This is a genomic window from Streptomyces sp. NPDC012769 (genome assembly GCF_042901205.1).
Lineage (GTDB): Bacteria > Actinomycetota > Actinomycetes > Streptomycetales > Streptomycetaceae > Streptomyces.
The window spans coordinates 252,680-308,104 of sequence record NZ_JBIBCP010000005.1 but is presented as its reverse complement, the minus strand read 5'-3'; the positions used below and the strand labels follow the sequence as shown (position 1 = coordinate 308,104).

53 protein-coding genes and 2 tRNA genes (2 of these 55 only partly in view) are annotated in these 55,425 nt (G+C 72.1%); 22 read left to right on the top strand and 33 right to left on the bottom strand.

Features of this window, described 5'->3' with window-relative positions; all coding sequences use genetic code 11:
• Together ACFY7C_RS26610 and ACFY7C_RS26605 are read left to right on the top strand one after the other, a co-directional pair.
• Positions 1-2,403, top strand: partial view of an FtsX-like permease family protein gene (locus tag ACFY7C_RS26610; RefSeq protein WP_389654994.1) — the 3' portion only. 465 nt of this gene lie to the left of the window's left edge; 2,403 of the gene's 2,868 nt are visible here — the last part of the coding sequence; its start codon lies off the left edge, out of view; it ends in the stop codon at positions 2,401-2,403.
• A gap of 126 nt (positions 2,404-2,529) precedes the next feature.
• Positions 2,530-3,081, top strand: coding sequence for a bacterial proteasome activator family protein (locus ACFY7C_RS26605; RefSeq protein ID WP_389654992.1), 552 nt, complete (start codon positions 2,530-2,532; stop codon positions 3,079-3,081).
• A gap of 194 nt (positions 3,082-3,275) precedes the next feature.
• Here ACFY7C_RS26605 and ACFY7C_RS26600 read toward each other — a convergent pair whose 3' ends face one another.
• From ACFY7C_RS26600 to pdhA, 7 genes are all read right to left on the bottom strand, one after another.
• On the bottom strand, positions 3,276-4,256 hold the full coding sequence (locus ACFY7C_RS26600; RefSeq protein ID WP_389654990.1) for an NAD(P)H-quinone oxidoreductase: 981 nt from the start codon (positions 4,254-4,256) through the stop codon (positions 3,276-3,278).
• Positions 4,257-4,582: 326 nt separating this feature from the next.
• The gene (locus tag ACFY7C_RS26595) at positions 4,583-5,644 is read right to left on the bottom strand and encodes a potassium channel family protein (protein ID WP_389655662.1); all 1,062 of its coding nucleotides are present in this window, start codon (positions 5,642-5,644) and stop codon (positions 4,583-4,585) included.
• A gap of 20 nt (positions 5,645-5,664) precedes the next feature.
• Positions 5,665-7,086, bottom strand: coding sequence for a molybdopterin molybdotransferase MoeA (locus ACFY7C_RS26590; protein ID WP_389654988.1), 1,422 nt, complete (start codon positions 7,084-7,086; stop codon positions 5,665-5,667).
• Positions 7,083-8,030 (bottom strand): DUF6457 domain-containing protein, encoded by a 948-nt coding sequence (locus ACFY7C_RS26585; RefSeq protein ID WP_389654986.1) that lies wholly within the window; start codon positions 8,028-8,030, stop codon positions 7,083-7,085. Before ACFY7C_RS26585 ends, ACFY7C_RS26590 begins: the two co-directional genes overlap by 4 nt.
• Before the next feature lie 238 nt (positions 8,031-8,268).
• Positions 8,269-9,669 (bottom strand): dihydrolipoamide acetyltransferase family protein, encoded by a 1,401-nt coding sequence (locus ACFY7C_RS26580; protein ID WP_389654984.1) that lies wholly within the window; start codon positions 9,667-9,669, stop codon positions 8,269-8,271.
• Positions 9,669-10,700 (bottom strand): alpha-ketoacid dehydrogenase subunit beta, encoded by a 1,032-nt coding sequence (locus ACFY7C_RS26575; protein WP_389654982.1) that lies wholly within the window; start codon positions 10,698-10,700, stop codon positions 9,669-9,671. Before ACFY7C_RS26575 ends, ACFY7C_RS26580 begins: the two co-directional genes overlap by 1 nt.
• A complete protein-coding gene (pdhA, locus tag ACFY7C_RS26570) occupies positions 10,697-11,851 on the bottom strand; it encodes a pyruvate dehydrogenase (acetyl-transferring) E1 component subunit alpha (protein WP_389654980.1) in 1,155 nt (384 codons plus the stop codon). Before pdhA ends, ACFY7C_RS26575 begins: the two co-directional genes overlap by 4 nt.
• 193 nt (positions 11,852-12,044) lie before the next feature.
• On the opposite strand from pdhA, the gene ACFY7C_RS26565 reads away from it, so the two are divergent.
• Positions 12,045-12,626, top strand: a complete 582-nt coding sequence (locus tag ACFY7C_RS26565) for an Lrp/AsnC family transcriptional regulator (protein ID WP_389655661.1) — start codon at positions 12,045-12,047, stop codon at positions 12,624-12,626.
• 90 nt (positions 12,627-12,716) lie between these two features.
• Here the strand turns inward: ACFY7C_RS26565 and ACFY7C_RS26560 are convergent, their stop codons facing one another.
• Both ACFY7C_RS26560 and ACFY7C_RS26555 read right to left on the bottom strand, forming a co-directional pair.
• Positions 12,717-13,310 (bottom strand): TetR/AcrR family transcriptional regulator, encoded by a 594-nt coding sequence (locus ACFY7C_RS26560; protein WP_389654978.1) that lies wholly within the window; start codon positions 13,308-13,310, stop codon positions 12,717-12,719.
• Positions 13,307-14,773 (bottom strand): 3-hydroxyacyl-CoA dehydrogenase, encoded by a 1,467-nt coding sequence (locus ACFY7C_RS26555; RefSeq protein WP_389655660.1) that lies wholly within the window; start codon positions 14,771-14,773, stop codon positions 13,307-13,309. The genes ACFY7C_RS26560 and ACFY7C_RS26555 overlap by 4 nt, the downstream gene beginning before the upstream one ends.
• Positions 14,774-15,002: 229 nt before the next feature.
• On the opposite strand from ACFY7C_RS26555, the gene paaN reads away from it, so the two are divergent.
• Positions 15,003-16,700, top strand: coding sequence for a phenylacetic acid degradation protein PaaN (gene paaN / locus ACFY7C_RS26550; protein WP_389654976.1), 1,698 nt, complete (start codon positions 15,003-15,005; stop codon positions 16,698-16,700).
• 343 nt (positions 16,701-17,043) lie between these two features.
• On the opposite strand, the gene ACFY7C_RS26545 is transcribed toward paaN, so the two are convergent.
• Genes ACFY7C_RS26545 through ACFY7C_RS26535 form a run of 3 tightly spaced genes read right to left on the bottom strand, consistent with a single transcriptional unit; the run spans position 17,044 to position 19,744 of the window.
• Positions 17,044-17,733 (bottom strand): TrmH family RNA methyltransferase, encoded by a 690-nt coding sequence (locus ACFY7C_RS26545; RefSeq protein WP_389654974.1) that lies wholly within the window; start codon positions 17,731-17,733, stop codon positions 17,044-17,046.
• On the bottom strand, positions 17,730-18,965 hold the full coding sequence (locus ACFY7C_RS26540; RefSeq protein WP_389654972.1) for an HTTM domain-containing protein: 1,236 nt from the start codon (positions 18,963-18,965) through the stop codon (positions 17,730-17,732). The genes ACFY7C_RS26545 and ACFY7C_RS26540 overlap by 4 nt, the downstream gene beginning before the upstream one ends.
• The gene (locus ACFY7C_RS26535) at positions 18,962-19,744 is read right to left on the bottom strand and encodes a DUF5819 family protein (protein WP_389654970.1); all 783 of its coding nucleotides are present in this window, start codon (positions 19,742-19,744) and stop codon (positions 18,962-18,964) included. Before ACFY7C_RS26535 ends, ACFY7C_RS26540 begins: the two co-directional genes overlap by 4 nt.
• Positions 19,745-19,856: 112 nt before the next feature.
• Between ACFY7C_RS26535 and paaA the strand changes: the two genes are divergently transcribed.
• The 6 genes from paaA to ACFY7C_RS26505 all read left to right on the top strand — a co-directional run bounded on the left by paaA (position 19,857) and on the right by ACFY7C_RS26505 (position 24,739).
• On the top strand, positions 19,857-20,903 hold the full coding sequence (gene paaA, locus ACFY7C_RS26530; RefSeq protein ID WP_389654968.1) for a 1,2-phenylacetyl-CoA epoxidase subunit PaaA: 1,047 nt from the start codon (positions 19,857-19,859) through the stop codon (positions 20,901-20,903).
• Positions 20,900-21,187 carry a 1,2-phenylacetyl-CoA epoxidase subunit PaaB gene (paaB, locus tag ACFY7C_RS26525; RefSeq protein ID WP_327375298.1) on the top strand — a complete coding sequence of 96 codons (288 nt, stop codon included), beginning with the start codon at positions 20,900-20,902 and terminating at the stop codon, positions 21,185-21,187. The genes paaA and paaB overlap by 4 nt, the downstream gene beginning before the upstream one ends.
• A complete protein-coding gene (paaC, locus tag ACFY7C_RS26520; protein WP_389654965.1) occupies positions 21,184-21,909 on the top strand; it encodes a 1,2-phenylacetyl-CoA epoxidase subunit PaaC in 726 nt (241 codons plus the stop codon). Before paaB ends, paaC begins: the two co-directional genes overlap by 4 nt.
• On the top strand, positions 21,903-22,424 hold the full coding sequence (paaD, locus tag ACFY7C_RS26515; RefSeq protein ID WP_389654963.1) for a 1,2-phenylacetyl-CoA epoxidase subunit PaaD: 522 nt from the start codon (positions 21,903-21,905) through the stop codon (positions 22,422-22,424). The genes paaC and paaD overlap by 7 nt, the downstream gene beginning before the upstream one ends.
• Positions 22,425-23,513 (top strand): 2Fe-2S iron-sulfur cluster-binding protein, encoded by a 1,089-nt coding sequence (locus tag ACFY7C_RS26510; protein ID WP_389654961.1) that lies wholly within the window; start codon positions 22,425-22,427, stop codon positions 23,511-23,513.
• A gap of 92 nt (positions 23,514-23,605) precedes the next feature.
• On the top strand, positions 23,606-24,739 hold the full coding sequence (locus tag ACFY7C_RS26505; protein ID WP_389655659.1) for an acyl-CoA dehydrogenase family protein: 1,134 nt from the start codon (positions 23,606-23,608) through the stop codon (positions 24,737-24,739).
• Between the two features lie 58 nt (positions 24,740-24,797).
• On the opposite strand, the gene ACFY7C_RS26500 is transcribed toward ACFY7C_RS26505, so the two are convergent.
• The 4 genes from ACFY7C_RS26500 to ACFY7C_RS26485 form a co-directional block, all read right to left on the bottom strand.
• Complete coding sequence (locus ACFY7C_RS26500; RefSeq protein WP_389654959.1) at positions 24,798-25,142, bottom strand: rhodanese-like domain-containing protein; 345 nt, start codon at positions 25,140-25,142, stop codon at positions 24,798-24,800.
• A gap of 70 nt (positions 25,143-25,212) precedes the next feature.
• A complete protein-coding gene (locus ACFY7C_RS26495; RefSeq protein WP_389655658.1) occupies positions 25,213-25,953 on the bottom strand; it encodes a hypothetical protein in 741 nt (246 codons plus the stop codon).
• A 325-nt stretch (positions 25,954-26,278) separates the two neighbouring features.
• Positions 26,279-27,757, bottom strand: a complete 1,479-nt coding sequence (locus ACFY7C_RS26490; RefSeq protein ID WP_389654957.1) for a DUF2252 domain-containing protein — start codon at positions 27,755-27,757, stop codon at positions 26,279-26,281.
• A 173-nt stretch (positions 27,758-27,930) separates the two neighbouring features.
• Positions 27,931-28,989: a hypothetical protein gene (locus tag ACFY7C_RS26485; RefSeq protein WP_389655656.1), complete on the bottom strand. Its 1,059-nt coding sequence runs from the start codon at positions 28,987-28,989 to the stop codon at positions 27,931-27,933.
• A 110-nt stretch (positions 28,990-29,099) separates the two neighbouring features.
• Here ACFY7C_RS26485 and ACFY7C_RS26480 point away from each other — a divergent pair, with 110 nt between their 5' ends.
• A complete protein-coding gene (locus tag ACFY7C_RS26480) occupies positions 29,100-29,582 on the top strand; it encodes a MarR family winged helix-turn-helix transcriptional regulator (protein ID WP_389654955.1) in 483 nt (160 codons plus the stop codon).
• A gap of 88 nt (positions 29,583-29,670) precedes the next feature.
• Here the strand turns inward: ACFY7C_RS26480 and ACFY7C_RS26475 are convergent, their stop codons facing one another.
• From ACFY7C_RS26475 to ACFY7C_RS26465, 3 genes are all read right to left on the bottom strand, one after another.
• Positions 29,671-30,342, bottom strand: a complete 672-nt coding sequence (locus ACFY7C_RS26475; RefSeq protein ID WP_389654953.1) for a response regulator — start codon at positions 30,340-30,342, stop codon at positions 29,671-29,673.
• Positions 30,343-30,483: 141 nt separating this feature from the next.
• Positions 30,484-32,247: a sensor histidine kinase gene (locus ACFY7C_RS26470; protein WP_389655654.1), complete on the bottom strand. Its 1,764-nt coding sequence runs from the start codon at positions 32,245-32,247 to the stop codon at positions 30,484-30,486.
• 296 nt (positions 32,248-32,543) lie between these two features.
• Positions 32,544-32,627: transfer RNA gene (locus ACFY7C_RS26465), tRNA-Leu, on the bottom strand.
• Between the two features lie 371 nt (positions 32,628-32,998).
• Between ACFY7C_RS26465 and ACFY7C_RS26460 the strand changes: the two genes are divergently transcribed.
• The 6 genes from ACFY7C_RS26460 to pknB all read left to right on the top strand — a co-directional run bounded on the left by ACFY7C_RS26460 (position 32,999) and on the right by pknB (position 41,197).
• On the top strand, positions 32,999-33,865 hold the full coding sequence (locus ACFY7C_RS26460; protein ID WP_389654951.1) for an FhaA domain-containing protein: 867 nt from the start codon (positions 32,999-33,001) through the stop codon (positions 33,863-33,865).
• A 10-nt stretch (positions 33,866-33,875) separates the two neighbouring features.
• Positions 33,876-34,400, top strand: a complete 525-nt coding sequence (locus ACFY7C_RS26455) for an FHA domain-containing protein (protein ID WP_356694588.1) — start codon at positions 33,876-33,878, stop codon at positions 34,398-34,400.
• Positions 34,401-34,585: 185 nt separating this feature from the next.
• Positions 34,586-36,073 (top strand): Stp1/IreP family PP2C-type Ser/Thr phosphatase, encoded by a 1,488-nt coding sequence (locus ACFY7C_RS26450; RefSeq protein WP_389654948.1) that lies wholly within the window; start codon positions 34,586-34,588, stop codon positions 36,071-36,073.
• Positions 36,074-36,101: 28 nt separating this feature from the next.
• Positions 36,102-37,532, top strand: coding sequence for an FtsW/RodA/SpoVE family cell cycle protein (locus ACFY7C_RS26445; RefSeq protein WP_389654946.1), 1,431 nt, complete (start codon positions 36,102-36,104; stop codon positions 37,530-37,532).
• Positions 37,529-38,995: a peptidoglycan D,D-transpeptidase FtsI family protein gene (locus tag ACFY7C_RS26440; protein WP_389654944.1), complete on the top strand. Its 1,467-nt coding sequence runs from the start codon at positions 37,529-37,531 to the stop codon at positions 38,993-38,995. Before ACFY7C_RS26445 ends, ACFY7C_RS26440 begins: the two co-directional genes overlap by 4 nt.
• Before the next feature lie 240 nt (positions 38,996-39,235).
• Entirely contained in the window at positions 39,236-41,197 is a 1,962-nt protein-coding gene (gene pknB / locus ACFY7C_RS26435) for a Stk1 family PASTA domain-containing Ser/Thr kinase (protein ID WP_389654942.1), read from the top strand.
• Between the two features lie 83 nt (positions 41,198-41,280).
• Here the strand turns inward: pknB and ACFY7C_RS26430 are convergent, their stop codons facing one another.
• From ACFY7C_RS26430 to ACFY7C_RS26405, 6 genes are all read right to left on the bottom strand, one after another.
• The gene (locus tag ACFY7C_RS26430; protein ID WP_389654940.1) at positions 41,281-41,958 is read right to left on the bottom strand and encodes a class E sortase; all 678 of its coding nucleotides are present in this window, start codon (positions 41,956-41,958) and stop codon (positions 41,281-41,283) included.
• A 42-nt stretch (positions 41,959-42,000) separates the two neighbouring features.
• Positions 42,001-43,164, bottom strand: coding sequence for a class E sortase (locus ACFY7C_RS26425; RefSeq protein WP_389654939.1), 1,164 nt, complete (start codon positions 43,162-43,164; stop codon positions 42,001-42,003).
• Positions 43,161-43,799: an aminodeoxychorismate/anthranilate synthase component II gene (locus ACFY7C_RS26420; RefSeq protein ID WP_389654937.1), complete on the bottom strand. Its 639-nt coding sequence runs from the start codon at positions 43,797-43,799 to the stop codon at positions 43,161-43,163. The genes ACFY7C_RS26425 and ACFY7C_RS26420 overlap by 4 nt, the downstream gene beginning before the upstream one ends.
• Positions 43,796-43,957 (bottom strand): hypothetical protein, encoded by a 162-nt coding sequence (locus ACFY7C_RS26415; RefSeq protein WP_345486919.1) that lies wholly within the window; start codon positions 43,955-43,957, stop codon positions 43,796-43,798. The genes ACFY7C_RS26420 and ACFY7C_RS26415 overlap by 4 nt, the downstream gene beginning before the upstream one ends.
• Positions 43,958-44,020: 63 nt before the next feature.
• Positions 44,021-44,707 (bottom strand): class E sortase, encoded by a 687-nt coding sequence (locus ACFY7C_RS26410; protein WP_389654935.1) that lies wholly within the window; start codon positions 44,705-44,707, stop codon positions 44,021-44,023.
• 22 nt (positions 44,708-44,729) lie between these two features.
• The gene (locus tag ACFY7C_RS26405) at positions 44,730-45,497 is read right to left on the bottom strand and encodes a DUF881 domain-containing protein (RefSeq protein WP_389654933.1); all 768 of its coding nucleotides are present in this window, start codon (positions 45,495-45,497) and stop codon (positions 44,730-44,732) included.
• A gap of 139 nt (positions 45,498-45,636) precedes the next feature.
• On the opposite strand from ACFY7C_RS26405, the gene crgA reads away from it, so the two are divergent.
• A complete protein-coding gene (gene crgA / locus ACFY7C_RS26400) occupies positions 45,637-45,894 on the top strand; it encodes a cell division protein CrgA (protein ID WP_389654931.1) in 258 nt (85 codons plus the stop codon).
• Between the two features lie 267 nt (positions 45,895-46,161).
• Here crgA and ACFY7C_RS26395 read toward each other — a convergent pair whose 3' ends face one another.
• Both ACFY7C_RS26395 and ACFY7C_RS26390 read right to left on the bottom strand, forming a co-directional pair.
• Positions 46,162-47,007: a rhomboid family intramembrane serine protease gene (locus ACFY7C_RS26395; RefSeq protein WP_389654929.1), complete on the bottom strand. Its 846-nt coding sequence runs from the start codon at positions 47,005-47,007 to the stop codon at positions 46,162-46,164.
• A 97-nt stretch (positions 47,008-47,104) separates the two neighbouring features.
• The gene (locus ACFY7C_RS26390) at positions 47,105-47,632 is read right to left on the bottom strand and encodes a peptidylprolyl isomerase (protein WP_389654927.1); all 528 of its coding nucleotides are present in this window, start codon (positions 47,630-47,632) and stop codon (positions 47,105-47,107) included.
• A 166-nt stretch (positions 47,633-47,798) separates the two neighbouring features.
• On the opposite strand from ACFY7C_RS26390, the gene ACFY7C_RS26385 reads away from it, so the two are divergent.
• Positions 47,799-48,467 carry a DUF5324 family protein gene (locus ACFY7C_RS26385; RefSeq protein ID WP_389654925.1) on the top strand — a complete coding sequence of 223 codons (669 nt, stop codon included), beginning with the start codon at positions 47,799-47,801 and terminating at the stop codon, positions 48,465-48,467.
• A 75-nt stretch (positions 48,468-48,542) separates the two neighbouring features.
• Here the strand turns inward: ACFY7C_RS26385 and ACFY7C_RS26380 are convergent, their stop codons facing one another.
• From ACFY7C_RS26380 to ACFY7C_RS26370, 3 genes are all read right to left on the bottom strand, one after another.
• Complete coding sequence (locus ACFY7C_RS26380) at positions 48,543-48,992, bottom strand: DUF6344 domain-containing protein (RefSeq protein WP_389654923.1); 450 nt, start codon at positions 48,990-48,992, stop codon at positions 48,543-48,545.
• Positions 48,993-49,175: 183 nt separating this feature from the next.
• Positions 49,176-50,444 (bottom strand): MFS transporter, encoded by a 1,269-nt coding sequence (locus ACFY7C_RS26375; RefSeq protein WP_389654921.1) that lies wholly within the window; start codon positions 50,442-50,444, stop codon positions 49,176-49,178.
• Between the two features lie 133 nt (positions 50,445-50,577).
• A tRNA-Ala gene (locus ACFY7C_RS26370) sits at positions 50,578-50,650 on the bottom strand.
• Between the two features lie 132 nt (positions 50,651-50,782).
• Between ACFY7C_RS26370 and ACFY7C_RS26365 the strand changes: the two genes are divergently transcribed.
• Positions 50,783-51,331, top strand: a complete 549-nt coding sequence (locus tag ACFY7C_RS26365; protein WP_389654919.1) for a helix-turn-helix domain-containing protein — start codon at positions 50,783-50,785, stop codon at positions 51,329-51,331.
• Positions 51,332-51,379: 48 nt separating this feature from the next.
• Positions 51,380-52,699 carry a protein kinase gene (locus ACFY7C_RS26360; RefSeq protein ID WP_389654917.1) on the top strand — a complete coding sequence of 440 codons (1,320 nt, stop codon included), beginning with the start codon at positions 51,380-51,382 and terminating at the stop codon, positions 52,697-52,699.
• On the opposite strand, the gene ACFY7C_RS26355 is transcribed toward ACFY7C_RS26360, so the two are convergent.
• The 3 genes from ACFY7C_RS26355 to ACFY7C_RS26345 form a co-directional block, all read right to left on the bottom strand.
• A complete protein-coding gene (locus tag ACFY7C_RS26355; RefSeq protein ID WP_389654915.1) occupies positions 52,686-53,975 on the bottom strand; it encodes a hypothetical protein in 1,290 nt (429 codons plus the stop codon). The genes ACFY7C_RS26360 and ACFY7C_RS26355 overlap by 14 nt on opposite strands.
• 159 nt (positions 53,976-54,134) lie before the next feature.
• Positions 54,135-54,269 (bottom strand): DLW-39 family protein, encoded by a 135-nt coding sequence (locus ACFY7C_RS26350; RefSeq protein ID WP_003958712.1) that lies wholly within the window; start codon positions 54,267-54,269, stop codon positions 54,135-54,137.
• A 340-nt stretch (positions 54,270-54,609) separates the two neighbouring features.
• Entirely contained in the window at positions 54,610-54,984 is a 375-nt protein-coding gene (locus ACFY7C_RS26345) for a hypothetical protein (RefSeq protein WP_389654913.1), read from the bottom strand.
• A 334-nt stretch (positions 54,985-55,318) separates the two neighbouring features.
• Here ACFY7C_RS26345 and ACFY7C_RS26340 point away from each other — a divergent pair, with 334 nt between their 5' ends.
• Positions 55,319-55,425, top strand: partial view of a hypothetical protein gene (locus tag ACFY7C_RS26340; RefSeq protein WP_389654911.1) — the 5' end (the start) only. It continues 547 nt past the right edge of the window; only the first 107 of its 654 coding nucleotides appear in the window; the start codon lies at positions 55,319-55,321; its stop codon lies beyond the right edge, outside the window.

Below are 55,425 nucleotides of genomic sequence, written 5' to 3'. Positions count from 1 at the left end.
CGCGAGGGCCGCTTCCCCGAGAAGAACGACGAGATCGCCGCGACCACCCGGTTCCTGGAGAGCAGCGGGCTGAAGATCGGCTCCACCGTCTCCGCCCGCGGCTTCGACCGTACGTATGTGATCAGCGGCGCGTACGAGCTGCCCAGCGAACTCACCGCGGAACAGGTCAACGCCCTGCCCGGGGCCTTCCTCGCGCCGTACGCCAAGGCCGTCGAGAAGGCCGGGATGCAGAAGCCCGACGTCTCCACCTCGTACCTGGTGAAGAAGTCCGGTGGTTTCACGTGGAACACGGTCCAGGAGATCAACACCAAGGGTGTCGTGGTCCACTCCCGCGCCGTGGTCCTCGACCCGCCCGCCGACTCCGAGGTGCCGCTCTTCCAGAAGGAGGGCTGGGGCAACTACGAGAGCAGCGTGGCGGCCGACGCCGCCGCGCTCGCCGCCGTGGGCACGGTGGTCGGCCTGGCGATGCTGGAGATCTGTCTGCTCGCCGGACCGGCCTTCGCCGTCGGCGCCCGCCGCTCCCGCCGCCAGCTGGGCCTGGTCGGCGCCAACGGCGGTGACCGGAGCCACATCCGGGCCATCGTGCTCAGCGGCGGCCTCGTCATCGGCGTCGCCGCGGCCGTGGTCGGCACCGTCCTCGCCCTGATCCTGACCTTCGCCCTCCGGCCGTGGCTGGAGGAGTACATGGGCCAGCGGTTCGGCGGCTTCACCGTCCGCCCGCTGGAACTGCTCGGCATCGCCGCGATCGCCGTCCTCACCGGCCTGCTCGCCGCGATCGTCCCGGCGGTCACCGCCTCCCGGCAGACCGTCCTCGCCTCCCTCACCGGCCGCCGCGGCGTGCGCCGCAGCAGCCGTGTGCTGCCCCTGGTCGGCCTCGGCGCCGTCCTGCTCGGCGCGGTCATCGCCCTCTACGGCTCCGTCGTCACCGACCAGTTCGTCATCGTCGCGGGCGGCTCCGCCATCGCCGAGCTCGGCGTGGTCGCCATGACCCCCGCCCTGGTGGGTCTGTTCGGCCGGACCGGCCGCTGGCTGCCGCTCTCCCCGCGCCTGGCCCTGCGCGACGCCGTGCGCAACCGGGGCCGTACGGCACCCGCCGTCGCCGCCGTCCTGGCCGCCGTCGCGGGCACCGTCGCCGTCTCCACGTACGCCGTGAGCCGGGACGCCGAGCAGCGGGCCGGATACGAGGCCACCCTGCCGTACGGCGCCGTCGCCGTCCTCGCCCCCGAGGAGGGCGGCCGGGACGCCGCGGCGGCCCGGGAGGCCGTGCAGCGCCTCCTGCCCGTCGATGTCCGCGCCGATGTCGCCCGCATCTCCGTCGGCAAGGCGAGCTGCGCGCCCTGGGGCGAAGGAGCCGGCTGCGGCCGCTCGGAGGTCGTCATCCCGCCGGCCAACGAGTGCCCCCTGTGGGCCAGCACTCCCGACGGCTCCGACCCCGCGGAGAAGTTCACCAAGGAGCAGCGGCGCGCGCTCGCCAAGGACTGGCGCTGCATGAACGACCCGAGCAGCGGCTTCCTTCCCCTCTCGGACGGCATCCTCGTCGCCGACGCCTCGCTGCTCACCGTCCTCGGCATCGACGACCCCGGCGCCGCCCGGGCCCTCGCCGACGGGAAGTACGTGAGCTTCTCCCGGACCCAGGTCGACAAGGCGGGCAAGGTCGGCGTGAAGCTGATCACCGATGTCGACGCCGCCAACCGGGCCGCCGAGCAGCGCAAGCCGGTGCCGGGCGAGGTGAAGTCCTTCACCGCCTACGAGGTACGGGACGTCACGCGCAGCTACGGCGTACGGGGGGTGATCAGCCCCGCCACGGCCAAGGCCGCCGGGCTGACCACGGCTCCGCTGGGCGCGTTCTTCACCACCGATCACCTGCCCAGCAGTGAACAGCGGCAGAAGCTCGACTCCGAGATCGCCAAGCTCGGCGGCGACGTCAACCTGACCGTCGAGGAGGGGTTCACCAGCGACAACAGCATCGTGCTGCTCGCCCTGACGATCTTCGCCGGCCTGGTCACCATCGGCGCGGCCGGCATCGCCACCGGTCTCGCCCAGGCCGACGCCGAGGCCGATCTCAAGACGCTCGCCGCGGTCGGCGCCCCGCCCCGGGTCCGCCGCACCCTCAGCGGCTTCCAGTGCGGCGTGGTCGCGGCGATGGGCGTGGTCCTCGGCTCGGCGGCCGGTGTCCTGCCGGCGATCGGGCTGCGGCTCACCGAGGAGCGCGAGCAGCTGCGCTTCTACCAGGAGGCCCTCGACAACGGCTGGGGCGGCAACGAGACCCCGCCGTACGTGCCGATCGTCGTCCCCTGGGAGACGCTCGGCGCCCTCCTCGTGGCCGTGCCCCTCGGCGCCGCCCTGCTGGCGGCCCTGGTGACCCGCTCGCGCGGGGCGCTGGCCCGCCGCGCCGCGCACTGACCCGTACCGGCTCGCACCGACCCGTACGGAGCGGTTCGTTGCCGTGCTGTGCCCCCGGACGAGGGTGGATCACCCTCGTGCGGGGGCACACCGTCTGGGAAAGCATGCGTGCGAGAGAATGGCGGCATGGAGATGCCGAGGAATGACAGGTCGCAGGAGAGCCCCCAGGTCCTCATCGTGGGCCAGGACGGGATGGCGCTCGGCGGCACTCAGGGTGACGACGAATCCCGCGAGGTCCCGGTGACGGAAATGGTCGAGCAGCCTGCGAAGGTCATGCGCATCGGCAGCATGATCAAGCAGCTTCTGGAGGAGGTCAGGGCGGCACCTCTCGACGAGGCCAGCCGTGTGCGGCTCAAGGAGATCCACGCCAGCTCGGTGAAGGAGCTGGAGGACGGACTCGCTCCGGAGCTGGTGGAGGAACTGGAGCGGCTCTCCCTGCCGTTCACCGACGAGGCCATTCCCTCCGAGGCGGAACTGCGCATCGCGCAGGCGCAGTTGGTGGGCTGGCTCGAAGGACTCTTCCACGGCATCCAGACGGCGCTGTTCGCCCAGCAGATGGCGGCCCGTGCCCAGTTGGAGCAGATGCGCCGCGCCCTGCCGCCGGGCGCCGCCCACGACGATGACGACGAGCCGGGCCCCGGCCGCGGCCGCGCGGTCGGATCGGGGCCGTACCTGTAGGCCTGGTCCCGGAGGACAGGGCCGAGGGCCCGGCACCCGCGGAATCCACCGCGGGTGCCGGGCCCTCGGCCGTGCTCGGGGCTCGTCCGGGCTCAGGGCCCTCGGCCGTGCCCGGGGGGCTCGGCCGTGCTCGGGCGCCGGGCTCGGGCGCCGGGCTCGGGCGCCGGGCTCGGGCGCGGCTCGTGGTGACGCTCTCAGGGCGCCAGGAGCAGGACCTTGCCGACGTGGGCGCCTGCCTCCACGGCCCGGTGGGCCTCGGCGGCGTCCGTCATCGCCACGGTGCGGTCCACCACCGGTGCGACAGTGCCCGCGCCGATCAGCGGCCACACGTGCTCGCGGACCGCGGCGACGACCGCCGCCTTCTCGTTCAGCGGGCGTGACCGCAGCGTGGTGGCCAGCAACGCGGCGCGCTTGGCCATCAGGGCACCGAGGTTCAACTCGCCCTTGACGCCGCCCTGGAGGCCGATCACGACCAGCCGGCCGCTGACGGCGAGGGCCTTGATGTTCCGGTCCAGGTACTTGGCGCCGACGATGTCGAGGATGACGTCCGCCCCGGCCCCGTCGGTCGCCTTGCGGAGCTCCTCGACGAAGTCCTGCTCGCGGTAGTCGATGAGGATGTCGGCGCCCAACGCGGCGCAGCGCGCCAGCTTCTCGGGCCCGCCGGCCGTGACCGCCACCCGCGCGCCGACCGCCTTGGCCAGCTGGATCGCCATGGTGCCGATGCCGCTGCCGCCGCCGTGCACGAGCAGCGTCTCGCCCGGCCGCAGGTGCGCCAGCATGAAGACGTTCGACCACACCGTGCAGGCCACCTCGGGCAGCGCCGCGGCCGTCACCAGGTCCACGCCCTCCGGCCGGGGCAGCAACTGGCCCACGGGCACGGCGACCTTCTGCGCGTAACCGCCGCCGACCAGCAGCGCGCACACCTCGTCGCCGACGGACCAGCCCGAGACCCCGGGGCCGAGCGCGACGATCCGGCCCGAACACTCCAGGCCGGGGTACGGGGAGCTGCCCGGCGGCGGGTCGTAGTAGCCCTGGCGCTGGAGCAGATCGGCACGGTTGACGGCGCTCGCCACCACCTCGACGAGAACCTCGCCCTCGGCGGGGACGGGCTCGGGCACCTCGGCCCAGACCAGCGCCTCGGGCCCGCCGGGTTCGGGAATCGTGATCGCATGCATGTCGGCGAGGCTACTCCGGGGGCCGCCGGCGCGCCCCGGGAGCCTGTGGCCGCCCCGGGAGCCTGTGGCCGCCCCGGGAGCCTCGGGTGCCTCGGCCGGGCGGCCCCTAGGTCGTGTCTTTTGGATCAGGCCGGATCAGGGAGCGGCGTCTGGTGCGTGCGATCGCAAGGCGGAGGAGGGAGTCCATGCGGTGGGGCCCCTCCCGGGCGGAGCCTGGGGGACATCGGCGACCGACGACAACGCGGCGGGCGTGCGTGCGCATGGGGGCACCTCCCAGGCGAAGCTCTGGGGGAGTCGCGAGCCCGGCAAGATCCGAAAGACACGGCCTAGTCGTCCGTGGGCGTGGTGAGCGGGGCGACCGGCGCGGCGCGGACGATCGTGATCACCCGGTCGGTCAACTGGAGCGGGCTGGCGGCCGGATCGTCGTAACTGATCAGTCGGTGGCCGCGCAGCACGCTCACCACCAGGTCGTCGGTCTCCCGGGGGCTGCGGCCCGCCTCGGCCTTGGTCACCGGCCGTTCGACGAGGTCGAGTCCGGAACCCTGCTGGATGAGGTCCTCCATCACCGTGCCCGCGCTCGGGCTGAGCACCGAGAGGCCCAGCAGCCGGCCGGCGGCGCTGGCGCTGGTGATCACGGCGTCGGCGCCGGACTGCCTCAGCAGCGGCGCGTTCTCCTCCTCGCGGACCGCGGCGACGATCTTCGCGCCCCGGTTGAGCTGGCGGGCCGTCAGAGTGACCAGCACGGCGGTGTCGTCGCGCTGGGTGGCGATGACGATCTGACGGGCCTTCTGCACCTCGGCCCGCAGCAGCACGTCACTACGGGTCGCGTCACCGATGACACCGACGAACCCGTCGGAGTTGGCCGCCTCGATCACCTTGTTGGAGGGATCGACGATGACGATCTGGTCCTTGCGCAGCCCGGTCGCGCACAACGTCTGGATCGCCGAGCGACCCTTGGTGCCGAAGCCGACGATGACGGTGTGGTCGCGCAAGGTGGACCTCCAGCGGTTGAGTCGGAACTCCTCCCGGGTGCGCTCCGTGAGGACCTCGAGGGTGGTGCCGACCAGGATGATCAGAAAAAGGACGCGCAGCGGCGTGACCAGCAGGATGTTCGCCAGTCGGGCCGAATCGCTGTACGGGACGATGTCGCCGTAGCCGGTGGTGGAGAGGGTGACGGTCGCGTAGTAGACGCAGTCGAGGAAGTCGAGCGTCTCATTGGCGTTGTCGTGGTACCCCTCCCGGTCCAGGTAGACGATGAGGACGGTCACGACCATCACGCCCAGCGCCATCAGCAGGCGTTTGAACACCTGGCGCAGCGGGTTCTCGACCACGCGCCGGGGAAGCCGGACCCGCGAGGCCGTCACCTTCTCGTCCGCCTGCCGGGCCATCACGTCACGGCTGGGCAGTTTCACGTGAAACACACTCCTTCGTCCTCGCCCTGATCCGCTTGCTGTGCCTGCTGCGCTTGCTGTGCCCGGTGCACCTGGTGTGCCGACCAGGGGAGATCGAGGACGTCCAGCGACTGGCCGGGGCGGGCACCCCCGGGCGGAACCACGGCCATGCCGTCGGCGACGGCGATGCCACGGAGCATCGCCGGCCCGTTGTAGTGCAGGGGCACGGCCTCGTCGCCACGCTGGACGACCGGGACGAGCCGGGTGTCGTACGGGTGCCCCTGGATCTCCTCGCGCACGCCCACGCGGTACGGGACGGGGGCCGGCAGGCCCGCGAGGGTGCGCAGCAGCGGCTCGGCGAGCGTGAGGAGCCCGGAGACGGCGGCCAGCGGATTGCCGGGCAGCCCGACGAGATGACGCGGCCCGGGCCGGGCGGACGCGGTGGAGACGGTGCTGGTGGGGCTGGTGGGGCTGGTGAGGCCGGCTTCGGGGTCGAACTCCGCCAGGAGCATGGGGTGGCCGGGGCGGACCTTCACCCCGTCCACGAGCAGGGTCGCGCCGGCCTTGGTGAGCACCGGGTGGACGTGGTCGACGGGCCCGGCCGCCGTGCCGCCGGTGGTGACGACCACATCGGCGGCGGAGCCGGTGACGGCCGCGTAGAGCGCGTCGGCGTCGTCGCCGATCCGCCGGGTGCCGAGGACCTCGGCGCCGAGCGCCCTCAGCCACGGGCCGAGCAGGGGGCCGAGCGCGTCGCGGATCAGGCCCTCGTGCGGGAGCCCGGAGGTGAGCAGCTCGTCGCCGAGGACGAGCACCTCCACGCGCGGGCGCGGGTGGACGGTCAGCTCGTCGTATCCGGCCGCGGCGGCGAGCCCGAGCACGGCGGGCGTGACGGTGCTCCCCGCGGGCAGCAGCCGGTCGCCCGACCGGCACTCCTGGCCGCGGGGGCGGATGTCCTGCCCGGGGACGACCTCCCGCCGGGCGTGCAGCCGGCCGGCGCTGTCGGTGTGGGCGTGCTCGCTGCGGACGACCGCGGTGGCCCCGGACGGCACCCGGGCGCCGGTGGCGATGCGCACCGCCTCGCCGTCGGCGAGCACGGACGCGGTGGCGCGTCCGGCGAGGACCGCTCCGTCGGGGTCGATCCGCCACGGGCCGGGGCCCGCGACCGCCCAGCCGTCCATGGCGGAGGTGTCGAAGGAGGGCAGGTCGGTGAGTGCGTGCAGCGGCTCGGCCAGCACCCGGCCGAGCGCCCGCGCGAGCGGGACCGGCTCCGGTCGCCGGGCGGCCGCGGCCTTCGTCCCGGCCCGGGCGGCCACGGCGCGGGCCTCGGGCCAGGGGGTGGCGCGGTGGGCCTCGTGGGGCGCACGGTCCCGGTCGCGCCGGCCGACGAGGGCGAGGGCGTCGTCCACGCCGTAGTCGGGTTGGGGCTCCCGCCTGGTCATCCGGCCTCGTCCTGCTCGGCGGCCCAGCGCTGGGCGAGGGCGGCGGCCTTGGCCGCGGCCTCCCGGACGGCCTCGGACCCACCGTCCGCACCGGCCGCCTTCGCCGCCGCGTAGCCGACCAGGAAGGTGGTCAGCGGCGCCGCGGGCCGTGCGACGCCGTGCGCGGCGTCACGGGCCAGGTCGAGCAGCACGGCGGTGTCGACGTCCAGGTCGATGCCCAGTTCGTCCTTGACTGCGGTGATCCATTCATCCAACACGTTCCCATGCTCCCTGATCCGCGCCCGGGCGATGGCGATGTCCTCCCAGGTGTCGCAGTCGAACGACACGTCGACGTCGCCCGCCGCGTCGACCCGGACGATACGCAGGCCCGCTGTGACCTGGCGCAGCGGAGCCCCGTCCACCCCACCGCGCTCGGCGGCGACCCGCTCCACCTCCCGCCGCAGCGCCTCGGCCCGGTAGGCGGCGACCAACGGCTGCTGCCGCCCACCGGAGTCGACGGTCACGGCCGCCTCGGCCCCGGGCACCCCGTCGAGCGCCGCCACCAGCCGCCGCGCCGCCCCGCCGTCGAAGAACGGCAGGTCGGCGGAGAGGACGAGCACGATGTCCCCGGCCGCACCGGCCGCATCGGCCAGTGAGGGGGCGCCGGCCGGTGAGGGGGCGCCGGCCGGTGAGGGGGCGCCGCCCGTCGTCTCGGCGAGATGGCGCAGGCCCGCCGCGAGCGCGGCGACGGGGCCGCCGCCGGGCGGGTCCTCGCGGGCCCACTCGACGGGGCGGGCGGTGGTCCGGGGGTCGGCGACGACGACGGTGCGGCGGGCGTCGCGGCAGCCCGCGAGGACCCGGTCGAGCAGGGGGCGGCCCCCCACCCTTACCGCGGGCTTGTCGGCACCGCCGAGGCGCCGGGCGGCGCCGCCGGCGAGCACGAGGGCGTCGTACGCGGTCGTCATCCCAGCAGTATGGTCCGTCCCCGGTCGCGGGGATCCGGGACGGGCGGCTCGTCTCACGGAGGGAGACGCGACGGCCGGGCGGCCGAAGGGCCGCCCGGTCCGATCGAGCGTGTCCGGGACCCGGCATGGGGTTGGGTCCCGGACGAGGCCGCCGGGTGCCGCCGGGGCCCCGTGCCCCGGCCGGCGTACGCCCCGGCGGAGTCCCGCCGCTCGCGGCGCCGTCGGCGCCGCGGGCGGCTCACAGGGTGCGCAGCAGCACCGCCGGGTTCTCGACGCAGTCCGCCACGTAGCGCAGGAAGCCGCCGGCCGTCCCACCGTCGCAGACCCGGTGGTCGAAGGTGAGCGAGAGCTGCACCACCTGACGTACGGCCAGTTCGCCCCGGTGCACCCACGGCTTGGGGACGATCCGTCCCACGCCGAGCATGGCCGCCTCGGGGTGGTTGATGATCGGCGTGGAGCCGTCGACCCCGAACACCCCGTAGTTGTTCAGGGTGAACGTGCCGCCGGTGAGGTCCGCCGGGGTCAGCGTCCCCTGCCGGGCCGACTCGGTGAGACGGGCGAACTCGGCGGTCAGCGACTCGGCGGTGCGGCCGCCCGCGTCCTTCACGACGGGCACGACGAGACCGCGGTCGGTCTGGGCGGCGAACCCGAGGTGGACGGAGGGCAGTCGGACGATCTCCCGCGCGGCCGTGTCGACCGTGGAGTTGAGCTCCGGGAAGCGAGCCAGGGCGTGGGTGCAGATCCGGGCGAGCAGGGCGAGGACGGAGATCTTCGGTCCGCCCGCCGCGTTCATCGCCGCGCGCGCGGCCATGAGTTCGGTCGCGTCGGCGTCGACCCAGCAGGTGGCGTCCGGGATCTCGGTGCGGCTGCGGGACAGCTTGTCGGCGACGGCGCCGCGCACTCCGCGCAGCGGCACCCGCTCACCGGCCGTGGCGGTCGGCGCGGCCACGGCGACGGGCGCCGCGGCGGCCGGCACGGGAGCCTGCGCGGCGACCGGCCGGTCCCGCTCGGCGAGGGCCGATTCCACGTCGGCGCGCAGGATCAGTCCCTCGGGTCCCGAGCCGCGGACCTGCCGCAGGTCGAGCCCCTTGTCCCGGGCGAGCTTGCGCACCAGCGGCGAGATGACGGGTACGGGGCCCAGCGGCGCGGCCGGAGCCGCGGGAGCCGGAACGGACGCCGCGACGGAGGCGGTGGCGGCGGGAGCGGCGGCCGGCACGGCGACCGGTGTCTCGCGCCGCACCCGGCGGCGCCGGGCGGCCGGCCCGGCGGTGCCGTAGCCGACGAGCACATTGCCCGAGTACTCCGAGGACTCGGCGGCCGCGGCGTCGGAGCGCTGCGCCGGGGCCGGGGTCGCCGAGGCGGTGGTGGCGGGCGCGCCGTCGCCGTCCTGGGCGCCGCCGACGGCGACCGTCAGGAGCGGAGCCCCTACGGGCAGTTCGCTGCCCTCGTCGCCGAAGCGGGCGGTGACCACGCCGCCATAGGGGCAGGGCACCTCCACCATCGCCTTGGCCGTCTCGACCTCGACGACCGGCTGGTCGATGGCGACGACGTCGCCGACGTCGACGAGCCAGCGCACGATCTCGGCCTCGGTGAGTCCCTCGCCGAGGTCGGGCAGCTTGAATTCGAGCACCTGGGCCATCAGCTGCCCGCCTCCCACTGGAGTCGCGCGACCGCGTCGAGGACCCGGTCCACGCCCGGCAGGTGGTGCCGCTCCAGCATCGGCGGCGGGTACGGGATGTCGAAGCCCGCGACCCGCAGCACCGGTGCCTCCAGGTGGTGGAAGCAGCGCTCGGTGACCCGGGCGGCGATCTCCCCGCCGGGGCCGCCGAAACCGGCCGACTCGTGCACCACGACGGCCCGGCCGGTGCGCTTCACGGACGCGCACACGGTCTCGTCGTCGAAGGGCACGAGCGAGCGCAGGTCGACGACCTCCAGGTCCCAGCCCTCGGCCCTGGCCGCCTCGGCCGCCTCCATGCAGACCGGCAGGGAGGGGCCGTAGGTGATGAGGGTGGCGCTGGTGCCGCGGCGGCGCACGACCGCCTTGCCGATCGGCTCGACGGCGGTCGGCGCCTCGGGCGACCAGTCGGCCTTGGACCAGTAGAGCCGCTTGGGCTCCAGGAAGACCACCGGGTCGTCGGAGGCGATGGCGGCCCGCAGCAGCCCGTAGGCGTCCTCGACGGTCGCCGGCGTGACGACGTGGAGGCCGGGCGTCGCCATGTAGTACGCCTCGGAGGAGTCGCTGTGGTGCTCGACGCCGCCGATTCCGCCGCCGTACGGCACGCGGACCGTGATCGGCATCGGCATCGTGCCGCGGGTGCGGTTGCGCATCCGGGAGACATGGCTGATCAGCTGCTCGAACGCCGGGTAGGCGAAGGCGTCGAACTGCATCTCCACGACCGGCCGCAGCCCGTACATGGCCATGCCGACGGCCGTGCCGAGGATGCCCGCCTCGGCCAGCGGCGTGTCGGTGCAGCGGTCCTCGCCGAACTCCTTGGCGAGGCCGTCGGTGATCCGGAAGACGCCGCCGAGGGTGCCGACGTCCTCGCCCATCACATGGACGGTGGGGTCCTCGGCCATCGCGTCGCGCATGGCCCGCTGAAGGGCCTGCGCCATGGTGGCGGGCTTGGCGGCGGCCTTCGTGGCCGGCCGCGCGGTGGCGTGGGTGGTCATCCCGCCTCGCTCTCGGCGTCGAGCTCCGCACGCAGCTGCGCCGCCTGATCGCGCAGCTGCGCGGTCTTCTCGGCGTACACGTGGGCGAACAGGTCCATCGGGTCGAGCACGGGGTCGGCGTTCATCCGCTCGCGCAGGCGCGCCGCCATCGTCTCGGCGTCCTCGGCGGCGGCGCGGCGGCCGTCCTCGTCGAGCAGTCCGCGCTCGGTCAGCTCCCGCTCCAGGATCAGGATCGGGTCGTGCGCCCGCCAGGTCTCGACCTCGGCCGAGCCCCGGTAGCGGGTGGCGTCGTCGGCGTTGGTGTGGGCGTCGATCCGGTAGGTGACGGCCTCGACGAGGGTGGGGCCGCCGCCGCGCCGGGCGCGGGACACGGCCTCCGTGAGCACCTGGTGGACGGCTATGGCGTCGTTGCCGTCCACGAGCCGGCCGGGCATGCCGTAGCCCACGGCCTTGTGGGCCAGGGAGGGGGCCGCGGTCTGCTTGGCGAGCGGCACGGAGATCGCGAAGCCGTTGTTCTGCACGAGGAAGACCACGGGGGCCTGCCATACGGCGGCGAAGTTCAGCGCCTCGTGGAAGTCGCCCTCGCTGGTGCCGCCGTCGCCGACCATGGCGAGCGCGACGACGTCGTCGCCCTTCAGGCGGGCGGCGTGGGCGAGGCCCACGGCGTGCGGGAGCTGGGTGGCGAGCGGGGTGCTCAGCGGCGCGATGCGGTGCTCGTGCGGGTCGTAGCCGGTGTGCCAGTCGCCGCGCAGCAGGGTCAGGGCCTGCACGGGGTCGAGGCCGCGGGCGACGGCGGCGAGGGTGTCGCGGTAGGAGGGGAAGAGCCAGTCCCGCTCCTCCAGGGCCAGCGCGGCAGCGACCTCGCTGGCCTCCTGCCCGGTCGTGGAGGGGTAGACGGCGAGCCGGCCCTGCTTGGTCAGGGCTGTCGCCTGCGCGTTGTACCGACGGCCCCGGACGAGCTCCCGGTACAGCCGGCGCAGCAGCTCGGGGTCGGCGTCGGCGACCGCTTCCGTGCCGATCACGCGCAGCGGCTCGGCGTCCGGCAGCAGCGGGGCCGGGTCCATGCGCGGCTGCCATGCCGGGGGCGGAGTGGGCCGGTAGGAACCGGGGGGCTCTTGGACTGTCGAACTGCGCTGTTGCAACGAGTCCACCTCCTCGTGGGAGCGGGCATAAGACCCGAAGACGGGTGGCGCGGAATGTGGCGCGCCTCACCTACCGATTGTTCGGTCGTGGAGGCATTTTGGCTACAGGCACCTCCAGCCTGTGGACAAACGGTTCTCCACAGCTTGGGATGGGTGCAGGTCGTCCACGGGAGAGAGGCGGGGGGACATGGCGGATGAACAAATGGCCGACGTCGACGAGCAGGCGGACACCGAGCCGTTGAACGCGCCCCTGAACGCGCCCCCTGGCGCCGCCCTCCCGGCGGGGTCGGCGGCCGGCCCTGCCATGGTCTCCCCGATGCCGCCGGCCCGCCCGCTGGACGCGATCGACCGGGACATCCTGCGACTGCTCCAGGCCGACGGCCGGGCCTCGGTGCGGTCGGTGGCCGAGCGGGTCCACGTCTCGCGGGCCAACGCGTACGCGCGGATCAACCGGCTGATCGACGACGGGGTGATCCGGGGGTTCGGCGCCCGCGTCAACCACGAGCGCGCGGGGCACGGCGCCTCCGCCTACATCACCCTCAAGATCGTCCAGAACTCGTGGCGCACCGTGCGCGAACAGCTCCAGGCCCTGCCGGGCGCCGCGCACATCGCCCTGGTCAGCGGCGACTTCGACGTCCTGCTGCTCGTGCACACCCCGGACAACCGGACCCTGCGCGAGCTGGTGCTCACCCGGCTCCAGTCCATCCCCGAGGTCCTGTCGACCCGCACCCTGCTGGTCTTCGAGGAGACCGATCTCGACCCGGACCCGGACCGCCGAGTCTGACGGGTGCGCGACCGCCGCCGCGGCGGACGCGAGAACGCGCGAGCCCGGCCGGGGTGGCCCCGGCCGGGCTCGTGGCTCCTCGGGCCCGCCTCAGCGGGCCGTACGCAGCCCGTCGAAGGCGAGGTGGACGACGGTGTCCGCCAGCTGGTCCCGCTCCGCCGGGGAGTCCGGGTGCGGCCGGTACCACTCCACCAGCGAGTTGATCATGCCGAAGAGCAGTCGGGTGGCGAGCCGTATGTCCACGTCGGCCCGCAGGTCGCCGTCGGCCGCCGCCGCCTTCATGAGGTCGGCCACGCGGTGGTCGAACTCGCGGCGCCGCTCCAGCGCCCACCGCTCCGTCTTCGTGTTGCCCCGCACGCGCAGCAGCAGCGTCACGTACGGCAGCTCGGCCATCAGCACGTCGACGGTCCGCCGGGTCACGTACTCGACCCGCTCGATGGCCCGGCCGCGCCCCGCGGCCGGCTCGTCCAGGACCGCGAAGAGCCCGTCGAGCGCCCGGCTGACGGCCCGCTGCAGCAGCTCCTCCTTGCCGGCCACATGGTGGTAGATCGACGACTTGGAGATCCCCGCCGCCTTGGACAGGTGCTCCATGGAGGTGCCGTCGTAGCCGCGCTCGTTGAAGACCCGGACGGCGACCTGGAGCAGCGTCTCGGGGGTGTAGGTGTCGCGTCTCGCGGTGGTCATCCGGTCTCCTCCTGGATCGCTTCCGCGAAGCCGCGCCGCGCGAGGCCGATGCTCGCCGCGTACCGCCCGGTCGGGTATCGCTTGTGCATCCGCACCAGCAGGGAGCAGGTGCGGCGGAACCCGATCCTCGCCCCCCACTCGAGTGGTCCGGCCGGGTAGTTCACGCCGAGCCGCATGGCGGTGTCGACGTCCTCGGCGGTGGCGACGCCCCGTTCGACGGCGTCGGCCGCGAGGTCCACCAGCATCGCGACCGTGCGGGCCACGATCATGCCGGGCACGTCCTTGATGACGGAGACCTGCTTGCCGAGCGCCTGGAAGAGGCCCACCGCCTCGGCGAACGCCTCTGCCGGGATGCCCTCGCGGGCCGAGACGACGATCCGGCCGGCCGCCGCGTAGTCCAGCGCCAGGTCGAAGTGGACAATCGTCTCCCGGTGGCGCTCGAAGGAGGTCCTCCCGTCCGCGAGGCGGAGCACGGCGCCGCCCGGCAGCTCGATGCCGCCGGTGTCGCCCTCGCCCCGCTCGACGGTGATCCCGGCCTGCTCGACGAGCCCGACCAGCTGCTCGGCCGGCCCCAGGTCGCCGCGGACCACGATCGACTCCGGGGCCTTCGCCGGCGGCGCGGTGTGCGGCTCGGGGCGCTCGGCACCCTCCGCGTACGAGAACCAGCCGTGCCCCGACTTGCGGCCGAGCCGTCCGGACTCGACGAGCCGGCGCTGCGCGAGCGACGGCGTGAACTTGGGGTCCTGGTGGAAGGAGTCCCACACGGATCGGGTCACGGCCTCGTTGACGTCCTGGCCGATGAGGTCGGTCAGCTCGAAGGGGCCCATCCGGAAGCCGCCGGACTCGCGCAGCGCCGCGTCGATCGTGGCGGGGTCGGCGACGCCCTCCTCGTAGATCCGCAGCGCCTCCGCGTAGAAGGGGCGGGCGACCCGGTTCACGATGAAGCCGGGGGTGTCGGCGCAGCGCACCGGCGTCTTGCCCCAGCGCCTGGCCGTCTCGTACGCGCGTGTGGCGGCGTCCGGGTCGGTGGCGAAGCCGCTGACGACCTCGACCAGCGGCAGCAGCGGGGCCGGGTTGAAGAAGTGCAGACCCACGAACCGGCCGGGCAGCCGCAGTCCTCCCGCGATGGCGGTGACGGACAGCGAGGAGGTGTTGGTGGCGAGCACGGTGTCCTCGCCGACGACCTCCTCCAGGTCCGCGAAGAGCCGCTGCTTGACGGGGAGCTGTTCGACGATCGCCTCGACGACGAGGGCGGCGTCGGCGAGCTCGGCGAGCGAGTCCGCCGCGTGCAGCCGGGCCAGCGCCGTGTCCCGCTCCGACGCGTCCAGCCGGCCCTTCTCGACGAGCCGGTCCAGGCGGCCGGCGACGGCGGTCACGGCCTCGGCGGCCCGGCCCGGGGCGCTGTCGTAGAGGCGCACGGGGTGGCCCGCGACCAGGGCGACCTGGGCGATGCCCTGGCCCATGGTGCCCGTGCCGACGACGGCGACGGTGCGGCTGGGGTCGATGGGCCCGGCTCCGTCGGCCGACAGCTCGTCGCTCCCCGGGCGGACGTTCGCGTTGGCGGTCATAGGAGTGATCCTCCCCGATGGGTTTTCCACAGGATCGACGGACCCCCTTGTCCCGACCGATCGTTCGGTTACTCTAACTCCGTACGCGTCTCCCTGCCCAGCTCGACGAGGAGTTGGTCCATCCATGGCCACCGCTCAGCTGACCACCGACCGTCTGGCCGAGAAGCACCGGTCCACGCTCGACCAGGCCCTCGCCACCATCCGCACCCGCGCCTACTGGTCCCCGTACCCGGAGCACCCGAAGGCCTACGGGGAGAACGGCTCGCTGGACGCCGCGGCCGGCCTCGCGGCCTACCAGGAGCTGCTCGGCAAGCGCTTCGAGCTCGACCAGCCCGGCACCGACGGCTGGACCGACGGCGAGACCTCGCCGTACGGCCCGGCGCTCGGCATCGAGTACCCGCACGCCGACATCGACGTGCTGCTGCCCGCCATGCGCGCCGGCACGGCCGCCTGGCGCGACGCGGGACCCGAGACCCGCGCCCTGGTGTGCCTGGAGATCCTCGCCCGGATCTCCGCCCGCACCCACGAGTTCGCGCACGCGGTCATGCACACCAGCGGCCAGGCCTTCATGATGGCCTTCCAGGCCGGCGGCCCCCACGCGCAGGACCGCGGCCTCGAGGCCGTGGCGTACGCGTTCGAGGAGCAGACCCGCACCCCGGCCGGCCGCACCGACTGGTCCAAGCCGCAGGGCAAGCGGGACCCGCTGGAGCTCAGCAAGGAGTTCACGCCGGTCGGCCGCGGCATCGGCCTGGTCATCGGCTGCAACACCTTCCCGACGTGGAACGGCTACCCGGGCCTGTTCGCCTCCCTCGCCACCGGCAACCCGGTGCTGGTCAAGCCGCACCCGCGCGCCGTCCTCCCGCTGGCCCTCACCGTGCGCGTCGCCCGCGAGGTCCTCGCCGAGTCCGGCTTCGACCCGAACCTGGTGGCGCTGGCCGCCGAGCGTCCCGGCGAGGGCATCGCCAAGACGCTGGCCGTCCGCCCCGAGATCCGGATCATCGACTACACCGGCTCGACCGCCTTCGGCGACTGGCTGGAGGCCAACGCCCGCCAGGCCCAGGTCTACACCGAGAAGGCCGGCGTCAACACGGTCGTCGTCGACTCCACCGACGACTACAAGGGCATGCTCTCCAACCTGGCCTTCTCCCTGTCCCTGTACAGCGGCCAGATGTGCACCACCCCGCAGAACCTGCTGATCCCCCGCGACGGCATCACCACCGACCAGGGCCCGAAGTCGTACGACGAGGTGGTCACCGACCTCGCCGCCGCCGTCGGCGGCCTGCTCGGCGACGACGCCCGGGCGAACGCGCTGCTCGGCGCCCTGGTCAACCCGGACGTCAAGGCCCGCCTGGAGGCGGCCGCGGACCTCGGCGAGGTGGCGCTCGCCTCCCGCGAGGTGACGAACCCGGACTTCCCCGACGCCGTCGTCCGCACCCCGGTCATCGTGAAGCTGGACGGCTCCAAGCCGGACTCCGAGGCCGCCTACTTCTCCGAGTGCTTCGGCCCCGTCTCCTTCGCCGTCCAGGTCGACTCGACCGCCGACGCCCTGGAACTGCTGCGCCGCACGGTCCGCGAGAAGGGCGCCATGACGGTCGGCGCCTACACCACCTCCGCCGACACCGAGCGCGCCATCGAGGAGGTCTGCCTGGAGGAGTCGGCCCAGCTCTCCCTGAACCTCACCGGCGGCGTCTACGTCAACCAGACCGCCGCCTTCTCCGACTTCCACGGCTCCGGCGGCAACCCCGCCGCCAACGCCGCCCTCTGCGACGGAGCCTTCGTCTCCAACCGCTTCCGCGTCGTAGAAGTCCGCCGCCAGTCCTGACCCCGCTCCCCGGGGCCCCGTCCCTCCGCCAGGAGGGACGGCCCTGGGGGACACCCCGGGTCACCGGTCCCGGCCCCAGGCGCCCCCTTAACCCCCACCCCACGCCGCCAGGCGTAGGGGTGCGGGGAGGGGCGGAGCGTCGAGTCCCTCAGGGTCCCCGGCCCAGGGCACAGAGCAGCGGCGCCGAGCCCGGCCACCGGCCTGGACGCGGCCCCACCGCCAGGCGTAGGGGTGCGGGGGGGTCGGGGGCGGAGCCCCCGGTCCCGTCAGGGTTTCGGGAAGGGGCGGGGTGGGGGAATCCACCCACGCCCAGGCCCCGGCTCAGCACCGCGGCCCCGCCCCGTCAGTCGATCTCCGCGTACCGCTGCACCCACGCATGCATCGCGATCGCCGCCGCCGCCCCCGCGTTGATCGACCGCGTCGACCCGAACTGGGCGATCGAGCACACCCTCTCCGCCCGCGCCCGCGCCTCCTCCGTGAGCCCGGGCCCCTCCTGCCCGAACAGCAGCACACACCGGCGCGGCAGCACGGTCCGCTCCAGCGGCACCGCGCCCGGCAGGTTGTCGATGCCGATGATCGGCAGGCCCTCGGCCGCCGCCCACGCGGTCAGCGCCTCGGTGTCCGGGTGGTGCCGCACATGCTGGTAGCGGTCGGTGACCATCGCCCCGCGCCGGTTCCAGCGCCGCCGGCCCACGATGTGGACCTCCTTCGCCAGGAAGGCGTTGGCCGTCCGCACCACCGAACCGATGTTGAAGTCGTGGCCCCAGTTCTCCACCGCCACGTGGAAGTCGTGGCGCCGGGTGTCCAGGTCGGCCACGATCGCCTCACGCGTCCAGTACCGGTAGCGGTCGACGACATTGCGCCGGTCGCCGCCCGCCAGCAGCTCGGGGTCGTAACGCTCACCCCGCGGCCACGGCTCCGGATGCGGCCCGACGCCGACCTCGGGGCCGAACCCCTCGTCGTACTGGATCGGCTCGTCACCCTGGTCCGGGACGGGCTGAACCGGGACGGGCTGTTCTTCGGTGGTGCTCACCCGACGAGGGTACGGGGACTGGGCTCGTCACCCGAACGGCCCTGCTCCGGCACCGGCACCACCGCGTCGGCCCCCGCCCCCGCCCGCGTCCGCCCCAGCAGCCGGTCGCGGCCTCCCGCGACCCGCGCGCCCAGCCACACCAGGAACACCGTCGGCAGGAAGACCGCGTCCGCCGCGATCATCGCGAGCGAGAAGAACGGCAGCCCGAGCAGCACGGCGATGCCGGCGTGCTCCAGGATCATCGCCGCGAGCAGGACGTTCTTGACCTTGCGGTTGAAGAGCGTGAAGGGGAAGGCGACCTGCACGATCACGGTGCCGTAGGTCAGCAGCAGAACGATCAGCCCGCTCGCGCCCAGCAGGTCGGAGAGGGCGGGCCAGGGGGAGAAGTAGTCGAGCTGGAGGGGGTAGTAGAGCGCGGTGCCGTCCTGCCAGCGCGAGCCCTGGACCTTGTACCAGCCGGCCGTGGCGTAGATCAGACAGACCTCCGCCATGATCACGACGAGCGTGGCGTTGTGGGCGAGGTTGGCCACCACGTCGAGGAGCGTGCGCGGCTCGTCCGAGGCATAGCGGCTCACCAGCCACCACAGCCCCTGTCCCAGCCACAGCACCCACAGCAGCACCAGCAGCCACCACTCCCCGGTGGCGCCGGCGAAGTAGGTGGCGGCCATCAGGAAGCCACCGAGCACGACCCACAGCAGCGGCCCGACAACCCCGCCGTCGCCACGGCCGCGCGCCGCGCGCCGCGCGTCGAGCGACCAGACCTGCGCGCAGCGGGTGAGGACGAGGTAGAGCGCCATCAGGTGGATGACGTTGTCGCCGCCGTCGCCCATGAAGATGGAGCGGTTCTGCAGGGAGAGCACGCCGCACATGAAGACCACGGAGACGGCCCGGGTGTGCCAGCCGAGGAGCAGGAGGAGGGCGGAGAGCAGGGCGAGGCCGTAGACGATCTCGAACCAGAGGCGTCCGTCCGACCACATCAGCACGGTGAAGGCGTGGTTGTCGGTGATCAGCCGGTGGCCCATCTCCCACGACCAGGGGCCGTCGGGGCCGTACAGCTCGAGCCGGTGGGGCCACTCGCGCAGCAGGAAGAGCAGCCAGGTGGCGGAGAAGCCGATGCGGACGATCGCCGTCTGGTAGGGGCCGAGGGCGTTCGCCGTGACCTTCTGGACGGCGCCGGCGAGCCGCCGGTCGAAGGGGACGCGGGGCCGCTCGGCGGCCGGGGTACTGCTCATCGGACGGCCTCCGTACCCTTCAGGGCCCCGCTCTTGCTTCCGGTCCCGCCCTCGCCGCCGGCCTGGGTCCCGGCCCCTGCGGGCCGGTCGCCGGGGGTGATGCGCCACCAGGGCGCGGCGCGGAAGACCGGCGCCGTGTCGACCTTCTCGGTGCTCCACACGGGGGCGGGGACGCTCCGGGTGGCGGAGCGCAGCTGGATCTTCTCGACCCTGCCGCCGAGTGCCCGCTCGTCGAGGCGCAGCAGCACGATCCGCCGCATGTACTCCTCCGAGAGCTCGCCGCGCAGCCCGTTGGGGCGGTGGTCGTCGGTGTGGGAGTTGAGGTAGAAGTCCCAGGCCCGGCGCAGCTCGTTCTGCGCGGTGTGGCTGGGCAGGAGGCTGCCGCGGATGCGCGTCGCGTCCTGGGCGGACAGGTCGATCCAGCCGGTGGTCGTGCGGCCGCCGTCCGCCCCGGAGATCTGGGCGCGGACCTCGACGGAGATGTTCTGCTGGAGCGGATTGGGAGCGAAGAGCTTCCAGTTCTGCTCGAACTCGGGGTAGATCCAGTCGTCGACGGCCTCGCCGTGCTTCTTCGTCAGCGTGTTCGAGGGCGCGACGTGCAGGAAGACCATCGCGAGGTGGACGCAGGCGAAGACGCCGAGGACGGCGAGCGCGACGGCGGCGACCACCTGGTACGGCATGGACAGCGCCGCGATCCCGGCCCTCGGCCCCTCCGTCACCCGTTCGGGCGAACCATCCGGCTCGGACCCGTCCGGGCCCCCGTCGTCGTACGAGTGCATCGCGCCCCGCTCCCGCTCACACCTCGGCAGTTATCCACAGGGTTGACACCATACGGGCCGCCGAACGACCATTGAAGTCATTCAACCGAACGATCGGTCGGTAGGGGGTCCGATGACCGCAGGTACGGCAGAGACGACAGCGACAGCGGAGACGGAGGCGTCCCGGGCCGCCCTCGAAGCGGTGTTCGACGCCGCCGTCGCCGCCGACGAGCGCATCGAGCCCCGCGACTGGATGCCCGACGCCTATCGGGCGGGCCTGATCCGCCAGATCGCCCAGCACGCCCACTCCGAGATCATCGGCATGCAGCCCGAGGCGAACTGGATCACCCGCGCGCCCAGCCTGCGGCGCAAGGCGATCCTCATGGCCAAGGTCCAGGACGAGGCCGGCCACGGCCTGTATCTGTACAGCGCGGCCGAGACCCTCGGCGCCAGCCGCGACGAGCTCCTCGACAAGCTCCACTCCGGCCGCCAGAAGTACTCGTCGATCTTCAACTACCCCACGCTGACCTGGGCCGACGTCGGCGCCATCGGCTGGCTCGTCGACGGCGCCGCCATCACCAACCAGGTCCCCCTCTGCCGCTGCTCCTACGGGCCGTACGCCCGCGCGATGGTCCGGGTCTGCAAGGAGGAGTCCTTCCACCAGCGCCAGGGGTACGAGGCACTGCTCGCCCTCTCCCGCGGCACCGAGGCCCAGCACGCCATGGCCCAGGACGCGGTGAACCGCTGGTGGTGGCCCTCGCTGATGATGTTCGGCCCGCCGGACGACGAGTCGACCCACTCCGCCCAGGCGATGGCGTGGAAGATCAAGCGCCACTCCAACGACGAGCTGCGCCAGCGCTTCGTCGACATCGCCGTCCCCCAGGCCGAGAGCCTCGGCCTCACCCTCCCCGACCCCGACCTGAAGTGGAACGAGGAGCGCGGGCACTACGACTTCGGCCCGATCGACTGGGCCGAGTTCTGGGACGTCCTCAAGGGCAACGGCCCCTGCAACGAGCAGCGGCTGACCAAGCGCCGCCAGGCACACGAGGACGGCGCCTGGGTCAGGGACGCCGCCGCGGCGTACGCGGAGAAGCACCAGAAGCACACCGGGAACACCACCGGCGACCAGGCCGGACAGCACCGGGCCGGACAGCACCAGGACGGGGAGGCACGCGCATGACCACCGACGGATGGCCGCTGTGGGAGGTGTTCGTGCGCTCGCGCCGCGGACTGTCCCACACCCACGCCGGCAGCCTGCACGCCCCGGACGCCGAGATGGCCCTGCGCAACGCCCGCGACCTCTACACCCGGCGCAACGAGGGCGTGTCGATCTGGGTCGTCCCCTCCACCGCGATCACCGCCTCCTCGCCCGACGAGAAGGACCCCTTCTTCGAGCCCTCCGCGGACAAGCCCTACCGCCACCCGACCTTCTACGAGATCCCGGACGGGGTGAAGCACCTGTGACCGGTCCCACCACCACCGTCCCGGCCGCGACGCTCGCCCTCGGCGACGACGCCCTCGTCCTCGCCCAGCGCCTGGGGGAGTGGGCCGGCAGCGCCCCCGTCCTCGAAGAGGAGGTCGCCCTCGCCAACATCGCGCTCGACCTCCTCGGCCAGGCCCGCATCCTGCTCTCCCTCGTCGGTGACGAGGACGAACTCGCCTACCTCCGCGAAGAGCGCGCCTTCCGCAACTGCCAGCTCGTCGAAAAGCCCAACGGCGACTTCGCCCACACCATCGCCCGCCAGCTGTACTTCTCCACCTACCAGCGCCTTCTGTACGGGCGGCTCGCCGCCACCGAAGGCCCCCTCGCCGGACTCGCCGCCAAGGCCGTCAAGGAAGTCGCCTACCACCAGGACCACGCCGAGCACTGGACCCTGCGCCTCGGCGACGGCACCGACGAGAGCCACAGCCGGATGCAGCACGCCTGCGACGCCCTGTGGCGGTACACCGGCGAGCTGTTCCAGCCCCTCGACGGCCTGGACCTCGACATGGAGGCGATGGAGCGCGCCTGGCTCGACTCCGTCACCGCCGTCCTCGACAAGGCCACCCTCACCGTCCCCTCCGGCCCGCGCACCGGGGCCTGGAGCGCCGGCGCCGGCCGCCAGGGACTGCACACGGAGTCCTTCGGCCGCATGCTCGCCGAGATGCAGCACCTGCACCGCAGCCACCCGGGGGCGTCATGGTGACCGGCACGCCGACCACGGCCCCCACCCCGCTCGAAGAGGAACTCGCCCGGATCGCCGGCGCCGTCCCCGACCCCGAGCTGCCCGTCCTCACCCTCGCCGAACTCGGCGTCGTCCGCGGGGTCCACGTCCACGGCCCCGGCCGGGTCGAGGTCGAGCTCACCCCCACCTACACCGGCTGCCCGGCCATCGAGGCGATGTCCTCCGACATCGAGCACGCCCTCCACCAGCACGGCGTGCCCGAGGTGTCCGTCGTCACCGTCCTCAGCCCCGCCTGGTCGACGGACGACATCACCGAGGAAGGCCGCCGCAAACTCGCCGAGTTCGGCATCGCACCGCCCCGCCCCCAGGGCCCCGGCCCGGCCGGCGGCCCGGTCCCGCTCACCCTGGCGATCCGCTGCCCCCACTGCGGCTCCACCGACACCGAACTCCTCAGCCGCTTCTCCTCCACCGCGTGCAAGGCACTGCGCCGCTGCACCGCCTGCCGCGAACCGTTCGACCACTTCAAGGAGTTGTAGATGCCGTCCCCCAGCGCCGCACGGGCCGGGTTCCATCCGCTCCGGGTGAGCGAGGTCGAGCAGCTCACCGACGACTCCGTGGCCGTCACCTTCGCCGTCCCGGCCGAGCTGCACGACGCCTTCCGCCACACCCCCGGCCAGCACCTCGCCCTGCGCCGCACCGGACCGGACGGCACGGAGATCCGCCGCACGTACTCGATCTGCGCCCCCGCCGCCGGCGAGGGCGAGACGCCCGTCCTGCGCGTCGGCATCCGCCTCGTCGACGGCGGTGAGTTCTCCACCTACGCCCTCAAGGAGCTCGCCGTAGGCGACACCGTCGAGGTCATGGAGCCGATGGGCCGGTTCGTCCTCGCCCCGCGCCCCGGCCACTTCGCGGCCGTCGTCGGCGGCAGCGGCATCACGCCGGTCCTGTCGATGGCCGCCACCCTGCTCGCCCGCGAACCCGAGGCACGGTTCTGCCTCGTCCGCAGCGACCGCACCGCGGCCTCCACGATGTTCCTCGACGACGTCGCCGACCTCAAGGACCGCTTCCCCGACCGCTTCCAGCTGGTCACCGTGCTCTCCCGCGAGGAACAGCAGTCGGGCCTCCCCTCCGGGCGCCTCGACCGCGAGCGACTCACCAGCCTGCTGCCCACGCTCCTCCCGGTCGGCGAGATCGACGGCTGGTTCCTGTGCGGCCCCTTCGGCCTCGTGCAGAACGCCGAACAGGCCCTGCGCGGCCTCGGCGTCGACCGCGGCCGCGTCCACCAGGAGATCTTCCACGTCGACGGCGGCTCCGCCCCCGCCCCGGCCCCCACGACCGACGCACCCGCGCACGCCACCCTGACCGCCACCCTGCACGGCCGGTCCGGCAACTGGCCCGTCCAGCAGGGCGAGACGCTCCTGGAAACCGTGCTGCGCGCCCGGGCAGATGCCCCGTACGCCTGCAAGGGCGGAGTGTGCGGCACCTGCCGCGCCTTCCTCGTCTCCGGTGACGTGCGGATGGACCGCAACTTCGCCCTGGAACCCGAGGAGACCGACGCCGGCTATGTGCTGGCCTGCCAGTCCCACCCCGCCACACCGGAGGTCGAGCTCGACTTCGACCGCTGACCGGCCTCGCCCGCCCATTCCCTTCCGGTAGAACCTGTTCTATCTTGACGATCCGTCAGATCGCAGCGGGCACCACCGGGAGGGGCAGGACAGTGGACTTCACCTTCACCGAAGAACAGCACGCGGCCACCGAAACGGCCAAAGCCGTCTTCGCCGACGTCCCACCCGACGCCGTCCCCAGCCCCGCCCTCACCCCGGGCGCGGTCGCCGACGACTTCGACCGCGCCCTCTGGGCCCGCCTCGCCGACACCGACCTGCTCGGCCTCGTCCTCGACCCCGCCCACGGCGGCGCCGGACTCGACGCCATCGCCCTCTGCCTCGTGCTGCGCGAATCAGCCCGCGCCCTCGCCCGCGTCCCACTCCTCGAAACCAGCGCGGTCGCCCTCACCCTCCAGCACCACGCCCCCGCCGGGACCGCCGACGCCCTGCTGCCCCGCGTCACCCGCGGCGAACTCGTCCTCACCGCCGCCGCCCACGGCCGCACCGGCCACGACCCGGCCCCCCTCGCCGTCACCGCCCACCGCGACACCACCGGCTGGACCCTCGACGGCCACACCAGCGCCGTCCCCTGGGCCCACCAGGCCGACCGCATCGCCGTCCCCGCACACACCCCCGACGGCAACACCGTCCTCGCCCTGCTGCCCCGCACCCACCCCGGCCTCACCCTGGCCGACCAGTACGCCACCCACGGCGAGCTCCTCGCCGCACTCCACCTCGACGACGTCCACCTCGACCCCACCGACGTCATCGACACCGAAGGCGCCTGGGAAGAACTCCACGCACTCCTCACCACCGGAACCTGCGCCCTCGCCCTCGGCCTCGGCGAACAGGTCCTGACCATGACCAGCCAGTACACCGGAAAACGCGAACAGTTCGGCCACCCCGTGGCCACCTTCCAGGCCGTCGCCGTCCAGGCAGCCGACCGCTACATCGACCTGCGCGCCATGGAAGTCACCCTCTGGCAGGCCGCCTGGCGCCTCACCACCGACGCCGGCGGCCCACTCCCCGCCACGGGCGACATCGCCGTCGCCAAGATCTGGGCAGCCGAAGGCGTACGCCGCGTCGTCCAGACCGCCCAGCACCTCCACGGCGGGTTCGGCGCCGACACCGACTACCCCCTGCACCGCTACCACGCCTGGGCCAAGCACCTCGAACTCTCACTCGGCCCCGCCGCCGCCCACGAGGAAGAACTCGGCGACCTGCTCGCCGCCCACCCCCTCGCCTGACCCGCAGACCGCAGACGCGGACCCGCAGACCACAGGCGCCAGGGGACCCGCAGCGGACCTACAGCACGTACGCCGGGCTTCCGTCGTCCGTCACCATCGGACGCCCGGCACCATCCCAGGCCAGCATCCCGCCGTCCACGTTCACCGCGTCGATGCCCTGACCCACCAGATACTGCGTGACCTGCGCGGAACGGCCACCCACCCGGCACATCACGAACGCCCGCCGCCCCTCCGCCACGGCCTCGGTGACCTCACCGAACCGCGCCACGAACTGGCTCATCGGAACGTGCAGCGCGCCCTCGACATGACCGGCCGCCCACTCGTCGTCCTCACGGACATCCAGCACCAGGGCATCGGCCGGCACCGAAGCCACGTCGACGGACGGCAGCGGGGCGAAATTCATGGACCAGGCCTTCTCTCTCGAAAACTCCGCGCCCCCACGGGCGCACACCATCGAACCTACTGCACCCGGCCTACGCCACGAGCGACGCGAGCTCCGCCTCACGCTCGGCGACCTGCGCGAGCAACTGCTCGGCGATCTCCTCGAGCAGCCGATCCGGATCGTCCGGCGCCATCCGCAGCATCGCGCCGATCGCGCTCTCCTCCAGTTCCCGCGCGACCACCGACAGCATCTCCTTGCGCTGCGCCAGCCACTCCAGACGCGCGTAGAGCTCCTCGGCCTCGCTCCGCCGCGCCTCCGGCACCGGCCCCGCCGCCCACTCCTCGGACAGCTCCCGCAGCAGCCCCTCGTCCCCACGGGCATAGGCCACGTTCACCCGCGTGATGAACTCCTCGCGCCGCCGGCGCTCGTCCTCCTCCCGCGCGAGATCCGGATGCGCCTTGCGCGCCAGCTCCCGATACAGCCTGCGGGCCTCGTCGGACGGCCGCACCCGCTTCGGCGGCTGCACCGGCCGGTCCGTCAGCATCGCCGCGGCCTCCGCGGACAGACCGTCGGAGTCGACCCAGTCGTGGAACAGCTCCTCCACCCCGGGCATCGGCATGACCGCGGCCCGCGCCTCCTGCGCCCGCCGCACATCCTCCGGGTCTCCGGTACGCGCCGCCCTGGCCTCCGCGATCTGCGCGTCCAGCTCGTCGAGCCGGGCGTACATCGGGCCGAGCTTCTGATGGTGCAGACGGGAGAAGTTCTCCACCTCGACCCGGAAGGTCTCCACGGCGATCTCGAACTCGATCAGAGCCTGCTCGGCCACCCGCACCGCCTGATCAAGCCGCGCCTCCGGCCGCTCCCCCTCAGGCTGTACGTCCTCGGGCCGCGCTTCCTCCGCCCGTACGTCCCCGGCCTGCGCGTCCTCGGCCCGTACGTCGTCGGGCCGCACGCCCTCAGGCCGCTCACCGTCCGGCCGCTCAGCCTCGGGCCGCTCCTCGGACCCGCCACCCACGCCCTGGTCCACGCTCACGTCCACGCCCGTCCACGTCCTCGTTCCGGCTCGTCCCGTCCAGCCTACGGTCCCTCCTCCGGGGGGGCTCCCCCCTCCCTCCCCCTCCCCCCTCCCACCCTCCCCCTCGTTGTCGCCCGTTGTCTCAGACGCCCTGTTCCGCCGCTATGCGACCGGAGCGGATCGCCGACAGCAGGTCGGCGTGGTCCGCGGTGGTGCGGTCCGCGTAGGCGACGGCGAAGGACGCGACGGCCTCGTCGAGCTCCTCGTTCTTTCCGCAGTAGCCGGCGATCAGCCGCGGGTCCGCGCTGTGGGCGTGGGCGCGGGCGAGCAGGGCGCCGGTCATGCGGCCGTAGTCGTCGAACTGGTCGGCGGTGAGCGCGGCCGGGTCGACGCTGCCCTTGCGGTTGCGGAACTGGCGGACCTGGAAGGGCCGCCCGTCGACCGTGGTCCAGCCGAGCAGGATGTCGCTGACCACCTGCATCCGCTTCTGCCCGAGCACCACACGGCGCCCTTCGTGCCCGGTGTCGCCCGTGGGGAAGCCGACGGTCTTCAGGTGGGGCAGCAGCGCCGAGGGGCGGGCCTCCTTGACCTGGAGGACGAGGGGCTCGCCCCGGTGGTCGAGCAGCAGCACCACGTAGGAGCGGGTGCCGACGCTGCCGGTGCCGACGACACGGAAGGCCACGTCATGGATGGCGTACCGGGCGAGCAGCGGAAGCCGGTCCTCGGAGACGGTCTCCAGGTAGGGGCCGAGGGAGGCGGCGACGGCGGCCGCCTCGGCGTCGGGGACGCGGCGCAGTACCGGTGGTGCGTCGACGAAGCGTCTGCCGCCGCCTTCGGTGGCGGGTATGGCCTCGGTCGAGCGGGCGGCGAAGCGGGCGCTGGTGTTGTTGCGGGCTTTGGCCGAGACCCGTTCGAGGGTGCCTATGAGGTCGCGGGCGTCGGTGTGGGAGACGAGTTCCTCGTCGGCGATGGCGTTCCAGGCGTCGAGGGCGGGGAGCCGGGCGAGCAGGCGCATGGTGCGCCGGTAGGCGCCTGCGGTGTCGAAGGCCGCGGCCCGGCAGGTGTCCTCGTCGGCGCCGGCTTCGCGTCCGGCGAGGACGAGGGAGGTGGCGAGCCGTTTGAGGTCCCATTCCCAGGGGCCGACGACGGTTTCGTCGAAGTCGTTGAGGTCGATGACGAGCCGGCCGCGGGCGTCTCCGTAGAGGCCGAAGTTGGCGGCGTGGGCGTCGCCGCAGATCTGGGCGGCGATGCCGGTGACGGGGGAGTCGGCGAGGTCGTGGGCCATGAGGCCGGCGGCGCCGCGGAGGAAGGCGAAGGGGCTGGCGGCCATCCTGCCGACTCTGATGGGGGTGAGTTCGGGGACCCGGCCGCGGTTGGACTCCTCGACGGCGCTGATGGCGTCGGGGCGGTCGTGGGCGGGGGTGAGGGTGGCGTGGGCGGAGCGGGGGAGGTCCTGCCGGATTTCCTTGCCGCGCCGTCGGGCGGTGGCGGCGGCTCCGTCGGCGGCGCGCCGGGCGAAGCCGGGTACGTGCGGCAGGCGGGCGAAACCGTCGGCCGCGGGCTCGCTGTCCGCCGCGTGGTCGCGTTGTCCCGGTACCGCCGCTGTCCTGGTGTCGTCCATGGACGTCCTCCCCCGCCGTTCCTCGTCCTGTTGACCGTGCTGCCAACATCAACTGCGTCGGCTGGCCATGACGGTACCGCCGGGTCCACGAGGCCGTCTCCCCCTGTGGACAACGGCCTGTGGACAACTCCCCGTGGCCCGTTGAGAGCGTGCTCGGCCGGGGCCCGGGTGGGTCAGACGGCGACCGCCTCCTCCATTTCCTCCTCGGCTTCGTCGGCCTGGGCCCGCTTTTCCGCGGCGGGGGCCGCGGCGGGGTGGCGGCGGGCTTCGGCGCGGCCGGCGGTGACGGTGAGGGCGAGGCCGGCGAGGAGCCAGAGGGTGAGCACGAGGACGTTGCCGCCGAGGGCGTTGCCGTCGAGGTAGACGTGGCCTCGGACGCCTTCGACGAATCCGGCGCCGTTCCAGAAGGCGTGCAGCGAGCCGAAGAGGCCGGGCTGGAGTTCGGGCCGGTAGATGCCGCCGGAGCTGGTGAAGTTGAGCATCACGAACAGCACCATCACGCCGAGGGTGGTCCAGCGCTTGAGGAAGGTGTGGAGTCCGACGCCGATCAGCAGGATGCCGGCGCTGTAGAGCCATGACAGGGCCCAGAGGCCGCCGAGGCCGTGGTCGACGAGGTGGAAGAGGGGTCCGGCGAAGACGGTGCCGATGAGGCTGACGACGAGGGACATGCCCGCGGCGAGGAGGGCCCTTGTGCGCATGGGGAGGACGGCTCCGGCGCCGCCGATGACGGCGACGGAGGCGTAGGAGCCGATGCTGAGGGCGACGAGGAGGAAGAAGATGCCTTGTCCCGTGGGGTCGCCGGAGGCGACGGGGGCGACGTCGGTGACCTGGAGCGGGTGTCCGTCGGTGGCGGCGACCTTGGTGAAGACCTTCTCGACGGCCATGGCGCTGGTGTCGGAGGAGGCGGAGGCGACGAGGAGTTCGGGGGTGTCGGTGGCTTCGCCGGGGATGTAGGCGCCGAAGCTGGCCCGGTCGCGCAGGGCGGCGGTGGCGGTGGCGCGGTCGGGGACGGTGCGGACGTCGAGGGCGCCGGCGCTCTTGTCCTGGAGGGTCTGGGCGAGGACCTGGGCCTGGGGGCCGGAGCCGACGATGTCGACGCGCAGGTCGTGGGGTTCGGGGGCGTGGAAGGCGCCGAGGTAGGCGAGGCCCATGCCGATGCACATCAGCAGGGGGGTGAGCAGGTGGCCGAGGACGTGGCGCAGTGCTCCCTTGGTGGTCGGTCCGGCGGACACCTGAACCTCCATGGTTGGCTTTTACAACTACATAACCGTTGTACTATACAACTGCAAGTGAAGGTCCGGCCAGCCGACGAGGCCCGGCCCGCGGCGACAAGGAGCGCACCATGAGCGACGGCGCGCGGGAGACGTCCCTCGACACCATCCAGCGGGAACTGACGGCCTTCGCCCGCCGGGCGCGGGCCGCCGCGGCCCGGCTCCACCCGGAGCTGTCGCTGGTCTCGTACACGCTCCTGGCCCACATCGACGACCGGCAGGGCTGCCGGGCCACGGACCTCGCGGCCCACTACCTGCTGGACAAGTCGACGGTCAGCCGCCAGATCGGCGCCCTGGAGAAGCTCGGCCTGGTCGAGCGGCGGCCCGACCCGGACGACCACCGGGTGCAGGTGCTGCACCCGACGGAGGCGGGCCGGCAGGTCCTCGCCGCCACCCAGGCCAGCCGACTCGCCGCGTACGAGGAACGCCTCAAGGACTGGTCGGCCGAGGACCTCGCCGCGTTCGCGGCCTATCTGCTCCGCTACAACGCGGCGGGCGACACCGGCCTGCCGACCGCCCCCGCCTCCCCCGCCGCCCCGCACCCCAGGCCCTGACGCACGGTCCCCGGACGGCTTCCCCCGGCGCCCCTACAGCCGGAGCCGGGCCACCAGCCCGAGCCGGCCCACCAGCCCGAGCCCGCCCCTACAGCCGGGCGTCGCGGGCCAGCAGCGCCGCCTGCACCCGGTTCTCGCAGTTCAGCTTGGCCAGGATCCGGCTCACATACGTCTTCACCGTGGCCTCGCTCATGTGCAGCCGCCGGCCCGCGTCGGCGTTGGAGAGTCCCTCCCCGAGCAGCGCGAGCACCTCGCGCTCCCGCTCGCTGAGCGCGGTCAGCCGCCGCCGCGCCTCCTCGGCGCGCGCCGCCTCGCGGCCCGAGGCGAGCTGCTCGACCACATGGCGGGTGGCGGCGGGGGAGAGATAGGCGTCACCCGCGGCGGCGGCCCGCACGGCGCGGATCAGCTCGGCCGGCGCGGTGTCCTTCAGCAGGAACCCGGCTCCGCCGTGCTCGAGGGCGCGCAGCACGTTCTCCCGCTCGCCGAAGGTCGTCAGCACGATCACTTTCGTCGACGGCGCGGCCCGGCGCAGCTCGGGCAGGGCGGAGAGCCCGTCGAGCACGGGCATCTGGATGTCGAGCAGCACCACGTCCGCCGCGTGGGCGCGGGCCAGGTCGATGGCCTCGCGGCCGTTGGTGGCCTCGGCGGCGACCTCGATCTGCGGATCCGAGGTGAGGATCATCCGGATTCCGGCTCTGATCAAGGGCTCGTCGTCGGCGACCACGACTCTGATCCGCCGCTCCGCCCCGGCGGCGGCCATCGCACCCGCACCTGCCCGTGCCTCGGCCCCTGCTCCGGTCCCTGCCCCGACCCCTGTCACAGCCTCTCCCCAACGGCTCGCGGTACGAACCGGCCACGCCCCCCGTCGGGGCCCGTACCCGGCGCCCGGGCGCCGACCGCCCTAGCGCACGACGTCGTACGACTTCTTCTCGATCAGCTTGCCGTCCTTGAAGCAGAACCGGAAAACGGGTTCGGCCTCGATGGTCTCCCCCACCTCCGAGCTCATCAGCACCAGGCACTTCGATCCCTCGGGCTCCGCGGGGCCCTTGCCGTGCAGACCGGTCGTGGTGATGGTGTCGCCCGAAGGAAGTCGGTCGCGGACCTCCTTCTCGCTCTGACCGACCTTGACGGCGTCGTACTCGGCCGGGTCGATCATGCCCTTCGACATCGAGCCCATCAGGAAGTAGATGCCGAAACCGCCCGCGACCAGCAGCAGCACGAGCGCCGCGAACGCGATCCCGCAGCCCAGCGCTATCCCGCCGCCCGTGCTCCTGCCCCTGCCCGCCTGCATCGCCATCGCCAGCTCCCGCTCCGTCACCGTCCAGTCGGACGGTCCGACTGCGACCCGACCACGGTGGCCTCGCGGGCCCTTCTTCGACTGCTGCCGGAAGTCGTCGGCCGCATCGACGAAAGACGCGGCGTGCGGGACGGCATGCGGGACGGCGTACGGCAGTGCGTAGGGGACCAGGTGCGGCAGCACGGTGCCCCCCTGGGCGGCCGCCGCGTCCGCCGACGGATCGGCGTACGGGTCCACGTAGGGAGCCGCCTCCACCGCCCCGTACGGCAGGACTCCGGCGACCCGGAAGCCACCGCCGTCGGCGGGGCCGGCGTGGACGATGCCGCCGACGAGCCGGGCCCGCTCGTGCAGCCCGGTCAGTCCCTGCCCGCCGCTGACGACCTCGGCGGGCCGTTCGGCCGCGTCCTCGTTCAGGACCTCGACGACGAACGCGTCCGGCTCGTAGCGCACCTCCACGGTGATCGGGGCGCCGGGCGCGTGCTTGTAGGCGTTCGTCAGGCCTTCCTGGACGATCCGGTACGCGGCGTGGTCGACGGCCGGCGCGAGCGCCCGCGCCTCGCCGCGCCGGGTCAGGCCGATCGTGGTCCCGGCGGACCGGGCGGCCGTGACGAGCCCCTCGATGCCGGCGGTCCCCCGCGCCGCCCGCCCCGTCTCGTCGCCGGGCCGCCCCACCGGGGCACCCGGCCCCTCGTCCGGGGCCTCGACCCCGTCACGCAGGATGCCGACGACCTCCCGCAGCTCGTGCATGGCGTCCACGGACGCGTTCCGCAGGACCGCCACCACCTCCCGCTGGCGATCGGTCAGATGGGGATCCACCTCCAGGGCGCCGGTGTGCACGGAGATCAGCGCCAGCTGGTGGCCGAGGCTGTCGTGCATGTCCTGCGCGATCCGCTGGCGCTCCCGCATCCTGGCCTGACCCACGATCATCGCCCGCTCCCGCAGCAGCTGGACGTTGCGCTCCTGGAGCGCGTGCAGCAGCGTCCTGCGCTGGGCCCAGTAGCGGTGGGCGAGCCCGGGGGCGAGCGTCGTCGCCAGGAAGTAGAGCGTCGAGATGAACGTCACCGTCAGGATCCGGTGCCCGTCCCACATCTCGATGACCGTGCCGGCGATGTTCAGTACGTACGCGGCGGTTCCCGCGGCCAGGGCCCGGCCGGCTCCCGGGATGTAACGGCCCGCCGACCAGCCGACGAGGATCAGCAGCGCCAGGAAGCCCGGCAGGAACGGGGCGAGGAACGACGTGACGACGAGCGCGGTCACGGGCAGCCGGCGCCGCAGCACCGACAGCACGGCCGAGGCCAGGGCGACGCCCGCGAGCGCCCAGCCCTCCCCGCCGAGGAGGTCCTCGGTGCCGGCGGCCAGCAGCGCCATGACGACGGCGAGCACCGCCTCGCCCGCGGTCCTGCGCCGCGACCACTGCCCCGGCACCGCGAACCAGCGCCACCCGGCGGCGAGCCAGGTCCTCACGGCCCGGATCTTCGTAGGAGCTTCCACGCTCGCACGATAGGCGCGGCCGCGAACCGGCCGCCGTCCTCTTTCGTCTCGGCCCCCACCGACGAAGGTCGCACCCCGCCCCCGCGCCGCGCCCTCCGGCACCCCGCCCCCACGTCCCGCCCGGGCACACGCAGAAGCCCCGTAGGTCATCGACCTACGGGGCTTCCGTCTTGTGCGCGAGGGGGGAGTTGAACCCCCACGCCCTTTCGGGCACTGGAACCTGAATCCAGCGCGTCTGCCTATTCCGCCACCCGCGCATTGGGTGGTCTCCGGGCTCCCTCACCTTTCGGTGCGTTCGCCTGGCGACATCTGAAGATTAGCACGTCGGAGACGGCGGATTCACATCCGTTGTTTCGACCCCTCTCCGACGGTGGAGGAGAGAGGGAAGAGGGAACGGGCGGTGCGGCGAGCGGAACGGAGAGGTGACGCATGGGGCACTCCTGCTCCGGTCCCGGGTGCGGGACACTGTCCACAGGCCGCCTCTACGATCCCTGGGGAGAAGGCCCGCGGAAGGTCTGTGAGAGGTGACACTCGTCCACAGGGCAGAGAAGGGGAACCAGCCGATTTCCCGACGCGTGGATACGATCAGTAAGCAGTACCAGGACGACAACGACGGAGGAGGTGCCCCATGGGAGTCCTGAAGCGGTTCGAGCAGCGACTCGAAGGTCTGGTCAACGGCACCTTCGCCAAGGTCTTCAAGTCCGAGGTCCAGCCCGTCGAGATCGCCGGCGCGCTCCAGCGCGAGTGCGACAACAACGCGACGATCTGGAACCGCGAGCGGACGGTCGTCCCCAACGACTTCATCGTGGAGCTGAGCGCGCCGGACTACGAGCGCCTCAGCCCCTACTCGGGCCAGCTCGGCGACGAGCTCGCCGGCCTGGTCAGGGACTACGCCAAGCAGCAGCGGTACACCTTCATGGGCCCGATCAAGGTCCATCTGGAGAAGGCCGACGACCTCGACACCGGTCTGTACCGGGTGCGCAGCCGTACGCTCGCGTCGAGTACGTCACAGCCGCAGCCCGCCGCCGGCGGCGCCCAGCATCCCGGCCAGGGTCACCAGCAGCCGCCCCGCGGCGGCTACGGCTACCCGCCGGCCGGTGCCCCGCCGATGCCCGCGGCCCCGCCGCCGGGTGCCCCGGCGATGCCCGGTCACCGTCCGACGGCCGCGGCCCGGCCCGGTGGTCCGGCGCCCGTGCCCGGGGCGGCCGGCGGGCAGGTCCGCCGCTGGATCGAGATCAACGGCACCCGTCACCAGATTTCCCGCCCGACCCTGGTCCTCGGCCGCAGCACCGACGCGGACGTGAGGATCGACGATCCCGGCGTCTCGCGCCGGCACTGCGAGATCCGGACCGGAACGCCCTCGACGATCGCGGATCTCGGGTCCACCAACGGCATCGTGGTGGACGGGCAGCACACCACCCGCGCTACGCTCCGCGACGGCTCGCGGATCGTCGTGGGCAGCACCACCATCGTTTACCGGCAAGCCGAAGGGTGAAGCGGGGGCAATGTCAGAGCTGACCCTGACGGTCATGCGGCTGGGTTTCCTGGCCGTTCTGTGGCTGTTCGTCATCGTGGCCGTCCAGGTCATCCGTAGCGACCTGTTCGGCACGCGGGTCACCCAGCGCGGTTCGCGGCGCCAGGAAGCGCGCCCGCAGCAGGGCGGGCGCCAGCCCGCCGCGCCTCCGCAGCAGCGGGGCGGCCAGCAGGCCGCGGGCGGCGGGCGGCAGCGCCGCGGCGCCCCGACCAAGCTCGTCGTCTCCGAGGGCACCCTCACCGGCACGACGGTCGCCCTCCAGGGGCAGACCATCACGCTGGGCCGCGCCCACGACTCGACGATCGTGCTGGACGACGACTACGCCTCCAGCAGGCACGCCAGGATCTACCCGGACCGGGACGGTCAGTGGATCGTCGAGGACCTCGGGTCCACCAACGGCACGTATCTCGACCGGACCCGCCTCACCACCGCCACACCGATTCCGCTGGGCGCGCCGATCCGCATCGGCAAGACCGTCATCGAGCTTCGGAAGTAGTGCTACATCATGAATGAGCGCGAGCGGAGCGAGCGCGCCGGGACGGTCCCCACGACGGGCCGCCCCGAGGACCGCGCGGCGGCCCGGGCAGCGGGCCGGGGCGGGTACGGGCTCCCGACCGGAGGGTGGGCAGTGTGGCTCGAGACCGGCGGCACCCCGAGGCGGCGCCGACAGGGCAGGTGGGCATGAGCTTGTCACTGCGTTTCGCCGCGGGCTCGCACAAGGGCATGATCCGCGAGGGCAACGAGGACTCGGGTTACGCCGGTCCGCGGCTGCTCGCGATCGCCGACGGCATGGGCGGCCAGGCCGCCGGTGAGGTCGCCTCGTCCGAGGTGATCTCCACCCTGGTGACGCTCGACGACGACGTCCCCGGCTCCGACATCCTCACCTCGCTCGGTACGGCGGTGCAGCGCGCCAACGACCAGCTGCGGATGATGGTCGAGGAGGACCCCCAGCTGGAGGGCATGGGCACGACGCTCACCGCCCTGCTGTGGACGGGGCAGCGCCTCGGTCTCGTGCACGTCGGCGACTCGCGGGCGTATCTGCTGCGCGACGGCGTGCTCACCCAGATCACGCAGGACCACACCTGGGTGCAGCGGCTCGTCGACGAGGGCCGGATCACCGAGGAGGAGGCCACCACCCACCCGCAGAGATCGCTCCTCATGCGCGCTCTGGGCAGTGGCGACCATGTCGAGCCCGACCTGTCGATCCGCGAGGTGCGGGCCGGCGACCGCTATCTGGTCTGCTCCGACGGCCTGTCGGGCGTGGTGTCGCACCAGACGCTCGAGGAGACCCTCGCCAGCTACCAGGGGCCGCAGGAGACCGTGCAGGAGCTGATCCAGCTCGCGCTGCGCGGCGGCGGCCCGGACAACATCACGGTGATCGTCGCCGACGTCCTCGACGTCGACGGCGGCGACACCCTCGCCGGCCACCTCAGCGACACCCCGGTGATCGTGGGCGCGGTCGCCGAGAACCAGGCGCAGTTGCACGACGGCGGCGCGATGCACACGCCCGCGGGCCGCGCGGCGGGGCTCGGCCGGCCGGCGCCGCACCAGCAGCCGCCGGCGGGTGGTTTCGGCCCGCCCGGCAGTGGCGACGACCACGGCTACGGCGGGATGCCGCCGCAGGGTTCCTTCGGCGCGTACGCGGAGGACGACTTCGTGAAGCCGCGCACGGGCCGCAAGTGGATCAAGCGCTCCTTCTTCCTCCTGCTGGCGCTCGGCGTGATCGGCGGCGGTCTGTACGGCGGGTACCGCTGGACGCAGACGCAGTACTACGTGGGCACGAAGGACGAGCACGTGGCGCTGTACCGGGGCATCAGCCAGGATCTCGCCTGGCTGAAGCTGTCGGAGGTCGAGGCGGACCATCCCGAGATCGAACTCAAGTACCTGCCGGCGTACCAGCGCAAGCAGGTCGAGGACACGATCGCGGGCGGCAGCCTCGCCAAGGCGCAGACGAAGATCGCCGAGCTGGCGGTGCAGGCGTCGGCCTGCAAGAAGACCGAACAGCGCCAGAAGGCCGCCGCGGACGCGGCGGACAAGGCGAGCACGCCGCCGCCGTCGACGGACGGTTCCGCGGCGCCGAACCCCAAGCCGACCACAGCCGCGCCGTCCCCCGGGCCCACCCTGTCCTCGGAGGAGCAGAAGCTGGCCTCGAACTGCGGCAAGCAGTAAGCAGACCCGTAGGGGGCCTTTCACCACCATGAGCGTTGTCACCAACACGACCACCATCGGCGCCATCGAGGCGCCGAGCCGCCGGAACACCGAGCTGGCGCTGCTGGCGTTCGCCGTCGCCATCCCGGTGTTCGCGTACCTCAACGTCGGTCTGGCGATCGACGGGAAGGTGCCGCCGGGCATGGCGGGATACGGGCTGGGGCTCGGCCTGCTCGCGGGCGTCGCGCACCTCGTGGTGCGCAAGTGGGCGCCGTACGCGGATCCGCTGCTGCTGCCGCTGGCGACGCTGCTGAACGGCATGGGGCTTGTGCTGATCTGGCGTCTTGACCAGTCGCCGCGCATCATCGCCCGGTACAAGACCTTCAGTCCCGACGCCCCGAACCAGATGCTGTACTCGGCGATCGGCATCGCCATGTTCGTGGGTGTGCTGCTGCTCCTGAAGGACCACCGGGTCCTGCAGCGCTACACGTACATCTCGATGGCGGCCGCCCTCGTGCTGCTGCTGCTGCCGCTCGTCCCCGGCCTCGGCACGGATGTCTTCGGCGCCAAGATCTGGATCAACGTCGGTGGTTTCTCGATCCAGCCCGGTGAGTTCGCGAAGCTGGTCCTGGCCGTGTTCTTCTCCGGCTATCTGATGGTGAAACGCGACGCGTTGGCGCTGGCCAGCCGTCGCTTCATGGGGCTGTATCTGCCGCGTGGCCGTGACCTGGGCCCGATCCTGACGATCTGGGCGATCAGCCTGATGATCCTGGTCTTCGAGAACGACCTCGGAACGTCACTGCTGTTCTTCGGCATGTTCGTGATCATGCTGTACGTGGCGACGGAGCGGACCAGCTGGGTCGTCATGGGTCTGCTGATGTCGACCGCGGGCGCCGTGGTGGTCGGTTCCACCGCCGGCCACGTCCAGTCGCGTGTGGCCGCCTGGCTCGATCCCTTCGAGTGCCTGAAGACGGCCCCGGAGCAGTCGAACATGGCGGCCGCCTGCGACCAGATGTCCCAGGTGCTGATGTCCTTCGGTTCCGGCGGCATCCTCGGCACCGGCATGGGCCAGGGCAATTCCGACCTCATCGGCTTCGCCGCGAACTCCGACTTCATCTTCGCCACCGTCGGCGAGGAGCTCGGCCTGACCGGTGTGATGGTCTTCCTGCTGTTCTACGGGCTGATCATCGAGCGCGGTGTGCGCACCGCCCTCGCGGCCCGCGACCCCTTCGGCAAGCTGCTCGCGATGGGCCTGTCGGGCGCGTTCGCGCTGCAGGTCTTCGTCGTCGCCGGCGGTGTGATGGGCCTCATCCCGCTGACCGGTATGACGATGCCGTTCCTCGCCTACGGTGGTTCGTCCGTGATCGCCAACTGGGCGCTGATCGGCGTGCTGATCCGTATCAGCGACACCGCGCGCCGCCCCGCGCCCTCCCCCGCCCCGAACCCCGACGCCGAGATGACGCAGGTGGTCCGTCCGTGAACAAGCCGCTGCGCCGTGTCGCGATCTTCTGCGGCCTGCTGATCTTCGCCCTGCTGGTGCGGGACAACTGGCTCCAGTACGTGCGCGCCGACGAGCTGAACGCCCACCCGAAGAACAAGCGGGTCACGATCGAGCGCTACGCCAGCGAGCGCGGCAACATCATCGTGGACGGCAAGCCGATCACGGGCTCGATCGATTCCCAGGACAACTTCTACAAGTTCAAGCGGACCTACGTGGACGGCCCCATGTGGGCGCCGGTGACGGGTTACGCCTCGCAGGCCTTCGACGCCAGCCAGATCGAGAAGATCGAGGACGGCATCCTCACCGGCAACGACGACCGGCTGTTCTTCGACCGCACGCTGGCGATGTTCACCGGCGAGAAGAAGAAGGGCGGCGACGTCGTCACCACCCTGAGCGGCGCGGCGCAGAAGGCCGCGTTCAAGGGGCTGGGTTCGAAGACGGGCGCGGTCGTCGCGATCGAGCCGTCGACGGGCAAGATCCTCGCGCTGGCCTCGACGCCGTCGTACGACCCGGCGTCCTTCGCGGGCTACCACAACGCGGACGCCAAGGCGTGGCAGGCGCTGGAGAAGGACAAGAACAAGCCGAAGCTGAACCGGGCGCTGCGCGAGATCTACCCGCCCGGCTCCGTGTTCAAGGTGGTCACGGCCGCGGCGGCGCTGGAGAACGGCGCGGTCAAGGACATCAACGCGGCGACGGACACCCCCGAGGGCTGGAAGATCCCGCTGTCCACGGTGCCGATGAAGAACCACTCGGGCGGCTGTGCCAACGCCAGCCTGAACGAAGCGCTGCGGATCTCCTGCAACTCGGTGTTCGCCAAGCTCGGTGACGACGTCGGCCGGGACAAGATGGCCGAGATGGCGGAGAAGTTCGGTTTCAACTCCGAGCAGTTCACGCCGGTCCGCGCCGTCGCCTCGGTCTACGACAAGAAGGCCGACCGCGGTGGCAACGCGCTGTCGTCGATCGGCCAGTTCAACACGGCCACCACGCCGCTGCAGATGGCCATGGTGACGGCGGCGATCGCCAACGACGGCAAGCTGATGAAGCCGTACATGGTCGACAAGCTGGTGGCGCCGAACCTCGACGTCATCAAGCAGAACGAGCCGGAGGAGCTGAGCCGCCCGGTCTCGCCGGAGAACGCGCAGCTGCTCCAGACGATGATGGAGAACGTCGTCGAGAACGGCACCGGCGGCAAGGCCGACCTGGGCATGGACGGCGTGAAGGTCGGCGGCAAGACCGGTACGGCCCAGCACGGCGAGAAGAACGCCAAGCGTCCTTACGCGTGGTTCATCTCCTATGCCAAGACCGACCAGGGTTCCCCGGTCGCGGTGGCCGTGATCGTCGAGGACTCGGAGGGCACGGACCGCGAGGACATCAGCGGTGGTGGCCTGGCGGCCCCGATCGCGAAGGCCGTGATGAAGGCGGTGCTGAAGAGCAGGAGCTGATCTTCCGGAGCGGGATCGCCGCCGGTGTCGCCACCGGTGTCGCCGGTGGTGTCGCCGGTGGTGCCGACGCCGTGATCGTCGGCGTGATCGTCGGCGGGCAGGGCCGGATACCGGTCGGGTATCAGGTGGCGGTCGGCGGACGAAGTGCCTTCCCGCGGCCGGTAGCGTATGCGCGAACAGCACACACCGCCGGACCACACACGGGTGCGGTCGGGACAGACGGAGAGGGCTGGAGAAGCTATGGAAGAGCCGCGTCGCCTCGGCGGCCGGTACGAGCTGGGCTCGGTGCTCGGCCGTGGTGGCATGGCCGAGGTGTACCTCGCGCACGACACCCGGCTCGGCCGCACCGTCGCCGTGAAGACCTTGCGGGCGGACCTCGCCCGTGACCCGTCCTTCCAGGCCCGGTTCCGCCGTGAGGCCCAGTCCGCCGCCTCGCTCAACCACCCGGCGATCGTCGCGGTCTACGACACCGGCGAGGACTACGTCGACGGTGTGTCCATCCCGTACATCGTGATGGAGTACGTCGACGGCTCGACCCTGCGTGAGCTGCTTCACTCCGGGCGCAAGCTGCTGCCCGAGCGCACGCTGGAGATGACCGTCGGCATCCTGCAGGCGCTGGAGTACTCGCACCGCGCCGGCATCGTGCACCGCGACATCAAGCCGGCGAACGTCATGCTGACCCGCACCGGTCAGGTCAAGGTCATGGACTTCGGCATCGCGCGCGCCATGGGCGACGCGGGCATGACCATGACGCAGACCGCCGCGGTGATCGGCACGGCCCAGTACCTGTCTCCCGAGCAGGCCAAGGGCGAGCAGGTCGACGCCCGCTCCGACCTGTACTCCACCGGCTGTCTGCTGTACGAGCTGTTGACGGTCCGGCCGCCGTTCATCGGCGACTCGCCGGTCGCCGTCGCCTACCAGCATGTGCGGGAGGAGCCGCAGCCGCCGAGCGTCTTCGACCCCGAGATCACGCCGGAGATGGACGCGATCGTCCTGAAGGCGCTGGTCAAGGACCCCGACTACCGCTACCAGTCCGCCGACGAGATGCGCGCGGACATCGAGGCGTGCCTGGACGGGCAGCCGGTCGCCGCGACCGCCGCGATGGGTGCGGTCGGGTACGGCGGGGGCTACGGCGGTTATCCGCCGGAGGACCAGCCGACGGCCGCGCTGCGCCAGGCCGACCCGGCGGGCCAGACCACGATGCTGCCGCCGATGAACCCGGACGAGGGCGGCTACGGCTACGACGACCGCCCGGCCCGCCGACGCCAGAAGAAGTCGAACACCTCGACGATCCTGCTGGTCCTCGCGGGCATCCTGGTGCTGGTCGGCGCGATCCTCATCGGCCAGGCGGTGTTCAAGTCCAAGGACAGCACGGACCAGGTGCCGGTGCCGCTGCTCGTCGGCAAGACGCTGAAGGAAGCCGAAGGCCTCGCGCAGAACTCGCAGGTCAAGGTGGCGCAGTCCGGCACCGAGCGCTGTGACCAGCCGAAGGGCGCGATCTGCAGCCAGGTGCCGGTGGCGGACGGCACGGCGAAGATGGACGTCGGCGAGACGATCTCCGTGGTGATCTCCGAGGGTGCCCCGCAGATCGAGGTGCCGGACGTCACGGAGAAGCAGCAGGCGAGTGCCGAGGAGCAGCTGCGCGCCAAGGGCTTCAAGGTCACCGTGAAGTACGAGGAGTCCGACCAGGAGCCGGGCCGGGTGCTGAGCCAGAGCCCCGACGGCGGTTCGAAGGCGGAGAAGAACTCCGAGGTCACGATCACCGTGGCGAAGAAGGAGAAGTCGCGTCTGCCGGACGTCACCGGTCGTTCCTACGACCAGGCGGTCCAGGACCTCAAGCTGCTGGGCTTCGAGAACGTGGCCCGGCAGGACGTGGACTCCGACCAGCCGGCGGGCACGGTCATCGGGCAGAGCCCCAACGGCAACACGGACCAGCCCAAGGACGTGCAGATCGCGCTGAAGGTCTCCAAGGGCCCGCAGCAGACGGCGCAGCCGGTGCCGTTCATCGTCGGCCAGACCCTCGACGAGGCCCGCGCGACGCTCGCCGCCAACGGCTACCAGCTGGGCAGCGTCGACGGTTCCTCCGACGGCGACGCCCGCGTCCGGCAGCAGGACCCGATGCCGGGCACGCCCGGTCAGCCGAACCAGGCGGTCAACGTGAAGACCGAGAAGAGCGGCAACGGCGGCGGCTGGTTCGACTAGAGCCGCACGTCCTCATGGGTAAGCCCCGGCATCCTGGATGCCGGGGCTTACCCATGTCGTCGGGACGGTGGCTGCCGTGCTGGCTACCGCAGCTCGTCCGGCGGGGTGCGGGCGGCGTCGACCTTCTCGGTGCGCTCCAGTTCGCCCCACACGATGTAGCGGTAGTCCGAGGTGTACATCGGGGTGCAGGTCGTCAGGGTGATGTAGCGGCCCGGCCTGGTCTTCCCGGACTCCTTGGGCACGGGCTGGAGGACGTCCACGTTGTACTTGGTGGTCTCCGGGAGGGCCTTGAAGACCTTGTAGACGTACCAGGTGTCCTTGGTCTCGAAGACGATGGGGTCGCCGGTCTGCAGCTTGTGGATGTCGTGGAACTTCGCGCCGTGCCCGTCGCGGTGCGCGGCGAGGGTGAAGTTGCCCTGCTTGTCCTGGGGCAGGGCGGACTTCACGGGCTCGGTGTAGTAGCCGGCGACACCGTTGTTGAGGGTCTCGGAGTCGGTGCCCTTCTTCACCAGCACCTCGTCGCCGCCGAAGGCCGGCACGTGCAGGAAGCCGATGCCGTCCTTGGTGTCGAGCGCGCCGGGGCCGCTGTCGGCCCACTGGTCGCGGACCTGGTCGCCGTCCTTGTCGGCGGCCCGGTCGGCGAGGACGTTGGTCCACCACAGCGAGTAGACGACGAAGAGGCCGAGGACCAGGCCGGCGGTGATGAGGAGTTCACCGAAGACGCTGATGATCCCGGCGATCCGGTTACGCGCACGTGCCACTAGGTCGTCCCGTCGAGGTGTGGGTGGTCTCGGTCGTGGGGGTCAGCCTACGAGCGCGTCCGGCTTTCCCTTGCTGCGCGGGCGTTCCTCGACGAGCTTTCCCCACACGATCATGCGGTACGTGCTCGTGAACTCCGGCGTGCAGGTCGTCAGCGTGATGTAACGGCCGGGTTCCGTGAAGCCGGAGCCCTTCGGTACGGGGTCGATCACGGCGACGTTCGACGGCGAGGTCTGCGGCAGGATGCTGGCCATCTCGTACGTGTAGTAGGCGTCGCGGGTCTCGACGACGATCGGGTCGCCGGGTACGAGGCGGTTGATGTACCGGAACGGTTCGCCGTGGGTGTTGCGGTGTCCGGCGACGGCGAAGTTGCCCTGCTTGTCGGAGGGCATGGCCGTCTTGAGGCTGCCGTCGGCGTAGTGGCCGGCCATGCCCTTGTCGAGGACCTTGTTCTTGTCGATGCCCTCGGCGACGGGGACGACGACGTCCAGCTTCGGGATGTACATGATGGCGAAGCCCTCGCCGGGTTCGAAGGCGCCCGGCTTGCGGTCGTCCTGCGACCAGGAGTTCTCGATCCGCTCCTTGGCCTTGTCGGTCTCCTGGCCGGCGCGGACGTTGGTCCACCACAGCTGGTAGGTGACGAACAGCAGCATGACGACGCCGAAGGTGATGAACAGTTCGCCGACGACACGGCTGAGCACCACGCCGACGCTGTCCTTGGCGGCGCGGGCGGCACGGCGGGCCTCCACGCGGGAGAGCGGCGCGGTCGTCCGCGCGGGCGCGGCCGGCTCGGGGGCGGCGCCGCGGCCCTTGCGCTTGGCGGCGCGACGCCGTTCGGCCCGCCCGGGGCCGGGCAGCGGCGCGGCTGCCTGCTCGACGACGGTCCGCAGCGCCATCGTTCCGTCGTCCGGCTCCTGCGGCTCCGGCTGCGGCGGCTCGGGCTGCGGCTGCTCGTAGGAAGGCGCGTACGGGGCCGTGTACGGCTCCTGGAGGGCTTCGTACGCCTCCTGGGGGGCCTGGGGCGGCTGGGTGCCCTGATAGGCGTCCTGGTAGGCGTCCGGGCCCGGTATCGCCTCGTAGACGGCCGTCTCCGCCTCGTACAGCGGCTGAACGGCCGGCTGCGGTACGGGCTCTGGGGCGGGTATCGGCTGGGGCTCGGGCTCGTCCGGCAGGTTCGTCGCCCGGAACCACGGCGACCCGGCCGTCACGCGACGGCCTTGCCCACCACCGGCGCGAGTCCCGTCGACCGCGCGACCGCTCCCTTGTCGCCGCACTGCTCCAGCCAGTTGGCGAGCATCAGGTGGCCGTGCTCGGTGAGCACCGACTCGGGGTGGAACTGCACGCCCTCGACCGGCAGTTCGCGGTGGCGCAGCCCCATGATGATGCCATCCTCGGTGCGCGCCGTGACCTCGAGCTCGGCCGGCAGGGCGGCGGGCTCGGCGGCCAGCGAGTGGTAGCGGGTGGCGGTGAACGGCGAGGGCAGGCCGGTGAAGACGCCCTTGCCCTCGTGGCTGACGAGGGAGGTCTTGCCGTGCAGCAGCTCCGGCGCCCGGTCGACGACGCCGCCGTAGGCCACGGCCATCGACTGCATGCCGAGGCAGACGCCGAAGACGGGCACCCCGGTGGCGGCGCAGTGGCGCACCATGTCGATGCAGACCCCGGCCTGTTCGGGCGCGCCGGGCCCGGGCGACAGGAGCACCCCGTCGAAGCCGTCCTGGGCGTGGGAGAGCTCCACCTCGTCGTTGCGCAGGACCTCGCACTCGGCGCCGAGCTGGTAGAGGTACTGAACGAGGTTGAAGACGAAGCTGTCGTAGTTGTCGACGACGAGAATTCGCGCGCTCACTGGCCGTCCACCGTCACATCGTTGAACGGAAGCAGGGGCTCCGCCCAAGGGAACACGTACTGGAAGAGGACGTAGACGACCGCGAGGACCAGCACGACCGAGATCAGCGCCCGCACGAGGGCGTTGCCCGGCAGATGCCGCCAGATCCATCCGTACATGACGTCCGCCGCCCCTTCCGTTCGTTACGGCACCAGAGTACGGGTCGCGGGGGCGGTCGCGGGTCAGCTGTCCAAAGCCTGTGGACGACCGGCCGTCACGGGCTGGGTGGCGTCCAGGTGCGCCCAGGCGATCAGCCGGTGGCTGCTGCCCCACTCGGGGTCGCAGGTGGTGAGGGTGAGATAGCGGCCGGGCCCGGTGAGGCCGGAGCGGCGCGGTACGGGGTCGATCACGGCGGTGTCGGTGGGCACCGTGCGGTGGGGCGCGCGGACGATCCGGTAGGTGTACCAGGTCGTGCCGTCGGTGAGGACGACGGCGTCACCCCGGCGCAGGCGGGGGAAGTCCTTGAACGGGTCTCCGTAGGTGCGGCGGTGTCCGGCGACGGCGAAGTTCCCGGTGTCGCCGAGGCGGGCGGTGCCGGCGTAGTGGCCGAGGCCCTTCTTCAGGGTGTCCACCCGGGTGCCTTCGAGGACGGGCCACTCCCAGTCCTCGCCGAGCCGGGGGACGTACATGACGGCGATGCCCCGGCCGTCGGTGTAGGGAGCGGGGGCGGCGGCCGGGGCGCGGGGGGCGCCGGCCGGCTCGACCGGGCGGTCCACCCACTCCCGCTGGAGGCCGGCGAGCTGTCTCGCGGTGGCTTCGTCCGCCCGCACGCCGGTCCAGTGGAGGACGTACACGACGAAGAGGACGATCAGGGCGCCGACGGTGATGCACAGCTCGCTCACGGTCCGGACGAGCAGTCGCAGCGCCACCGGCCCTCCCAGGCAGTCGGCGTCAGCCCACGGGCTTCGCGTGGTGGAGGTCCACTGTGCCCGAGTACCCGGGAAGAGTCACCGCCCGGTGCTCGTCCACTTTCCAGCCGAGGCCGTACGCCTTCACGTAGAGCTGGTAGTTCTGGACGGCGGGGGAGCCGGCGAGGGCCTTGGTCAGCCGGTCGCGGTCACCGACAGCGGTGATCTTGTAGGGCGGAGAGTAGACGCGGCCCTGGAGGATCAGGGTGTTGCCGACGCAGCGCACGGCGCTGGTGGAGATGAGCCGCTGGTCCATGACCCTGATGCCCTGGGCGCCGCCCTGCCACAGGGCGTTGACGACGGCCTGGAGGTCCTGCTGGTGGATGACCAGGTCGTTGGCCTGCGGCTCGGGGTAGCCGGGTGCGGCCTGGGCGTTCGGCGGGGCGTCGTTGAGGGTGACGGTGAGGCCCGGGCCGCGGGCCTCGGTGGTCCCGGCGGCCGCCTCCAGGGCCCGCAGACGCTCGTCCTGGGCCTTGGTGGAGCCGTCGTCGCGGGCGGCGAGGGCGTCGACCTGGCGGCGCAGTGCGGCGGTGGTCTCGTCGAGGCCGGCGTTCTTGTGGCTCCGTTCCTCGATCAGGTCGGAGAGCCTGAGCAGGGAGGCGTCGGTGCGCAGGTTGGTGCCCTTGGCGGTGTTGAAGCTCGTGACGAAGATGAGTCCGGCGAGGGCGAACACGGCAGCGGTGAGCACCCGGACCGGGCGCCACCTGAGGCTTCGGCCCGGCCGTGCGGGAGTGTCGGCGGAATTGCTCAACGTACCCTGATCCCCTTCGGTGCCGCGGAAGCACTACGCTAACGGACGCCCGGGGGACGCAGCGGTCCTCCACGTCACATCCCGGCGCCAGCCACAGTTCCCTGCGCGGTCACGCAGCGCATCGACAGGAGAGTCCCTCGTGCCGAAGTCACGGATCCGCAAGAAGGCCGACTACACGCCGCCGCCCGCCACGAAGCAGGCCGCGTCCATCAAGCTGACCAACCGCAGCTGGGTGGCGCCGGTGATGCTGGCGTTGTTCGCCATCGGGCTGGTGTGGATCGTGGTCTTCTACGTCACCGACGGCACGCTGCCGGTCAAGTCCCTCAGTAACTGGAACATCGTGGTCGGCTTCGGCTTCATCGCCGCCGGCTTCGGTGTCTCCACGCAGTGGAAGTGACCCGTCAAGCTCTGCCCTAAGTTATCCACAGCGTTGTGCACAGCACTGGATAACTTAAGAAGATCTGTGGATAACTCCCGCGAGGTTGACGCCGGTACGACCACGAGATCTGCGGAACGTCCTGACACCGCCCTCCCCTTCTGACGGAAAACACCTGGTCAGAGGGGGAGGGCGCGGTCATGTCCAGACCAGTGTGGCCATACCGCCACGCACTGTGGATAACTCTGGGGAAAGCTTTCCATGGAGCTCGTCCACAGCACCCACCGCTCAGGTGAGCGCAGCGGTGCGGCCCAGCACCATCCCCAGGTCGACCAGGAGCAGCAGGCCGCACACCCCGTACTGCACGAGCGCCCGCCGGGCCCGGGGCGCGTGCACCAGGCCGTACGTGATCACGGCGCCGGCGACGAGGCCGCCGATGTGCGCCTCCCAGGAGACACCCGGCCGGGCGAAGGTGAGCACCAGCGAGATCACCACGAAGAGCAGGACCGGCCGCATGTCGTAGCGCCGGCGCCTGGCCAGCACCGCCCAGGCGCCGATCAGGCCGTAGACGACGCCGGAGGCCCCGAGCGAGGCCTGGTTCGGGGCGTCCACGAGGTAGACCAGCGCGGAGCCGGAGAGCCCGGACAGCAGGCACAGCACGGTGTAACGGACCCGGCCGAGCTCCGGCTCCACGATCCCGCCGATGAGCCACAGACCGAGCATGTTGAAGACGAAGTGCGCGATCTCCTGATGGAGGAACGCCGAGGTGATCAGCCGGTACCACTCGCCGTCCGCGACCCCCACGACCTCGCCGAGCGCCGGGTCGTACGCGTAACCGATCATGACCAGCTCGCTCGCGAACCGCTCTCCGGCCACCTGGACCGCGATGAACAGCGCGAGGTTGATCGCGATCAGGATCTTGGTGACGAACCGGCCGTCCGCCGCCACCCGGCCGCCCGCGAGCGTCCTCGGCTGGTTGGCGTCCGGGGCGTGGCCGGTGCCGGAGCCGTTGCGCACACAGTCCGGGCACTGGAAGCCGACGGACGCGGAGACCATGCAGTCCGGGCAGATCGGCTTCTCGCAGCGGGTGCAGCGGATGCCGGTCTCGACGTCCGGGTGTCGATAGCAGTGCATGAGGGTCCTCCGAGGACGGTCGGCGGGAACGGGTCAGCACGTCGCCCCGCCCTCCTGACGGACGGGCGGGGCGGGAAGGTTCCCGGAACCCTGCGGGTCAGCGGCTCTCGATGACGACGGTCTCGAGGACGACGTCCTCGACCGGGCGCTTGGTGCTCGGGTTGGTCTCCGCGGCGGCGATCGCGTCCACGACCTTCTTGCTCGCCTCGCCGACGACCTCGCCGAAGATCGTGTGCTTGCGGTTGAGCCAGGTCGTCGCGCCGACCGTGATGAAGAACTGCGAGCCGTTGGTGCCGGGGCCGGCGTTGGCCATCGCGAGCAGATACGGCTTGTCGAAGAAGAGCTCGGGATGGAACTCGTCGGCGAACTGGTAGCCCGGGCCGCCGGTGCCGTCCGCCAGCGGGTCACCGCCCTGGATCATGAAGTCCTTGATCACCCGGTGGAAGACCGTGCCGTCGTAGAGCGGCGCCGTGGAGACCTCGCCGGTCGCCGGGTGGGTCCACTCGCGCTCGCCGCGGGCGAGTTCGACGAAGTTCCTGACCGTCTTGGGAGCGTGGAACGGCAGCAGCCGAATCTCGATGTCACCCTGGCTGGTCCTCAGAGTCGCGTACAGCTGCTCGGCCACGATCCGCCCTTCTCACACCTCTGAACCCGGCGCGCTCGCGCCCGTGGTCCGATCCTCGCATGCCCCGGATGCCCGCCCCGCATGCCGGAGCGCGGTCCGACAGGCATGATTCCGAACAGGATGGAAAGGTGAAAAACCGACATCGCCACCGAGGAGGAGGAATCCCGTGACCCGCATGGACAGCGTGCGCGCCGCGACAGGTTCGGCGAAGGAGAGCGTCCTGCACGCCGCGGAAGTGGTGGCGCCGTACGCCGGCACGGCCAAGGACCAGGCCGTTCTCTATGCGCACGAAGCGCGCGTCAAGCTCGCTCCCAAAGTCTCGAAGGCCGCTCGGCAGGCCCGTGTTCAGGCACGTATGCAGTACGACAGCCATGTCGCACCGCGCGTACCACCGCGGGTCGACGATGCCGCGCATCGCGCTGCGGCCGTGACCCGCAAGGCCGCCCGTCAGGCGACCGACTACACCGTTCCGCGTGTCGAGCACGCGGTCGCCGCGACCGGTCCCGTCCTGGAGGAGGCCGGGTCGCGTTCGACTGCCGCCTGGGCCGCGCTGCGCGGTCAGGTGACGCCGAAGGACGTACGGAAGATCGTGAGGATGCACCGGCGTCGGGCCAGGGCCGGACGCCTCGCCAAGGGACTCGCGGTCCTCGGCGTGCTGGCCGGCGGCGCGTTCGCCGCCTGGAAGTGGTGGGACAAGCAGGCCAACCCCGACTGGCTGGTCGAGCCGCCCGCTCCCACCGAGGTGGATGCGTCCCTCGATCCCGAGGTGGCGGCCAAGGAGGCCGAAGCCGGGACGGAGGCTGAGGGCACGGACCGCGACGAAGAACGTCGCTGATCACCGGCCGGTCGACGTACGGACGACTGCTCCGGGGGTACGGGCGTGGGGCGCGGCGGAGGAATCCGCCGCGCCCTACGCGGCCCGGGCGGCCGTCGAGGCCGGAACGGCCGGCGTGGCCGACGTGGCCGACGTGGCCGACGTGGCCGACGTGGCCAGCGCCGCACCCGTCAGGTCGAGCGTGCCGGCCGGGTCCGCGCCGACCGGGGCGTCGGCGCGCAGGTGGCGGACGGACGGGGAGGAGCCGTGCGCCTCGGCGTGGATGCGCTGCTTGATGGTGGGCGGCAGGGCCCGGCCCCGCGCGGTGTGCCACAGGTGCGCCGACCGTTGCGCGGGTACGGAGGCGAGGGCGTGCGCCGGCCTCGTCGTGGGAGCGGTCGCGGGCGTGGCCGCCGGCTCCTCGCCCTGCTGGAGGGCGGTCTGCCGGGCGGCGCTGGCGGGGCTCGCCAGGCCGACGGCGGCGAGAAGGGCGAAGAGGACGGAGACGAAGGCGGTCCAGAACTGCTTGACCTTGGCGGTGGCCATGACCCCTCACTTTCGTGATGTCGAGGTTCGAGACGAGTCGGGCGTTCTCGGATGGTTCATTTCGGATTGCGCGCTTTTCGTACCTTCCTCATGATGAGGAGGAGCGCCCGCGAACCGTGGAGCGACGCCGTCGCCGCGCAGTTCTTCCGATGAACACCACTCGTCCGGCTCAGTGCGTCCCGCTCAGTGCGCCCCGGCCGGTTCGGCGGCCCGCCCGCCCGGCGCGTCCTCCGGTGCGTACGGGGCCAGGGAGCGCTCCGCCCACCGCACCGCCGGCTTCGTGGCGAAGCCCGCCACCACGAAGATCCCGCCGAGGACCAGCCAGCCCGCCACGCCCCAGCCGATCAGCAGCGTGGTGACGAGCAGCGGTCCCAGCGTCCTGGCGATCGGCACGCCCGTGCCGTAGAAGCCCTGGTACTGGCCGATCCGGTCGGCCGGCGCGAGGGTGAAGCCGATCTGCCACGACCCGGCGGAGTGGCGCATCTCGGCGATCACCTGGAGGACGGCGCCGAGGACGAGCACCGCGACCGTCGGCCAGGGCCCGAAACCGGCGGCCGTCACCGCGAACACCGCGCACGAGGCCAGCATCACCAGGCTGGAGCGGCCCACCGCCCGGGTGGCCTCGGCGAGCCCGGTCACCGAGCGCGCGGCCCGCACCTGGAAGAGCATCACCGCGCCGGTGTTGAGGACGAAGAGCGCCGAGACCGTCCAGCCGGGAGCCGCGGTCCGCTCCACGATCCACAGCGGCAGGGCCAGGCTGAGCAGCGGCAGCCGGAGCAGCAGCAGCGCGTTGAGGAGCGTGAGTACCGCGTACGGGCGGTCCCGCAGCACCACGAGCCGCGGCTCGCCGCCGGCCCCGGCCGGGGTGCCCGGCAGCGACGGGAGCCCGCGCAGCACCAGGGCGCAGACGAGGAAGCCCGCCGCGTCGAGGGCGAGGACGGCGAGATAGGCGCCGCGGGTCCCGGCACTGAGGGCGAGGCCACCGAGGGCGGCGCCGACGGCGAGGCCGGCGTTGAGGGTGGCCTGGATCCGGGCCAGCATGCCCACCCGGGCGGCCGGCTCGACCAGGCCGGCGAGCAGGGCCTGACGGGCGGCGGCGAGGCCGCTCTGGGCCGTGGCGTACACGGCGGCGGCGAGCAGGAAGGGCACGAAGGAGCGGATCAGGAGGAAGGACGCGACGGCCGCCGCGGTGGCCAGGGCGAGCAGGACGGCGCTGCCGCGCGGCCCGCGCCGGTCGGCCAGGTGCCCGAGCGGCACCCCGGCCAGCGAGCCGATCCCCCACGCCACGGCGAGCCCGGCCCCGATCTGCGGGGCGGAGAGGCCGACGATCCGGGAGAAGTAGAGCGCCGAGGTCACATAGAAGGCTCCGTCGCCGATCGCGTTGCTGAGCTGGGCCATGAGCAGCGCCCGCTGGGTCCGTGTGGTGCCGCCGGTCTTCTTCGTCTTCGCCATGGACACGACGCTAGGCCCGGGTGGCCCACCACACCTGGTCCGTTTCCGCCCCGGAGGACCGGGCCACTTCCCCACCGGCACGAAAAAGCTCCCCGCCCCGCGTTTCCGCAGGTCAGGGAGCTTCTGTCCGGAGTGGAGCCTAGGGGAGTCGAACCCCTGACATCTGCCATGCAAAGACAGCGCTCTACCAACTGAGCTAAGGCCCCGGAACGACAACAGAGTACCGGGTCACCCCCCGTATTCCGCAAAAGGATTGGGACTCCCCGTGGGAGACCACGCTCCGTAAGATGCTGACCGGGGTTCGCAGTGGCGAACCCAAGGGATGGGGAGAAGTAGTAATGGATACAGCGCAGCAGGAAGCCACGGCCAGAGCCAGAGAGCTTCAGCGCAGTTGGTACGGAGAGCCGTTGGGGGCGCTCTTCCGTCGGCTGATCGACGATCTCGGACTGAACCAGGCCCGGCTCGCGGCCGTGCTCGGTCTGTCGGCACCCATGCTGTCCCAGCTGATGAGCGGCCAGCGGGCCAAGATCGGCAATCCCGCCGTCGTCCAGCGTGTCCAGGCCCTGCAGGAGCTCGCCGGCCAGGTCGCCGACGGCAGCGTCAGCGCCGCCGAGGCCACCGACCGGATGGACGAGATCAAGAAGTCCCAGGGCGGCTCCGTCCTCACCTCCGGCAGCCAGGCCACCACCACCAGCGGCGCGCCCACCGTGCGCCGGGTGGTCCGCGAGATCCAGTCCCTGCTGCGCTCCGTGGCCGCCGCCGGCGACATCATCGAGGCGGCCGACTCGCTCGCGCCCGCGCATCCGGAGCTGGCAGAGTTCCTCCGGGTGTACGGCGCGGGGCGCACCGCGGACGCGGTCGCGCATTACGAGGCGCATCAGAACTGACGCCGGTACGGCATCATCCGAGACGGTACGGGGGGCGGGCGCAGCGCGATGGGTGAGATCTTCGCTGGTCGGTACGAGCTGATCGATCCGATCGGCCGCGGCGGGGTCGGCGCGGTGTGGCGTGCCTGGGACCACCGGCGCCGCCGCTATGTGGCGGCCAAGGTGCTCCAGCAGAGCGACGCCCACACACTGCTGCGCTTCGTCCGCGAGCAGGCGCTCCGGATCGACCACCCGCACGTCCTCGCCCCGGCCAGCTGGGCCGCGGACGACGACAAGGTCCTCTTCACCATGGACCTCGTCGCGGGTGGTTCCCTGGCGCACGTCATCGGGGACTACGGCGCGCTGCCGCCCCGCTTCGTGTGCACCCTGCTCGACCAGCTGCTGTCCGGACTGGCCGCGGTGCACGCGGAGGGGGTCGTGCACCGCGACATCAAGCCGGCCAACATCCTGCTCGAAGTCACCGGCACCGGACGGCCGCACCTGCGGCTGTCCGACTTCGGCATCTCGATGCGCAAGGGCGAGCCCCGGCTCACCGAGACCAACTACGTGGTGGGCACGCCGGGTTATTTCGCGCCCGAGCAACTGATGGGCGCGGAGCCGGACTTCACCGCCGACCTGTTCGCGGTCGGCCTGGTCGCGCTCTATCTGCTCCAGGGCCGCAGGCCCGACTCGCAGGCCCTCGTGGACCACTTCATGATGTACGGCACCCCGAGCGCCCCGCGAGGCATCTCGGAGCCGCTGTGGCAGGTGATCGCCGGACTGCTGCAGCCCGACCCGCAGGCCCGCTTCAAGACGGCCACGGGCGCGCGGAAGGCGCTGAACGCCGCGGCCGAGCTGCTGCCCGAGCCGGGTCCTGGCGAGGAGCGGGTCGAGATCTTCGACCAGATCGGCCCGCTGCCGGCCGGCTTCGGCCCCGACGGCCCCGAGCAGGCGCGGCCCGGCTCGTCCGGCGCACAGCCCCCGCAGAACCAGCAGGACCGGCAGGACGCGCCGCAGCAGCCGAACCCGTCCGAGACCGGCAGCTTCCACCTGCCGCCGCCGCCGAGGACGCCCACCCGGCCGGTGGCCGTCCCGCCCGCCCCGGCCTACGGACCGGCCCCGTCGCAGCTCGCCTCCCCGGCCGGGACTCCCCAAGCCGGGACCCCCGTCACGTCCCCCGCACAGCCACCGGCGCATACCCCCGCCTCCTTCGCCCAGGCCCCCACGGCCGCGGTGCCGTACGAGCAGGTCTCCCCTCCTGCATACACCGCTCGGGCCGCATCGGTTCCCGCACGCCGGCCGGGACCGCCCGCGAAGGTGGCGGTCCCGGTGCTGGTGGTCGCGCTCGTCTGCTACGCCGTGGGGATCTGGGCGCTCATCCAGGCGTAGGCCCCGCACCCGCCGCGCGCCGGGCCAGCAGCCACCAGGCGCCCAGCCCGAGGAGAAGGACCGTACCGGCACCGATCCCGGCCACGCCGACGACCTGGAGCGTGCCGCTCCTGGCCGCCTGGGGGCCGCTGTGCCCGCTGGCCGCCGCGTCCCGGTCGTCGTCGGTCACCGCGAAGGGCCCGGGATCGCCGTCGTACTCCGGTCCGGGCTTGGGCTGCCCGGTGACGTTCACCCGCAAGGTCAGCGGCAGCGGCTTGTCCCCGTACGCCTTGGCGATCTCGGGGCTGAGCGTGGCCGACAGGTAGTACCAGCCGGCGAACCGCCTGCCGCTGGTGCCGTCGTTCGAGGCGAAGCGGTTCTCGAAGGCCACCGGCCGTTCCGGGTCGAGCGCCAGGGTCGACGGATCGCCGTCGTAGGTGAGGTCCTGGCTGTCGACGAAACCGCGGGCCGGGTTCAGCAGGGACAGCGTGAGCGCGCTGCTGACGTAGGTGTCGGCGACGGGGCTGCTGCCCAGCTCGGCGGTGGCGAAGATCTGCTGGCCCCAGTCGACCGGGACCCGGTAGTAGATCGTCTGGCCGGGCCTGATGTCGGTGCGCCACTCACCCTGCCGCAGCGAGGTCGCGTCGTGGAACCCGCCGCCTCCGTCGCGCCGCTGCGGTCCGCCCGCGGGCGGCTGGGGCGTGCCCGAGGCCCAGCTCTCGGGCAGCGCCGTCGGGCCCGTCTTCTTCACGCCCGGCTCGGTCAGATAGAGGATCTCCAGCTCCCAGTCCGCGCTGTCGGACTGGGAGGTGCGCTCCACGAGGACGTAGTAGGCGCCGACCTGCTGGCAGCTGGAGGACTCCGGCTCGATCGTGCGGTGGGTGTACGCGGCGATCGGCCGGGCGTGGCCGGAGCTGCCGAAGCTCACCGTCTGATAGCCGCAGTCGGTCCCGGAGCCGTCCTGCATGCTCACCTTGAGACCGTCGCTGTACCCGGCCTTGGCGCCCGCCTTGGGGACCGCCACGACCGAGACGTACGCGTTCTGCTTCGCGTCGAGGTCGACGCGGTAGTAGAGCTTGCCGCTCTTCCGGATGGTGTCGCGGTAGCTCTGGCCGGCCTTCAGGCGCTCGGCGTCCAGGTTGGAGACGGCACCCTTCACCCGCTGGGCACCGCCGTCGAAGGCGTAACCACCGTCCTCACCGGCCGCCCACGCGCCGCCCGGCAGCGCGAGCGCCGCGCACACCGCCGCGGCCAGCACCCCCGCCGTACGACCGGTGGATCCCCGTTGCCTCTTCACGCGCTTCTCCTCGTCGTGTCCGTGCGCGCCCATCCTGCCCGCTTGCCTGACCGTGACCCTACAAATTTGCGGGAGCAAGCAATCCATTAGCGACCGCGAACAGAGTGAGGCCCCGACCGCTCACCGCGGCCGGGGCCTCACTCACTGACGCTCTTCGTCTCACACACCCGAACCTGCGGGCACGGAGTCGGTCGCCTCCGTCCACAGATCCTGCTCGGCGCGATCCGCCTGGATCTGGCGGTACACGAGGAGCCCGCCGATGGCGGCCAGTGCGACCAGGAGAAGCTTCTTCACCGCGCGACCTCGTCTTTCGTTGACGTAGGAGACTTCTGACGCCCACTCTACACACCGGCCGATACCGATCGGTGACCTAGGCCGACAACGCGTCCCCCAAAGCAATCGGCCCGGACGGGTGAACCGTCCGGGCCGATCTTCGATGTGGGGCTAACAGGATTTGAACCTGTGGCCTCATCCTTATCAGGTCGATCATGGGGGCTCTGGGATGTCGCTCAACGCGCTCCGCGCGTCGTCTGGCCTGCCGCTGATGTTCGGCGTCGATCGGCGAGATTCGCGCTCGTTGGTGTCAGCCACTGATGTCATCGCCGGACTGGAGCCTTGACAGGCGACGGGCCCGCTAGGACGCGGGGGTCTCTTCCATCCAATTGTGGACGACGGTCCGATAGCTGTCGGTGACCTCGTACTTTGCCGGACCGCCTCCGGTGCATCCGTCCATGAAATCTGCCTGCGAGCCGTCGCCGCCAAAGGCGTCGGGTACGTCTCGCTCCAGGGCGGTTAGCACTGACGCACATACCATCATGGCGTCGGCATAGTTGCCTTCGTCCTCGGCGATGACGCGCCCAAAGATGTATGCATCCTCGTGGGACAGCTCATGCGGGAAGCCAGGGCCAAAGACCAAGTCTTTGAGGAACCCCAGAGCGAACCAGCCGCCGACGAGCAGCACGACCAGGATGAGCCATGCCAGCAACTTGGACTCCGTTGCCTTTGCCATGATCGCTCGTCTCCCACTCCCGAGGTCGCAGGCAGTGATAGATCATCATCTAGTCACTCGCCCCCTGCCGAGGCGGATCGTAGCGTCTCAAGCGGTGGCTGATTCGTCATACGGAACTAGCGGGAGAACGTCGCTCCTGAGGTCGAACAAGCGGCTTCAATCTGGTGTCACGGGATTCAGGCCCACCGGCCTACTAGGACTGCCGAGTCCTGCCCGGTCGGCTCGTGCGCTCGCGACGTGGCAGGTGAGATACGGATGATCAGCGCTCCCACCACGTGCTAATTTGAACCTGTTCAAGATGGAGGGGGTAAGGGTAATGGAGGACGGTCGGAGAGTGTCCGCCCGGCAGCGGGCGTGGATCGTGGCAGGGGTGGTGACGGCGGGTCTCACAGCCGCCCTGGGGCTGCTCATCGCTCCGTTCCTGGGCGGGCTGTTCCTGAT

What these genes read in the sequence shown, in the direction of transcription:
- ACFY7C_RS26595 (WP_389655662.1), bottom strand. Translation starts at nt 5,644, where the DNA reads ATGGCCCGGCAGGCGGACGAGAAGGTGACGGCCTCGCGGGTCCGGCTT.
- ACFY7C_RS26490 (WP_389654957.1), bottom strand. Translation starts at nt 27,757, where the DNA reads ATGGACGACACCAGGACAGCGGCGGTACCGGGACAACGCGACCACGCG.
- ACFY7C_RS26510 (WP_389654961.1), top strand. Translation starts at nt 22,425, where the DNA reads ATGCCGTCCCCCAGCGCCGCACGGGCCGGGTTCCATCCGCTCCGGGTG.
- ACFY7C_RS26585 (WP_389654986.1), bottom strand. Translation starts at nt 8,030, where the DNA reads ATGACGACCGCGTACGACGCCCTCGTGCTCGCCGGCGGCGCCGCCCGG.
- ACFY7C_RS26345 (WP_389654913.1), bottom strand. Translation starts at nt 54,984, where the DNA reads ATGGCAAAGGCAACGGAGTCCAAGTTGCTGGCATGGCTCATCCTGGTC.
- ACFY7C_RS26565 (WP_389655661.1), top strand. Translation starts at nt 12,045, where the DNA reads ATGGCCGACGTCGACGAGCAGGCGGACACCGAGCCGTTGAACGCGCCC.
- paaA (WP_389654968.1), top strand. Translation starts at nt 19,857, where the DNA reads ATGACCGCAGGTACGGCAGAGACGACAGCGACAGCGGAGACGGAGGCG.
- pknB (WP_389654942.1), top strand. Translation starts at nt 39,236, where the DNA reads ATGGAAGAGCCGCGTCGCCTCGGCGGCCGGTACGAGCTGGGCTCGGTG.
- ACFY7C_RS26560 (WP_389654978.1), bottom strand. Translation starts at nt 13,310, where the DNA reads ATGACCACCGCGAGACGCGACACCTACACCCCCGAGACGCTGCTCCAG.
- ACFY7C_RS26500 (WP_389654959.1), bottom strand. Translation starts at nt 25,142, where the DNA reads ATGAATTTCGCCCCGCTGCCGTCCGTCGACGTGGCTTCGGTGCCGGCC.
- ACFY7C_RS26365 (WP_389654919.1), top strand. Translation starts at nt 50,783, where the DNA reads ATGGATACAGCGCAGCAGGAAGCCACGGCCAGAGCCAGAGAGCTTCAG.
- paaB (WP_327375298.1), top strand. Translation starts at nt 20,900, where the DNA reads ATGACCACCGACGGATGGCCGCTGTGGGAGGTGTTCGTGCGCTCGCGC.
- ACFY7C_RS26470 (WP_389655654.1), bottom strand. Translation starts at nt 32,247, where the DNA reads ATGGCGCTGCTGGCCGCCGGCACCGAGGACCTCCTCGGCGGGGAGGGC.
- paaN (WP_389654976.1), top strand. Translation starts at nt 15,003, where the DNA reads ATGGCCACCGCTCAGCTGACCACCGACCGTCTGGCCGAGAAGCACCGG.
- ACFY7C_RS26590 (WP_389654988.1), bottom strand. Translation starts at nt 7,086, where the DNA reads ATGACCAGGCGGGAGCCCCAACCCGACTACGGCGTGGACGACGCCCTC.
- ACFY7C_RS26450 (WP_389654948.1), top strand. Translation starts at nt 34,586, where the DNA reads ATGAGCTTGTCACTGCGTTTCGCCGCGGGCTCGCACAAGGGCATGATC.
- ACFY7C_RS26540 (WP_389654972.1), bottom strand. Translation starts at nt 18,965, where the DNA reads ATGAGCAGTACCCCGGCCGCCGAGCGGCCCCGCGTCCCCTTCGACCGG.
- ACFY7C_RS26395 (WP_389654929.1), bottom strand. Translation starts at nt 47,007, where the DNA reads ATGCACTGCTATCGACACCCGGACGTCGAGACCGGCATCCGCTGCACC.
- ACFY7C_RS26375 (WP_389654921.1), bottom strand. Translation starts at nt 50,444, where the DNA reads ATGGCGAAGACGAAGAAGACCGGCGGCACCACACGGACCCAGCGGGCG.
- ACFY7C_RS26555 (WP_389655660.1), bottom strand. Translation starts at nt 14,773, where the DNA reads ATGGGCCAGGGCATCGCCCAGGTCGCCCTGGTCGCGGGCCACCCCGTG.
- paaD (WP_389654963.1), top strand. Translation starts at nt 21,903, where the DNA reads ATGGTGACCGGCACGCCGACCACGGCCCCCACCCCGCTCGAAGAGGAA.
- ACFY7C_RS26380 (WP_389654923.1), bottom strand. Translation starts at nt 48,992, where the DNA reads ATGGCCACCGCCAAGGTCAAGCAGTTCTGGACCGCCTTCGTCTCCGTC.
- ACFY7C_RS26575 (WP_389654982.1), bottom strand. Translation starts at nt 10,700, where the DNA reads ATGACCACCCACGCCACCGCGCGGCCGGCCACGAAGGCCGCCGCCAAG.
- ACFY7C_RS26460 (WP_389654951.1), top strand. Translation starts at nt 32,999, where the DNA reads ATGGGAGTCCTGAAGCGGTTCGAGCAGCGACTCGAAGGTCTGGTCAAC.
- ACFY7C_RS26600 (WP_389654990.1), bottom strand. Translation starts at nt 4,256, where the DNA reads ATGCATGCGATCACGATTCCCGAACCCGGCGGGCCCGAGGCGCTGGTC.
- ACFY7C_RS26535 (WP_389654970.1), bottom strand. Translation starts at nt 19,744, where the DNA reads ATGCACTCGTACGACGACGGGGGCCCGGACGGGTCCGAGCCGGATGGT.
- ACFY7C_RS26480 (WP_389654955.1), top strand. Translation starts at nt 29,100, where the DNA reads ATGAGCGACGGCGCGCGGGAGACGTCCCTCGACACCATCCAGCGGGAA.
- ACFY7C_RS26360 (WP_389654917.1), top strand. Translation starts at nt 51,380, where the DNA reads ATGGGTGAGATCTTCGCTGGTCGGTACGAGCTGATCGATCCGATCGGC.
- ACFY7C_RS26415 (WP_345486919.1), bottom strand. Translation starts at nt 43,957, where the DNA reads ATGTACGGATGGATCTGGCGGCATCTGCCGGGCAACGCCCTCGTGCGG.
- ACFY7C_RS26455 (WP_356694588.1), top strand. Translation starts at nt 33,876, where the DNA reads ATGTCAGAGCTGACCCTGACGGTCATGCGGCTGGGTTTCCTGGCCGTT.
- ACFY7C_RS26445 (WP_389654946.1), top strand. Translation starts at nt 36,102, where the DNA reads ATGAGCGTTGTCACCAACACGACCACCATCGGCGCCATCGAGGCGCCG.
- ACFY7C_RS26580 (WP_389654984.1), bottom strand. Translation starts at nt 9,669, where the DNA reads ATGGCCCAGGTGCTCGAATTCAAGCTGCCCGACCTCGGCGAGGGACTC.
- ACFY7C_RS26605 (WP_389654992.1), top strand. Translation starts at nt 2,530, where the DNA reads ATGGAGATGCCGAGGAATGACAGGTCGCAGGAGAGCCCCCAGGTCCTC.
- ACFY7C_RS26475 (WP_389654953.1), bottom strand. Translation starts at nt 30,342, where the DNA reads ATGGCCGCCGCCGGGGCGGAGCGGCGGATCAGAGTCGTGGTCGCCGAC.